At 61.5% G+C, this 55,923-nt stretch carries 56 protein-coding genes and 1 tRNA gene (2 of these 57 cut by a window edge); 33 read left to right on the top strand and 24 right to left on the bottom strand.

The window, feature by feature from the left end; all coding sequences use genetic code 11:
• Positions 1-1,046, top strand: partial view of a PAS domain-containing sensor histidine kinase gene (locus tag AADW22_RS09655; RefSeq protein ID WP_009824590.1) — the end only. Its footprint begins 1,177 nt before the window's first position; only the last 1,046 of its 2,223 coding nucleotides appear in the window; the start codon falls outside the window, past its left edge; it ends in the stop codon at positions 1,044-1,046.
• Complete coding sequence (locus AADW22_RS09660) at positions 1,039-2,451, top strand: sigma-54 dependent transcriptional regulator (protein ID WP_037966344.1); 1,413 nt, start codon at positions 1,039-1,041, stop codon at positions 2,449-2,451. The genes AADW22_RS09655 and AADW22_RS09660 overlap by 8 nt, the downstream gene beginning before the upstream one ends.
• A 9-nt stretch (positions 2,452-2,460) precedes the next feature.
• On the opposite strand, the gene AADW22_RS09665 is transcribed toward AADW22_RS09660, so the two are convergent.
• Positions 2,461-2,931, bottom strand: a complete 471-nt coding sequence (locus tag AADW22_RS09665; protein ID WP_005853493.1) for a hypothetical protein — start codon at positions 2,929-2,931, stop codon at positions 2,461-2,463.
• Between the two features lie 154 nt (positions 2,932-3,085).
• Here AADW22_RS09665 and trkA point away from each other — a divergent pair, with 154 nt between their 5' ends.
• The 5 genes from trkA (at position 3,086) to AADW22_RS09690 (ending at position 8,222) form a co-directional block, all read left to right on the top strand.
• Complete coding sequence (trkA, locus tag AADW22_RS09670) at positions 3,086-4,462, top strand: Trk system potassium transporter TrkA (protein ID WP_005853494.1); 1,377 nt, start codon at positions 3,086-3,088, stop codon at positions 4,460-4,462.
• Between the two features lie 34 nt (positions 4,463-4,496).
• Positions 4,497-6,032: a TrkH family potassium uptake protein gene (locus tag AADW22_RS09675; protein ID WP_005853496.1), complete on the top strand. Its 1,536-nt coding sequence runs from the start codon at positions 4,497-4,499 to the stop codon at positions 6,030-6,032.
• A 141-nt stretch (positions 6,033-6,173) separates the two neighbouring features.
• Positions 6,174-6,413 (top strand): RNA chaperone Hfq, encoded by a 240-nt coding sequence (gene hfq, locus AADW22_RS09680; protein WP_005853497.1) that lies wholly within the window; start codon positions 6,174-6,176, stop codon positions 6,411-6,413.
• A gap of 56 nt (positions 6,414-6,469) precedes the next feature.
• Positions 6,470-7,708, top strand: a complete 1,239-nt coding sequence (hflX, locus tag AADW22_RS09685; RefSeq protein WP_009824595.1) for a GTPase HflX — start codon at positions 6,470-6,472, stop codon at positions 7,706-7,708.
• A gap of 112 nt (positions 7,709-7,820) precedes the next feature.
• The gene (locus tag AADW22_RS09690) at positions 7,821-8,222 is read left to right on the top strand and encodes a DUF2177 family protein (protein ID WP_037944261.1); all 402 of its coding nucleotides are present in this window, start codon (positions 7,821-7,823) and stop codon (positions 8,220-8,222) included.
• 76 nt (positions 8,223-8,298) lie between these two features.
• Here the strand turns inward: AADW22_RS09690 and AADW22_RS09695 are convergent, their stop codons facing one another.
• Together AADW22_RS09695 and AADW22_RS09700 are read right to left on the bottom strand one after the other, a co-directional pair.
• On the bottom strand, positions 8,299-8,862 hold the full coding sequence (locus tag AADW22_RS09695; RefSeq protein ID WP_037944262.1) for a pseudouridine synthase: 564 nt from the start codon (positions 8,860-8,862) through the stop codon (positions 8,299-8,301).
• The gene (locus AADW22_RS09700) at positions 8,859-11,327 is read right to left on the bottom strand and encodes a penicillin acylase family protein (RefSeq protein ID WP_407473601.1); all 2,469 of its coding nucleotides are present in this window, start codon (positions 11,325-11,327) and stop codon (positions 8,859-8,861) included. Before AADW22_RS09700 ends, AADW22_RS09695 begins: the two co-directional genes overlap by 4 nt.
• Positions 11,328-11,425: 98 nt before the next feature.
• Between AADW22_RS09700 and AADW22_RS09705 the strand changes: the two genes are divergently transcribed.
• Positions 11,426-12,298, top strand: a complete 873-nt coding sequence (locus tag AADW22_RS09705) for an NAD(P)-dependent oxidoreductase (RefSeq protein ID WP_037944263.1) — start codon at positions 11,426-11,428, stop codon at positions 12,296-12,298.
• A 45-nt stretch (positions 12,299-12,343) separates the two neighbouring features.
• On the opposite strand, the gene AADW22_RS09710 is transcribed toward AADW22_RS09705, so the two are convergent.
• The gene (locus tag AADW22_RS09710; protein WP_005853509.1) at positions 12,344-12,910 is read right to left on the bottom strand and encodes a YSC84-related protein; all 567 of its coding nucleotides are present in this window, start codon (positions 12,908-12,910) and stop codon (positions 12,344-12,346) included.
• Positions 12,911-13,053: 143 nt separating this feature from the next.
• On the bottom strand, positions 13,054-14,052 hold the full coding sequence (hemB, locus tag AADW22_RS09715; protein ID WP_278426311.1) for a porphobilinogen synthase: 999 nt from the start codon (positions 14,050-14,052) through the stop codon (positions 13,054-13,056).
• A gap of 153 nt (positions 14,053-14,205) precedes the next feature.
• On the opposite strand from hemB, the gene AADW22_RS09720 reads away from it, so the two are divergent.
• Together AADW22_RS09720 and mfd are read left to right on the top strand one after the other, a co-directional pair.
• Positions 14,206-14,733 (top strand): hypothetical protein, encoded by a 528-nt coding sequence (locus AADW22_RS09720; protein WP_005853514.1) that lies wholly within the window; start codon positions 14,206-14,208, stop codon positions 14,731-14,733.
• Between the two features lie 31 nt (positions 14,734-14,764).
• Positions 14,765-18,253: a transcription-repair coupling factor gene (gene mfd / locus AADW22_RS09725; RefSeq protein ID WP_407473602.1), complete on the top strand. Its 3,489-nt coding sequence runs from the start codon at positions 14,765-14,767 to the stop codon at positions 18,251-18,253.
• 51 nt (positions 18,254-18,304) lie between these two features.
• Here the strand turns inward: mfd and AADW22_RS09730 are convergent, their stop codons facing one another.
• The 5 genes from AADW22_RS09730 to mazG form a co-directional block, all read right to left on the bottom strand.
• A complete protein-coding gene (locus AADW22_RS09730) occupies positions 18,305-19,126 on the bottom strand; it encodes a DUF533 domain-containing protein (RefSeq protein WP_005853518.1) in 822 nt (273 codons plus the stop codon).
• 144 nt (positions 19,127-19,270) lie between these two features.
• Entirely contained in the window at positions 19,271-20,683 is a 1,413-nt protein-coding gene (locus AADW22_RS09735; protein ID WP_407473603.1) for a protein adenylyltransferase SelO, read from the bottom strand.
• A gap of 42 nt (positions 20,684-20,725) precedes the next feature.
• Positions 20,726-21,175 carry an N-acetyltransferase gene (locus tag AADW22_RS09740; RefSeq protein WP_005853523.1) on the bottom strand — a complete coding sequence of 150 codons (450 nt, stop codon included), beginning with the start codon at positions 21,173-21,175 and terminating at the stop codon, positions 20,726-20,728.
• Positions 21,172-22,113: a nucleoside hydrolase gene (locus tag AADW22_RS09745; protein ID WP_005853525.1), complete on the bottom strand. Its 942-nt coding sequence runs from the start codon at positions 22,111-22,113 to the stop codon at positions 21,172-21,174. Before AADW22_RS09745 ends, AADW22_RS09740 begins: the two co-directional genes overlap by 4 nt.
• 72 nt (positions 22,114-22,185) lie before the next feature.
• A complete protein-coding gene (gene mazG / locus AADW22_RS09750) occupies positions 22,186-23,010 on the bottom strand; it encodes a nucleoside triphosphate pyrophosphohydrolase (RefSeq protein ID WP_407473604.1) in 825 nt (274 codons plus the stop codon).
• 62 nt (positions 23,011-23,072) lie between these two features.
• Between mazG and AADW22_RS09755 the strand changes: the two genes are divergently transcribed.
• From AADW22_RS09755 to AADW22_RS09765, 3 genes are all read left to right on the top strand, one after another.
• Positions 23,073-24,242, top strand: coding sequence for a M20 aminoacylase family protein (locus AADW22_RS09755; RefSeq protein ID WP_005853528.1), 1,170 nt, complete (start codon positions 23,073-23,075; stop codon positions 24,240-24,242).
• Position 24,243: 1 nt separating this feature from the next.
• Positions 24,244-25,221: an agmatinase gene (gene speB, locus AADW22_RS09760; RefSeq protein ID WP_037944271.1), complete on the top strand. Its 978-nt coding sequence runs from the start codon at positions 24,244-24,246 to the stop codon at positions 25,219-25,221.
• Between the two features lie 72 nt (positions 25,222-25,293).
• Positions 25,294-25,725 (top strand): DUF1499 domain-containing protein, encoded by a 432-nt coding sequence (locus AADW22_RS09765; RefSeq protein WP_407473605.1) that lies wholly within the window; start codon positions 25,294-25,296, stop codon positions 25,723-25,725.
• On the opposite strand, the gene AADW22_RS09770 is transcribed toward AADW22_RS09765, so the two are convergent.
• On the bottom strand, positions 25,666-25,971 hold the full coding sequence (locus tag AADW22_RS09770; RefSeq protein WP_037966313.1) for a hypothetical protein: 306 nt from the start codon (positions 25,969-25,971) through the stop codon (positions 25,666-25,668). The genes AADW22_RS09765 and AADW22_RS09770 overlap by 60 nt on opposite strands.
• A gap of 62 nt (positions 25,972-26,033) precedes the next feature.
• On the opposite strand from AADW22_RS09770, the gene prfA reads away from it, so the two are divergent.
• From prfA to AADW22_RS09785, 3 genes are all read left to right on the top strand, one after another.
• Positions 26,034-27,089 carry a peptide chain release factor 1 gene (gene prfA, locus AADW22_RS09775; RefSeq protein ID WP_005853534.1) on the top strand — a complete coding sequence of 352 codons (1,056 nt, stop codon included), beginning with the start codon at positions 26,034-26,036 and terminating at the stop codon, positions 27,087-27,089.
• Positions 27,086-27,928 (top strand): peptide chain release factor N(5)-glutamine methyltransferase, encoded by an 843-nt coding sequence (gene prmC / locus AADW22_RS09780; RefSeq protein WP_074634919.1) that lies wholly within the window; start codon positions 27,086-27,088, stop codon positions 27,926-27,928. The genes prfA and prmC overlap by 4 nt, the downstream gene beginning before the upstream one ends.
• Before the next feature lie 216 nt (positions 27,929-28,144).
• The gene (locus tag AADW22_RS09785; RefSeq protein ID WP_407473606.1) at positions 28,145-28,810 is read left to right on the top strand and encodes a DUF4167 domain-containing protein; all 666 of its coding nucleotides are present in this window, start codon (positions 28,145-28,147) and stop codon (positions 28,808-28,810) included.
• A gap of 84 nt (positions 28,811-28,894) precedes the next feature.
• Here the strand turns inward: AADW22_RS09785 and rsmA are convergent, their stop codons facing one another.
• From rsmA to lptF, 6 genes are read right to left on the bottom strand one after another with little or no spacing between them, the layout of a single operon-like run.
• Positions 28,895-29,737 (bottom strand): 16S rRNA (adenine(1518)-N(6)/adenine(1519)-N(6))-dimethyltransferase RsmA, encoded by an 843-nt coding sequence (gene rsmA / locus AADW22_RS09790; RefSeq protein ID WP_064216525.1) that lies wholly within the window; start codon positions 29,735-29,737, stop codon positions 28,895-28,897.
• A gap of 40 nt (positions 29,738-29,777) precedes the next feature.
• Entirely contained in the window at positions 29,778-30,764 is a 987-nt protein-coding gene (gene pdxA, locus AADW22_RS09795; protein ID WP_289083026.1) for a 4-hydroxythreonine-4-phosphate dehydrogenase PdxA, read from the bottom strand.
• The gene (locus AADW22_RS09800; RefSeq protein WP_037944277.1) at positions 30,761-31,978 is read right to left on the bottom strand and encodes a peptidylprolyl isomerase; all 1,218 of its coding nucleotides are present in this window, start codon (positions 31,976-31,978) and stop codon (positions 30,761-30,763) included. Before AADW22_RS09800 ends, pdxA begins: the two co-directional genes overlap by 4 nt.
• A gap of 5 nt (positions 31,979-31,983) precedes the next feature.
• On the bottom strand, positions 31,984-34,098 hold the full coding sequence (locus AADW22_RS09805) for an LPS-assembly protein LptD (protein WP_288960467.1): 2,115 nt from the start codon (positions 34,096-34,098) through the stop codon (positions 31,984-31,986).
• 1 nt (position 34,099) lies between these two features.
• Entirely contained in the window at positions 34,100-35,197 is a 1,098-nt protein-coding gene (lptG, locus tag AADW22_RS09810; protein ID WP_407473607.1) for an LPS export ABC transporter permease LptG, read from the bottom strand.
• Positions 35,194-36,324 (bottom strand): LPS export ABC transporter permease LptF, encoded by a 1,131-nt coding sequence (gene lptF, locus AADW22_RS09815; protein WP_407473608.1) that lies wholly within the window; start codon positions 36,322-36,324, stop codon positions 35,194-35,196. Before lptF ends, lptG begins: the two co-directional genes overlap by 4 nt.
• A gap of 139 nt (positions 36,325-36,463) precedes the next feature.
• On the opposite strand from lptF, the gene AADW22_RS09820 reads away from it, so the two are divergent.
• Both AADW22_RS09820 and AADW22_RS09825 read left to right on the top strand, forming a co-directional pair.
• On the top strand, positions 36,464-37,936 hold the full coding sequence (locus tag AADW22_RS09820; RefSeq protein ID WP_407473609.1) for a leucyl aminopeptidase: 1,473 nt from the start codon (positions 36,464-36,466) through the stop codon (positions 37,934-37,936).
• 5 nt (positions 37,937-37,941) lie between these two features.
• Entirely contained in the window at positions 37,942-38,400 is a 459-nt protein-coding gene (locus AADW22_RS09825) for a DNA polymerase III subunit chi (RefSeq protein ID WP_407473610.1), read from the top strand.
• A gap of 17 nt (positions 38,401-38,417) precedes the next feature.
• Here the strand turns inward: AADW22_RS09825 and AADW22_RS09830 are convergent, their stop codons facing one another.
• Genes AADW22_RS09830 through AADW22_RS09840 form a run of 3 tightly spaced genes read right to left on the bottom strand, consistent with a single transcriptional unit; the run spans position 38,418 to position 41,605 of the window.
• Positions 38,418-39,002, bottom strand: coding sequence for a TIGR02281 family clan AA aspartic protease (locus AADW22_RS09830; RefSeq protein WP_132996596.1), 585 nt, complete (start codon positions 39,000-39,002; stop codon positions 38,418-38,420).
• Between the two features lie 51 nt (positions 39,003-39,053).
• Positions 39,054-39,689: a MarC family protein gene (locus tag AADW22_RS09835; RefSeq protein WP_009824621.1), complete on the bottom strand. Its 636-nt coding sequence runs from the start codon at positions 39,687-39,689 to the stop codon at positions 39,054-39,056.
• Between the two features lie 53 nt (positions 39,690-39,742).
• Positions 39,743-41,605 carry an ABC-F family ATP-binding cassette domain-containing protein gene (locus tag AADW22_RS09840; RefSeq protein WP_407474591.1) on the bottom strand — a complete coding sequence of 621 codons (1,863 nt, stop codon included), beginning with the start codon at positions 41,603-41,605 and terminating at the stop codon, positions 39,743-39,745.
• A gap of 104 nt (positions 41,606-41,709) precedes the next feature.
• Between AADW22_RS09840 and ndk the strand changes: the two genes are divergently transcribed.
• Positions 41,710-42,132 carry a nucleoside-diphosphate kinase gene (gene ndk / locus AADW22_RS09845; protein ID WP_005853549.1) on the top strand — a complete coding sequence of 141 codons (423 nt, stop codon included), beginning with the start codon at positions 41,710-41,712 and terminating at the stop codon, positions 42,130-42,132.
• A gap of 91 nt (positions 42,133-42,223) precedes the next feature.
• Here ndk and AADW22_RS09850 read toward each other — a convergent pair whose 3' ends face one another.
• Positions 42,224-42,640 (bottom strand): DUF4112 domain-containing protein, encoded by a 417-nt coding sequence (locus tag AADW22_RS09850; protein WP_407473611.1) that lies wholly within the window; start codon positions 42,638-42,640, stop codon positions 42,224-42,226.
• Between the two features lie 93 nt (positions 42,641-42,733).
• Positions 42,734-43,060, bottom strand: a complete 327-nt coding sequence (locus AADW22_RS09855; RefSeq protein WP_005853551.1) for a TfoX/Sxy family protein — start codon at positions 43,058-43,060, stop codon at positions 42,734-42,736.
• Positions 43,061-43,437: 377 nt separating this feature from the next.
• On the opposite strand from AADW22_RS09855, the gene AADW22_RS09860 reads away from it, so the two are divergent.
• The 5 genes from AADW22_RS09860 to AADW22_RS09880 all read left to right on the top strand — a co-directional run bounded on the left by AADW22_RS09860 (position 43,438) and on the right by AADW22_RS09880 (position 46,441).
• On the top strand, positions 43,438-43,605 hold the full coding sequence (locus AADW22_RS09860; protein ID WP_278426333.1) for an RSP_7527 family protein: 168 nt from the start codon (positions 43,438-43,440) through the stop codon (positions 43,603-43,605).
• 83 nt (positions 43,606-43,688) lie between these two features.
• Positions 43,689-43,907, top strand: a complete 219-nt coding sequence (locus AADW22_RS09865; protein WP_009824624.1) for a DUF1127 domain-containing protein — start codon at positions 43,689-43,691, stop codon at positions 43,905-43,907.
• A gap of 321 nt (positions 43,908-44,228) precedes the next feature.
• On the top strand, positions 44,229-44,981 hold the full coding sequence (locus AADW22_RS09870; protein WP_005853554.1) for an amino acid ABC transporter substrate-binding protein: 753 nt from the start codon (positions 44,229-44,231) through the stop codon (positions 44,979-44,981).
• Positions 44,982-44,987: 6 nt separating this feature from the next.
• A complete protein-coding gene (locus tag AADW22_RS09875) occupies positions 44,988-45,662 on the top strand; it encodes an amino acid ABC transporter permease (protein ID WP_005853555.1) in 675 nt (224 codons plus the stop codon).
• A complete protein-coding gene (locus AADW22_RS09880; RefSeq protein WP_407473612.1) occupies positions 45,659-46,441 on the top strand; it encodes an amino acid ABC transporter ATP-binding protein in 783 nt (260 codons plus the stop codon). The genes AADW22_RS09875 and AADW22_RS09880 overlap by 4 nt, the downstream gene beginning before the upstream one ends.
• Before the next feature lie 3 nt (positions 46,442-46,444).
• Here AADW22_RS09880 and AADW22_RS09885 read toward each other — a convergent pair whose 3' ends face one another.
• Positions 46,445-47,212, bottom strand: a complete 768-nt coding sequence (locus AADW22_RS09885; protein ID WP_037944287.1) for a DeoR/GlpR family DNA-binding transcription regulator — start codon at positions 47,210-47,212, stop codon at positions 46,445-46,447.
• A gap of 168 nt (positions 47,213-47,380) precedes the next feature.
• Here AADW22_RS09885 and AADW22_RS09890 point away from each other — a divergent pair, with 168 nt between their 5' ends.
• Genes AADW22_RS09890 through AADW22_RS09915 form a run of 6 tightly spaced genes read left to right on the top strand, consistent with a single transcriptional unit; the run spans position 47,381 to position 53,157 of the window.
• Complete coding sequence (locus tag AADW22_RS09890) at positions 47,381-48,349, top strand: ABC transporter substrate-binding protein (RefSeq protein ID WP_407473613.1); 969 nt, start codon at positions 47,381-47,383, stop codon at positions 48,347-48,349.
• On the top strand, positions 48,349-50,052 hold the full coding sequence (locus AADW22_RS09895; protein WP_184582073.1) for an iron ABC transporter permease: 1,704 nt from the start codon (positions 48,349-48,351) through the stop codon (positions 50,050-50,052). The genes AADW22_RS09890 and AADW22_RS09895 overlap by 1 nt, the downstream gene beginning before the upstream one ends.
• Positions 50,040-51,083, top strand: a complete 1,044-nt coding sequence (locus tag AADW22_RS09900) for an ABC transporter ATP-binding protein (RefSeq protein ID WP_407473614.1) — start codon at positions 50,040-50,042, stop codon at positions 51,081-51,083. The genes AADW22_RS09895 and AADW22_RS09900 overlap by 13 nt, the downstream gene beginning before the upstream one ends.
• Before the next feature lie 51 nt (positions 51,084-51,134).
• Positions 51,135-52,151, top strand: coding sequence for an MBL fold metallo-hydrolase (locus AADW22_RS09905; RefSeq protein WP_407473615.1), 1,017 nt, complete (start codon positions 51,135-51,137; stop codon positions 52,149-52,151).
• Positions 52,148-52,696: a histidine phosphatase family protein gene (locus tag AADW22_RS09910; protein WP_407473616.1), complete on the top strand. Its 549-nt coding sequence runs from the start codon at positions 52,148-52,150 to the stop codon at positions 52,694-52,696. The genes AADW22_RS09905 and AADW22_RS09910 overlap by 4 nt, the downstream gene beginning before the upstream one ends.
• Positions 52,693-53,157 (top strand): HAD family acid phosphatase, encoded by a 465-nt coding sequence (locus tag AADW22_RS09915; RefSeq protein ID WP_037944292.1) that lies wholly within the window; start codon positions 52,693-52,695, stop codon positions 53,155-53,157. The genes AADW22_RS09910 and AADW22_RS09915 overlap by 4 nt, the downstream gene beginning before the upstream one ends.
• A 122-nt stretch (positions 53,158-53,279) precedes the next feature.
• On the opposite strand, the gene AADW22_RS09920 is transcribed toward AADW22_RS09915, so the two are convergent.
• Positions 53,280-53,369 (bottom strand) — tRNA-Ser (locus AADW22_RS09920).
• 198 nt (positions 53,370-53,567) lie between these two features.
• On the opposite strand from AADW22_RS09920, the gene AADW22_RS09925 reads away from it, so the two are divergent.
• The 3 genes from AADW22_RS09925 to AADW22_RS09935 all read left to right on the top strand — a co-directional run.
• Positions 53,568-54,359 (top strand): DUF2059 domain-containing protein, encoded by a 792-nt coding sequence (locus AADW22_RS09925; protein ID WP_407473617.1) that lies wholly within the window; start codon positions 53,568-53,570, stop codon positions 54,357-54,359.
• 2 nt (positions 54,360-54,361) lie between these two features.
• Positions 54,362-55,171: a hypothetical protein gene (locus AADW22_RS09930; protein WP_407473618.1), complete on the top strand. Its 810-nt coding sequence runs from the start codon at positions 54,362-54,364 to the stop codon at positions 55,169-55,171.
• Positions 55,172-55,394: 223 nt separating this feature from the next.
• Positions 55,395-55,923: the 5' portion of a 50S ribosomal protein L21 gene (locus AADW22_RS09935; RefSeq protein WP_005853569.1), read on the top strand. It continues 185 nt past the right edge of the window; only the first 529 of its 714 coding nucleotides appear in the window; the start codon lies at positions 55,395-55,397; its stop codon lies off the right edge, out of view.

The raw sequence follows: 55,923 nt of genomic DNA on the forward strand, positions 1-55,923 counted from the left end.
TCGTGGGGCTGGACCCCGAAGGGCGGGTGACCTTCGTCAACCGCTCTGCCGCGCGGCTGCTGGATTGGAGCGAGGACCAGCAATCGCTGGCGCTCTCTGTCGCGGTGCCGGAGTTCGGCCCGCTGTTCAATACGGTCGTCAAAGGGCAGAACGAGGTCGCGCAGGGCGAGATCAAGGTCTCGCGTCAGGGGCAGATGGAAAATCTGCTGGTGCGCGTCGCCACACGGCGCAGCGAAGACGGGCGGCTAGAGGGCTATGTTGTGGCCTTTGACGATGTGACCGATCTGGTGAGCGCGCAGCGCATGGCCGCATGGGGCGACGTGGCGCGGCGCATTGCCCACGAGATCAAGAACCCTCTCACCCCGATCCAGCTGAGCGCCGAGCGGATCAAACGCAAGTTCGGCCCCAAGCTGCCCGACGACGCCGCAAGCCTTGACCAGATGACCGGCGTGATCATCCGCCAGACCGGCGACCTGCGCCGTATCGTCGACGAATTCTCCAAATTCGCGCGCATGCCAGAGCCTGAGACCTCTGTGCAGAATGTCGTTCAGGTGTTGCAGGATGCGGTCGTGTTGCAGCAATCGGGCCAGCCCGATGTGACCATCAGCGCCAATCTGCCGACACAAGAGATACTGGCGCGGGTAGACCAGACAATGCTGTCGCAAGCCTTAACAAATTTGATTAAGAACGCGGGCGAAGCCATTGAAAGCCGCAAGCAAAATGACCCAGAGGCCGACATAGACCCGCGCATCGAGGTGCAGTTGACCACAACCCAAACGGCGCTACAAATCACCATAGCGGATAATGGCATCGGATTGCCGGAAGACCGCGCGCGACTGTTCGAGCCATATGTCACCACCCGATCCGAAGGGACTGGCCTTGGCCTGCCCATCGTGAAAAAGATCATCGAAGAACACGGCGGGACGTTGTCGTTGGAAAACGCGCCGGTCTTCGCGGGCGAAACACATTTTGGCGCAATGGCGGTTATCACGCTACCCCTTGCTGCCCCCACCGGAACCCCAGAACTGGAGACCCATAATGAGTGACATCCTGATCGTTGACGACGAACGCGACATCCGCGAGTTGATTTCGGACATTCTGGAAGACGAGGGCTTTGTCACGCGGTTGGCCGGCAATTCGGACGAGGCGATCTCGGCCATCAACGCGGAACCGCCAGCGCTGATGATCCTTGATATCTGGTTGAAAGACAGCCGGATGGACGGGATCGACATTCTGAAAACGGTAAAGCGGGACAATCCGGATGTGCCTGTTGTCATCATCTCGGGGCATGGGAACATCGAAATCGCGGTCGCGGCAATCAAGCAGGGTGCCTATGACTTCATCGAAAAACCCTTTAATATCGACCAGTTGATGGTGGTGATCCGCCGCGCGATGGAAACCTCGCGCCTGCGTCGCGAGAACCACAGCCTCAAACGGCGCGAGGTCGCGAGCACCGATATGATCGGCAGTTCGACCGCCTTCAAAACGCTGATGGGGCAGCTTGACAAGGTCACGAAATCGAACGGTCGGGTGATGCTGCGCGGCCCTGCGGGGGCGGGCAAAGAGATCGCCGCGCGCTATATCCATGCCAATTCCAACCGGGCCTCGGCCCCCTTCGTAACGGTCAACTGCGCCAGTGTCGCGCCAGACCGCATGGAAGAAGTGTTGTTTGGCCGCGAAACCCCCGACCGTGGGGTAGAGCCGGGCCTGCTGGAACAGGCGCATGGCGGGGTGATCTTCTTTGACGAGGTGGCCGATCTGCCGCTGGGGACACAATCGAAAATCCTGCGTGTCCTGGTGGACCAGCAATTCACCCGCGTCGGTGGCAACGACAAGGTGCGTGTGGATCTACGCGTTATATCCAGTACAAACAAAGACTTGGACGCCGCGATTAAAGCGGACACCTTCCGGCAGGAACTATTTCACCGGCTCAACGTCGTGCCGATCTCTGTCCCGTCGCTAGAGGACCGCCGCGAGGATATCCCCGTCTTGGCGCGCCACTTTATCGCGGACTTTAACGCCTCGCAGGGATTGCCGCTGCGCGAATTCTCGGGCGATGCAGAGGCGTTGTTGCAGACGATGGTTTGGCCGGGCAACGTGCGGCAGCTCAAGAACCTGGTGGAACGTGTGCTGATCCTTGGCGACGGCACCGGCCCGATCGAAGCGCGCGAGCTGCCGGGCGAGGAAGAAACCACCGATGAAGAAGGCCGCGTGGTGCTGTCCGGTGCCTTGGCAACCTTGCCCCTGCGCGAGGCCCGCGAGGCGTTTGAACGCGAATACCTGCTGACCCAGATCAACCGCTTCGGCGGCAACATCAGCCGCACCGCGAATTTCGTCGGCATGGAACGGTCGGCGCTGCACCGTAAGCTCAAAAGTCTCGGGGTGGTGACCTCGGCCAAGTCGGGCACGCGGGTGGCGCATGTGGATGATGACGGGGCAGCCGATAGCTGACCCCACTCGCTACCCCCGCGTCACGATCTGGAAACTACCGTCGTCATTGCGGATCACGCAGGCGTTTTCAGTCAGCGCGGGCAGGGCGGTCGTGCGCCCCTGCGGCGCGGCCTTGGCGATGCCGGCGGGGCATTGCGGGATCGACACCGGCGCAAAGCCCGCATCGGCCATACATTGCGTTTCAACCCTTTTGCGCAGATCGGCACTGGGATCGACCGTATAGGTTTGCCCGGGCTCGAAATACCCCGCACGAGAAGTGCAACGGCCATCGGACCGGCAGACGCGGCGCGGCGGGATGAAACGGGGCGGGGTGCGCACGGTTTGAAGCGCCACGGGCACCTGCGCCAAGGCATCGACCTGACATTGCGTGGTCTGGCGTTCGACCATCGCGACAGTGGCGCCGGGCTTGTAGTAGGTGTTCAACGGTGCGCAGGCCGCCAGTGCCACGCCACCCCAGATGATCAATGCCGTCTTCCGCATATGCGCCCCCGTCTTGCTATGGAAGCATAGTCTGACATTTGAATTGACCCTTGCATAGCCATCTGTCATTCAAATCACTGGCATATCACGGGTCACGCGGGCACGCCCCAGCTGGTGACGCAAGGCAAGGCTTCACGCCAAAGGAACCCCATTTATGAAAGTGATCATTTGCGGCGCAGGGCAGGTCGGGTGGCAGATTGCCCGCCATCTTTCGGGCGAACGCAACGACGTCACAATCGTTGACAGCAACGCCGATCTGGTGCGCCGCGCCACCGATACGCTGGATGTGCAAGGGATCGCCGGCTTTGCAAGCTACCCCGACGTGCTGGACCGCGCCGGTGCCCGCGATGCCGAGATGATCATTGCCGCCACCCATTCGGACGAGGTGAACATGGTCACCTGTCAGGTGGCCCATTCGGTCTTTGGCATCAACCGCAAGATCGCGCGGCTGCGCAGCCAATCCTATCTGACGGCAATCTATTCCGATCTTTATCGTCGCGATCACATGCCGATCGACGTTGTAATCTCTCCCGAAAAAGAGGTGGCGAATGCGGCGTTGCAGCGGCTTTCGGCCCCCGCGGCCTTTGATACAGAGACGTTCATGGACGGGATGGCGCATCTGATCGGCATCCAGATCGACGAAGACTGCCCGGTTGTGAATACGCCGCTGCGACAGTTGACCGATCTGTTCTCGACGCTGCGCGCCGTTGTTGTTGGGGTGCGCCGCGACGGGACGCTGTTTGCGCCGGAATCCAAGGACCAGCTGTTTGTCGGTGACGCCTGCTATGTCTTTTGCCACCGCGATGACATCCCCCGCACGCTCGAGATTTTTGGCAAGACCACCAGCAAGCTTGAACGCGTCGTGCTTGTGGGCGGGGGAAATGTCGGGCTGGCCGTGGCCCAGAACCTCGAGGCGCGCGGCAAGCGGGTGCGCACCAAGATGATCGAGAAGAACCGCCGCATCGCGGAACGCGCCGCCGAGGCGTTGGAGCGGACGATCGTGCTTAACGGTGACGGGCTGGACGCGTCCCTGCTGGCCGAAGCGGGGATTGGCCGCGCCGATGCGATGATGGCGATCACCGATGATGACAAGACCAACATGCTGGCCTGCGTGCGCGCCAAATCCGAAGGCTGCCCCTATGTCATCGCGCTGATCAATGACCCCACGCTGGTCCCGCTGATGGAGCCTTTGGGCATCGACGCCTATATCAACCCGCGTTCCACCACCGTCAGCTCTATCCTGCGGCACATCCGTCACGGGCGGGTGCGGTCGGTCTATTCCATCGGCGACGCCGAGGCAGAGGTGATCGAGGCCGAGGTGCTGTCGACCTCTCCGATTGCGGGCAAACGCGTGTCCGACATTGATTTCCCCGAAGGGGCATTGATGGGCATGGTCCGCAAGGGCGACGAGGTCATGCGCCCCCTAGGCACTACACGCATCGAAGAAGGTGACGTCATCGCTGTGTTCTGTCTGGCCAAAGACGTGCCGCAGGTCGAACAGCTGATGCAGGTCTCCATCGACTTTTTCTGATGGTGCCTGCGTCCAAATTACCGGAGCGCCACACGTGAGACGCAAATCCTATATCCGCCGCGAGATCCTTGAACTGCCGCTGTTCTTGCTGATCTTCGGTGTGTTCAGCGCCTCGACGATCTTCCCGGCGATCTTTGCGCTGACCACCCAAGACCATCTGGCATCGCGGGCGTTTTTCTATTCGGGGCTGCTGGGGGTGATTATCTTTACCCTGATTGCGGTCGCCCATGCCGGACGGCGCGCGCGGCACGGGGCCTTGGGGCCGTTGATGTCGCTGTTTTCCAGCTTTGTCTTTTTGCCCGCGCTGCTGGCGATCCCGTTTCTTGAGGCTTTGCCGACCACGCGGTTCCTGCACGCCTATTTCGATATGGTCAGCGCGATCACCACGACCGGCGCGACGCTGTTTGATGATCCCGGCCGGATCAGTGATACGCTGCATCTGTGGCGCGCGCAGGTCGCCTGGATGGGCGGCCTGCTGATGTGGATCGCGGCGTCGGCCATTCTGGCCCCCTTACACCTTGGCGGATTCGAGGTGACCTCGCAGGCCGAACCCGGCAACCCGGACGAACGCCGCAGCAATATGGGACAGATCGACCCGCGCCAACGGTTGCTCAGGTCCGCGGCGGCGCTGACGCCGACCTATCTGGCGCTGACACTGATGCTGTGGCTGCTGCTGCTGGCCAACGGAGATCGATCGCTGGTCGCGCTGTGCCATGCGATGTCGGTGCTGGCGACCTCGGGCATCTCGCCACTTGGGGGGACGCATGACACCGGTGTCGGCTTTGGGGCCGAGGCGATGATGATGCTGTTCATGCTGTTCGCGCTGTCGCGACTGACATTCTCCAAAGACACGGTGACGGCGACGCAAGGGGGGCTCTTTACCGATCCGGAATTCCGCATGGGGCTGGCGCTGATCCTCGGCGTGCCTGTGGTGCTGTTCGTGCGCCATTTTCTTGGCGCTTTCGATGTGGATGCCAGCGCCGAAGCGCTTGAGACCGGCAGCGCCTTCTGGGGGGCCATGTTCACAGTCACCTCCTTTCTGACCACCACCGGATTTGTCAGCGCGTCCTGGGCCGAAGCGCAAAGCTGGTCGGGGCTCGAGACCCCGGGGCTGATCCTCATGGGGCTGGCGCTGATCGGTGGCGGGGTGGCGACCACGGCGGGCGGGGTCAAGCTGCTGCGGGTCTTTGCACTGTATCGCAACGGCGTCCGCGAGATGGAACGGCTGGTCCATCCGCACTCTGTATCAGGTGCCGGTCAAGCGGGGCGGCGGCTGCAAAGCAACGGAGCGTTCATCGCCTGGATCTTCTTTATGCTGTTCGCGCTGTCGCTGGCGGGGGTGACCCTGCTGCTGACCTTCGTCGGCGCGCCCTTCGCCGATGCTCTGGTGATGTCGGTGGCCACACTGGCGACAACCGGCCCGTTGATGGAATTTGCCGCCGATGCCCCCATCGCGTTGATCCAGCTGGGCGACGGGGCCAAGATGATCCTATGTGCGGCAATGGTGCTGGGGCGGCTGGAAACTTTGGCGATTATTGCGCTGCTCACCCCTGATCTGTGGCGCGCGTGACACGGGATGCGGCTTTGCGCGCAACAGTTCTGACATTTTGGGGTGGAAACTCTGTGCGCGGGTCTTCATAGTCTTCCGAAGGGGTAAACCGATCCGCGGTTGCCAGCAAGAACAACAGCAAGAATAAGAGCGAGACCAACAATGGCGGCTGACCGACAAAACCTGCAAGACGCATTCCTGAACCATGTGCGCAAGACAAAGGTGCCGGTAACGATTTTCCTGATCAACGGTGTGAAGCTGCAAGGCGTCATCACATGGTTTGACAATTTCTGTGTTCTTCTGCGCCGTGATGGCCAATCGCAGCTTGTGTACAAACATGCGATTTCCACGATCATGCCAAGCACGCCGATCTCGCTATACGAGGGTGAAGACGCTAATTGAGCCGTCCTCCGTTTCAAATTGATGACACCGCAGGCCCGAAGCGTACCCGGGCTTGGGTGATTCACCCTGACATCAAGTCAGACAATGACCGCCGCATCGCGGAGCCCGCCTTGGCGGAAGCCGTTGCCTTGGCCCGTGCCCTGCCGCATCTGGACGTGGAAGGGGCCAATATCGTGCCCCTGCGCACCGTCAGCGCGGGCATGCTGTTCGGCTCTGGCAAGATCGAGGAGCTTCGGCTTGTCTTTGAAGAGGCCGAGGTTGAACTGGTGCTGGTCGATGGACCAGTGACGCCGGTCCAGCAGCGCAACCTTGAAAAAGCTTGGGGCGTCAAACTGCTTGACCGTACCGGTCTGATCCTCGAGATTTTCAGCGACCGCGCCGCCACCCGCGAAGGGGTGCTGCAGGTCGAAATGGCCGCGCTGAACTACCAGCGCACGCGTCTGGTCCGCGCCTGGACCCACCTTGAACGGCAGCGGGGGGGATTGGGCTTTGTCGGGGGCCCCGGCGAAACCCAGATTGAATCGGACCGCCGCGCCATTGACGAACAACTGGTGCGCTTGCGCCGGCAGTTGGACAAGGTCGTCAAGACTCGCGCCCTGCACCGCGCCGCGCGTGCCAAGGTACCGTTCCCCATCGTGGCGCTGGTGGGCTATACCAACGCAGGCAAATCGACGTTGTTCAACCGGATGACCGGGGCCGATGTGATGGCGAAAGACATGTTGTTTGCGACGCTGGACCCGACCATGCGCAGCCTTGTGCTACCCGACGGGCCAGAGATTATTCTAAGCGACACCGTCGGCTTCATCTCTGACCTGCCGACGGAACTGGTCGCCGCCTTCCGCGCGACACTGGAAGAGGTTCTGGCCGCCGATATCATCTGCCACGTGCGCGATATCTCTCATGCAGAGACGGAAAGTCAGGCACGCAATGTGCGCGATATCCTGACGTCTTTGGGCGTGCCCAAGGATACGCGCAGCTTCGAGGTCTGGAACAAGCTCGACCAGTTGGATGACGACCGTGCCGCCGCCGTACGCGCCCGTGCGCAGCGCGACGACAGTGTTCTTGCCATCTCTGCCATCACGGGTGAGGGGTTGGAGGAGTTGCAAGCGGTCATCGCCGAAGCGCTGCAAGGTGCTGTGCGTGAAGCCGAGCTGACGCTGGCCTTTGCCGACGGCAAAAAGCGCGCCTGGCTGTTCGAGCAGGACGTCGTGATCGAGGAAACCCAAACCGAAGACGGGTTCAATCTGGTCGTGCGTTGGTCCGCACAGCAAGAAGCGCAATACCAGCGGCTGTAAGGCTGGCAGCTTTCGGGACCATTAGAATGAAGCAAAAAAACGCCCGGAAAAGTCGCCTTTTCCGGGCGCTGCTGCATATGATTGGGGAGCGTTGATTTTTCAGGAGCCCCCGATGACTTTGATTATTCTTTATGTACTGACATTCGCGATCTTTCTGGGGCTCGACTTTCTGGGCCTGAGCTATCTGATCAAACCGGTTTTCAGCCGCGATATCGGCCCCTTGCTGCTGGACCAGTTCCGGCTTTTGCCTGCCTTTGTCTTCTATGCCTTCTATATCGCTGTGCTGCTGTATTTCGTCAGCTGGCCCGCGGTGGCACAGGATAAATCCTTGCTGTGGGTCTTTGGCAATGCGGCGCTGATCGGGGCCTTGGGGTATGGCACCTATGAGTTCACCAACCTCGCGACGTTGAAAGACTGGACACCACAGATGGTGGCGACCGATTTCTCTTGGGGGGTGGTGTTGACCGGGACCTCTGCCACGTTGGGGGTCTGGGGCACGCGGGTGTTTTCCTGACGGTTCAGGCGTCGGGGAAAAGGGGGGCCAGCCCCCCGGCCTTTGGCCGCCCCCCGGGATTTTAGGCCATTTGGAATCAGCGGCCAAGCTCGGATGAGAAGCGCCATGCGCCGGGTTGGAGCTTGTGCAGTTCCCAGTCGCCGACGCGCGCGCGGATCAGGCGGAGTGTCGGCAGGCCGACATGGGCCGTCATGCGCCGCACCTGACGGTTGCGACCTTCGGTGATCGTGATCTCGAGCCAGGCATCAGGGACGGATTTGCGAAACCGCACCGGCGGGTCGCGGTCCCACAGCGGATCGGGCGGGTCCATCAGCCGCGCCTTGGCGGGGGCGGTCTTGCCGTCTTTGAGCGTGACACCGCTGCGCAATGCGGCGAGGGCTTGTTCATCTGGCGTGCCTTCGACCTGCACCCAATAGGTTTTGGCCAGTTTATATTTCGGATGCGAGATACGGGCTTGCAGCGGGCCGCTGTCAGTCAGCACCATCAACCCTTCGCTGTCGCGGTCCAGCCGTCCGGCGGGGTAGAAGCCTTTTTCATCGATATAGGCCGACAGGGTCGGGCGCGGCGAGCCCTCGGTGCCCTTGTCGGTGAATTGGGACAAGACGCCAAAGGGTTTGTTGAAAAGGATCACGCGGTTCATTCTGCCTCCGGTACCAGCTTGGTGATGCCGACGGGGGCGGCGCGGGCGAGCTCTTCGTCCAGCGACATGGGGATGTATTCGCCGCGCCGCCAGAGCTGTGCCAGATCGTCGTAGTGGTGCGACAGGAAGTGGCCCGATTGACCCGTCGATGTAATGAACACCGATGAATCCGGATCGGCGAAGTCATAAACCCCGCGGAAGCCTGCGCCGTGGACATTGGCGAAAGGGTCCGGCCCCGTGCCGCGGGTGCGGCCGCGCAGCAGGGTGTTGTCACCGCCCGAGGTCGATTGGCGGATGTTCATGAAGTAGCGCAGCACGGGGACTTCGCCCAAGGTCTGGTGGTCGTGGGTGGCTTGGTGTGCGTCGCCCCACCGCAGGGATTCCAGCTGGGTGCCCCATGTCTCGTTGATCCAGATCAGCGCATCGTCCAGCGCCATGCGGGCCATGTCGGGGCAGGTCTCTTTCGGGGCGGATTGCAGCACGTCGCACCATGCGGCCGCACCGTCCACATCACGGAAAACACGTTCGATGAACAGCGGATCGACATGATCGAATTCCTGCGCCAAGGCCCCAAGCTCGTCCTGGATCAGCCGTTCCTGCAAGGCGCGCAGCCAGGCGGCATAGATCAACGGTTCGGGCAGATGTTCGTTCATCTCGCCCGACCAGCCGGCAAGCAGGGTCAGCGCCCGTTGGCGTTGGCGCTCAGACGTGCCTTCGGGCGCGGTTTCGCCGGTGAACCAAAGCTCGGCCCCGATCAGCGGTAGCAGGGAGCGCGCGGTGAAGCTGACCGTATCCAGCTGCGCTTCGATAAAGCTGTCGCGCGTGTGCACCTGACGGCGCTGCATCAGGTTGCGCCACCGCTGGATGCGTTGCGTATCGCCCCAAAGGAAGGACACGTGGTTGGGGAATGGGCGGTCCACCGTCTTGTTGTTGGTATTACCGATGATCCCGCCACGGGGCGAGAGGAATTCGGGGTTTGCGCTATAGGGCAGGCGGCCCTGCCAGCGGTTCGCGGCGATCCAGCCCGGTGTGGGCATGCGCCCCTGGCTTTGATGCGCGGCGTCGCGGGCGGGCAGCGCGCCGATGGTTTTCATCGCGATGGTATTCACATCCACCAGCGTCAGGTTTTGCGACGGCGCGATATAGGCCTCGCCCGCGGTGATCCCTTCCTCGACGGTCTTGGCCTCCATCAGCTGCATGGCCGCGGCGATCGAGGTATCGGCGGGGTCAAGCGCGGTCCAGTTCAGCGCGGCGACATGACCGGGCGGGGTGATCGCGGCAAGGTTATAGTGGCTGCCGGGAAGCACCGGCCCATTGTCGGTCCAGCGCAGGGTCAGGGTGATCGGATCGGCATCCTTGACCGTGATGATCGACGCGCGCTTGGCGAATTTCTTGAACCCGTCGGGGGTGCGGTATTCCTCGCTATTGTCGGGGTTCAGCTCTTCGATATAGACGTCCTGATCGTCGGCATAGGATGAGGTGATCCCCCAGCCAAGCGCGCTGCTGCGCCCTGTCAGCACCACGGGGATACCGGGGATCGTGCCGCCGATGACACCGCCCGATCGCAACTCGAGCCGCGCGAGGTACCAGATGGTCGGCGCGGTGAAGCCCAGATGCGGGTCATTGGCGATCAGCGTCCCGCCCGAGGCAGAACGATCCCGTGCGGCAGCCCAGGCGTTGGAGGCACCTGCCAGATCAAAAGAATTGAACGGCGACAGCGGCGAGGGATCAAGCGGGATATTGGCAGCGAACTGCGGCAGGCCGGGGGCCAGCTGCGCATATTCGGGCAGGGCGGCGATACCACTGCCGGGGGCGTCAGGCAGGATATCGGACAGGCGCTTTTGATCGGGCAGCGCCAGCGAGGTGCGGGCGCGCTTGACCTCGGCATCCAGATGCCCCGACAGCTGCAAGGCCATCAACTTGACCAGCGCGACGGAATCCGCTGCGCGCCAGGGCGCGACGGGGGCGTCAAACAGCAGCATTTCGGGGGCACCGCGACCCAGGGCTTCGGTGTTGATCTGGTCCAGCCGGGCATTCACCCCGGCGGCATAGGCATCCAGCGCTGCGCGGGTCTTGGGGTCGAGCGCCTGAAGCGACTGCACCGACAAGGTATAAAGATCAAAGCGGCGCAGCAGGCGGTCGATACGGACGGTGGTGGTGCCGAAAACCTCGGACAAGCGGCCTTGGACCGTGCGGCGCATGGTGATCATCTGCCACAGACGGTCCTGCGCATGGGCAAAGCCCAGCCCGTAGAACACATCTTGGTCACTTTCCCCGAAGATATGCGGCACATTGGCGTTGTCGCGCACGATCTCCACCTCGGCCCCGAGGTTGGGCACGCGGACCGTATCGTCGTAGTCAGGCAGCGACCGCGAGGCCAGCCAATAGGCGCCGCCGACACCAATTACCGCCAGCACCACCAAGAGCGTTGCAATTCGCATCAGCCACCGAAAAACCACTGCCATGTCACGCTCCTGGGTATATCTACGCGCGATTGACCAATGCGCGCAGGGTGATAGGTTCCTCTCAGGCAATAGCGCAACTGAATGACAAGGAAAAGACGATGGCAAAGCTCGCATTTTTGGGATTGGGCGTGATGGGTGCGCCAATGGCCGCGCATCTGCAAAAAGCGGGGCATGACGTGACCGTGTATAACCGCACCACAGAGAAGGCGCGCGCTTGGGCAGAAACCCACGGTGGCAAGATGGCAGAGACGCCCAAAGCCGCCGCTGAAGGGGCAGAGATCGTTTTTTCCTGCGTCGGCAATGATGACGATCTGCGATCCGTCTGCGTTGGCGACGACGGCGCTTTTGCCGGCATGGGTGAGGGCACGATTTTTGTCGATCACACCACGGTCTCGGCAGCGGTTACGCGCGAGTTGCACGCGGCGGCGGATGCGCGCCAGATCAGCTTTGTCGATGCGCCGATTTCTGGCGGGCAGGCGGGGGCAGAGAATGGCCAGCTGTCCATCATGTGCGGTGGCGATTCCGGGGCCTTTGATCGTGCGCTGCCCGTGATGGAGGTTTACGCCAAGATCTGCCGTCGCCTTGGCGACAGTGGTGCCGGCCAGATGACCAAGATGTGCAACCAGATTGCCATTGCCGGTCTGGTGCAGGGCCTGAGCGAGGCGCTGCATTTCGCCCAGAAGGCCGGATTGGACGGGCGCGATGTCGTCGAGGTGATCAGCCAGGGCGCCGCAGGCAGCTGGCAGATGGCCAACCGCTACGAGACAATGCTGGACGATAAATTCGACCACGGGTTTGCCGTGGACTGGATGCGCAAGGATCTGGGAATTTGTCTGGACACCGGCAACGAGATCGACGCGAGCCTGCCTGTCACGGCGCTGGTCGATCAATTCTATAAGGATGTGCAGAAAATGGGGGGCGGACGTTGGGATACGTCGGCGCTGTTCAAACGTCTGAACGCCTTGGGTTAAGCCCAAAGCTGCCCGATCCGCGATGCTGCGGATCGGGCGTTTTGCTTAGGGAATGATGCGCGAATATTTCGTGCCTTCCAGTGTGGCACCGATACGCAGACCGGCGCGACCAAAGACGGCGGCCAGCACGGGGGCAAGCACGGTTGTGGTATCCGCTTCGACGCTTTCGCCACGATCCGAGATGACATATTCCAGATCGGCACCCGCGGCCCAACCGGGGGAGCGGCGGAAATCGCTGAGCGCGGCTTCGGTCATGAAGAACAGCACATGCGCGTATTGCTGCGCCCCGATCTGCAAGCCGCCCGTCGCCTTGGTGACCGAGTAATAGTCGACAGTCACGTTATTCACCCGCAGCGCACCACGGCCATAGGCACCGCCAAAGCCAAGGCCCGCCTCGGTCACCAGCGGCATGATCAGCATACCGTTGGATTTTTCCGCCAGTTGCCGCGTGTTGGGGAAGCTGCGGTACATCGCGTTGAGCGTCGCATCGACGCGGGCGTCGATCATCCCGCTGCCACGGCTGCCGACACCGTTGCCACATGCCGCAACGGCACCCGCGCTTGCAATCGCACCCAAAGCGAAAGCCCGGCGCGAGAAAGTGTTGTTTGTCATAGTCTTCTGCCTGTAATTGCCTGTGCCGGTTCATCCGGTTTCTGCGCGATCTTATGCTCAAAACCCGCGGGTGTCACGAATTTAGGGCTTGAATCGGCGGTGATCTGCCACAAGTGGCGTGCTATTTGCGCATCAAAGCCGCGTTATCCGTTCATCAACCGCGCCACGGCGGGGGCAAAATAGGTCAAGACCCCGTCACAGCCCGCACGTTTGAACCCCATCAGGCTTTCCATCATCACGCGGTCTTCGTCGATCCAGCCATTCTGGGCGGCGGCTTTCACCATGCTGTATTCACCCGACACCTGATAGGCAAAGGTCGGTGCCCCAAAGCTGGATTTCACGCGGTGGCAGATATCAAGATACGGCATGCCGGGTTTGACCATGACCATATCGGCCCCTTCGCGCAGATCACGCTCGATCAGGCGGATGGCCTCGTTGCTGTTGGCGTAATCCATCTGATAGGTCTTCTTGTCGCCGGTCAGCGCCCCCGAGGCCCCGACAGCATCGCGGAACGGGCCATAGAAGGCCGAGGCGTATTTCGCCGCGTAGCTCATGATCATCACATCCGAATGGCGCGCCCCTTCAAGGCCCGCGCGGATTGCGGCGATGCGCCCGTCCATCATATCGGACGGCCCGATGATATCGGCCCCCGCGTCGGCCTGCGCCAGCGCCATCTTGACCAGCGCCTCGACCGTGCGGTCGTTGACGATGATCCCGTCTTCGACAAAGCCGTCATGGCCGTTGATATTATAGGTATCCAGCGCGACATCGGTCATGAGGACCATATCGGGCACCGCCTCGCGGATCGCACGCAGGGCGCGGTTGGCGTTGTTTTCAGGATCCCAGGCACCGGCGCAATCCTCTGTCCGGTCCTCGATACCGGTGTAAGGAAAGATACACATCGCCCCGATCCCCAGATCAGCCGCCTCGCGCGCGGCGTCAACCAGCTTGTCAACGCTGCGCCGATAGACGCCGGGCATGGAGGGGACGGGCTCTTCCACGCCCTCACCGCTGCGCACGAATACCGGCCAGATCAGATCCCCCAAGGACAGCGCATTTTCACGGACCAATGCGCGGACGCCCTCGGATTGACGGGTGCGGCGCAGGCGGGTGGCGGGAAAGGGGGCTTGTTGGGGTCTCATGCAAAAATACCTCAGATGCTATCGGGCAAGGCTTGCCACGTATTTTTGCACGGCTCAAGGCTAGGAATTTCGCGAACGCGCCGCTATGACAGGCAGACGATTGTAGGGCAGCACGTCTGAACACAATGATTTCACTTCAAAGATGAGCGCACCTTGACCCTCTATCAGACAATTTTCGAAGTCATCGACATGCGGTCGTTTTCCAACCTGTGGTACTGGATCGCCGTTGCGGTGATCTGGTCTTCTGCCAGCCATTGGGTCTTGGGCGTGCCCTTTGATATGGTGCTGCGCGCGCGGCGCAACGGTGAACAGGCGCTGGTCGACCTGGAGGATATGGCACGCATCAACGTGAACCGTATTCTATATATCACCCAAGTGTCCGGCATCTGGATTTTGGGGTTCACCTGCTTTTTCATGACGATGCTCTTTACGCTGGCGGTTTTCTACCGTTTCGAATTCGCCCAAGCCGTGCTCTTGCTGGCCTTTCCGCTGTGTCTGGTAGGGGTGCTGAGCGTGTCGACCGCGCAGCAGATCCGCGAGGATTCCGGCACCGGCGACCGCCTGATCAAACGGCTGAACCGTCACCGTCTTTATACCCAGATCATCGGGATGATTTCGATTTTCATCACATCGATGTGGGGCATGTACCAAAACCTTTATACAGGTCCGTTTGGCGGTTGAAAAAACCGCGATCGGATACAGGTAGCTGCTGATGTCAGAGAAATCCCAAATCACGCTGTCCGGCGTTCCCGAAGGTTTTGACGCACAGGCGGTGCTGAACGAACTGGGCAAAAACGGCACACCGGTGTTGCATATTGCCCGTGATGACAAACGCATGGCGGCGATGCAGGCGGCGCTGCGCTTTTTCGCGCCGGATGTGCCTGTGGTCGTCTTCCCCGGATGGGATTGCCTGCCCTATGACCGCGTGTCGCCCAATGCCGATATCTCGGCGCAGCGGATGGCGACGCTGGCGGGACTGGTGCATGGAATGCCGGACCGTTTTATCCTGCTGACCACGCTGAACGCCGCGACCCAGCGGGTGCCTGCACGCGATGTGCTGCGCGATGCCGCGTTTTCGGCCCGTGTGGGCGACCGGATAGACGAGGCGGCCTTGCGCGGATTCCTTGTCCGCATGGGCTTTGTCCAGAGCCCGACGGTGACCGAGCCGGGCGACTATGCGATCCGCGGCGGCATCATCGACATTTTCCCACCCGGTGATCTTGGCCCTGTGCGGCTGGACCTCTTTGGCGATACGCTGGACGGGGCGCGTCGCTTTGATCCGGTGACGCAGCGCACCACAGAAAAGCTGGAGCTCGTGGAGCTTGCCCCCGTCAGCGAAGTCATCCTTGACGAAAGTGCTATCACCCGTTTCCGCCAGAACTACCGGATCGAATTCGGGGCCGCGGGCACCGATGATCCGCTATACGAAGCGATCAGCGCAGGGCGCAAGCATCAGGGCGCAGAACACTGGATGTCGTTCTTTCACGAGACGCTTGAGACCTTGTTCGACTATGTGCCGCGGGCGACGATCACGCTGGACGACCAACTGACCGCGCAACGTCTGTCACGGTGGGAGAGTATCGCGGATCAATACGAAACCCGCAGGCTGGCGATGGCGAACCGGTCGAAGATGGACAGCGTCTATAAGCCCGCACCGCCCGAGGGGCTGTACCTGACCGACACCGCGTGGGAAACCGCGCTGACCGGTAAACGCGTGATCAGTTTCAAGCCGCTCCCACAGCCAACGGGTCCGAATGTGCTGGATGCGGGTGGACGCTTGGGGCGCAACTTCGCGCCCGAGCGGCAACAGGAAACTGTCAGCCTTTTCGGTGCCTTGGCCGCACATATTAAAGCAAAACTTCAAGAAGGGCCGGTGGTCATCGCCAGCTATTCAGACGGCGCGCGCGAACGGCTGACCGGCCTGATCGAAGACGAAGGCATGGGCGAAACCATCGCCATCAAGAACGGCACCCGCATCGGCAAACGCGGGCTGCATCTGGCGGTTTGGGCGTTGGAACACGGGTTCGAAGCCCCGTGGGAAAGCGGCAGCAGCGCGTCGAAACTGACCGTCATCTCTGAACAAGACATCCTTGGCGACCGCTTGATCCGCGCGCCGAAACGTAAACGGCGGGCCGAGAATTTCCTGACCGAGACACAATCGCTGAGCCCCGGCGATCTGGTCGTGCATGTGGATCATGGTGTCGGTCGCTATCTGGGGATGGAGGTGGTGACCGCCGCCGGTGCCGCCCATGAATGTCTGCTGCTGGAATACGCCGAAAGCTCGAAGCTCTATCTGCCGGTCGAGAATATCGAACTGCTGTCGCGCTATGGTCATGACGAGGGGCTGCTTGACAAGCTTGGCGGTGGCGCGTGGCAGTCCAAGAAAGCCAAGCTCAAGGAACGCATCCGCGAGATGGCGGACAAGCTGATCCGCATCGCCGCCGAACGTGCGCTGCGCAAAGCGCCTGTCATGGATCCGCCCCCCGGCATGTGGGACGCGTTTTCCGCGCGCTTCCCCTATACCGAGACCGACGACCAGTTGAATGCCATCTCGGATGTGCTGGATGATCTGACCAGCGGCAACCCGATGGACCGGCTGATCTGCGGCGACGTAGGCTTTGGCAAGACAGAGGTCGCCATGCGCGCCGCCTTTGTCGCGGCGATGTCAGGGCTGCAGGTGGCGATTGTTGCGCCAACAACCCTGCTGGCACGTCAGCACTATAAGTCTTTCGCCGAACGCTTCCGTGGCTTCCCGCTTGAGGTGCGACAACTGTCGCGTTTTGTCACCGCGAAAGAGGCCACAGCCACCCGCGACGGCATCAATCGCGGCACCGTCGATGTGGTGGTGGGCACCCACGCGCTGCTGGCAAAGACGGTCAAGTTCAAGAACCTCGGCCTGCTGATTATTGATGAAGAACAACACTTTGGCGTGGGTCACAAAGAACGTCTGAAGGCGATGCGCACGGATATTCACGTGCTGACCCTGACCGCCACGCCGATCCCGCGCACCCTGCAGCTTAGCCTGACCGGTGTGCGCGACCTGTCGATCATCGGCACGCCACCTGTCGACCGTCTGGCGATCCGCACCTATGTCAGCGAATTTGATGCCGTCACCCTGCGCGAAGCGCTGTTGCGCGAACATTATCGCGGCGGGCAGTCCTTCTATGTTGTGCCCCGCATCACCGATCTGCTCGAAATCGAAGCGTTCCTGAAAGAGCAACTGCCCGAGCTGACGTATCTTGTTGCCCATGGGCAGATGGCCGCCGGAGAGCTCGACGACCGGATGAACGCGTTTTACGACGGGAAATATGACATCCTGCTGGCCACGACGATTGTGGAATCCGGTCTGGATATCCCGACGGCCAACACGATGATCGTGCACCGTGCCGATATGTTCGGTCTGGCACAGCTCTACCAGATCAGGGGCAGGGTGGGCCGATCGAAGACCCGCGCCTATGCCTATCTGACAACCAAACCCCGAGCCAAGCTGACGGCCACCGCAGAGAAACGTTTGCGGGTGTTGGGCAGCCTCGACACGCTTGGGGCAGGCTTTACGCTGGCGTCGCAGGATCTTGATATTCGGGGTGCGGGCAACCTGCTGGGCGAGGAACAGTCCGGCCAGATGCGCGACGTGGGGTTCGAGCTTTATCAATCCATGCTGGAAGACGCGATTGCCAAGATCAAGTCGGGCGAGCTGGAAGGCGTGATCGACGACGATGGGCAGTGGGCACCGCAGATCAATCTGGGCGTGCCGGTGCTGATCCCCGAGGATTACGTCCCTGATCTGGATGTGCGCCTCGGGCTCTACCGTCGCCTGTCCGAACTGACCACCAAGGTCGAGCTGGAAGGCTTTGCCGCCGAGCTGATCGACCGTTTCGGCAAGCTGCCGAAAGAGGTGAACACGCTGATGCTGGTCGTGCGGATCAAGGCGATGTGCAAACGCGCCGGTATTGCCAAGCTGGATGGCGGGCCCAAGGGCGTCACGATCCAGTTCCACAACGACAAATTCGCCTCGCCCGAGGGGTTGGTCACCTTCATTCAGGACCAACGCGGGCTGGCAAAGGTCAAAGAGAACAAGATCGTCGTCAAGCGCGACTGGAAAACCGATGCCGACAAGATCAAAGGGGCCTTTGCCATCGCCCGTGATCTGGCAGAGCATGTAATCGCCAAGGAAAAGAAGGCCAAGAAAGCAAAAGCCTGACCCGTTGCCGGATCAGGCTTTCACAACCGTCTGTCGTAAGGCCGCGCCGCTTTAGGTGTAGAGCGACGGCACCCCCATCTGCGCGTGGATCTCGTTCACCGCGGCGGGTTGCATCCCATAGGCGCTGGCCAGCTTGTGCAGATATTGCGCCTCTTCCTGCGTATCCAGATCGATCGCCAGCAGCGACATCGCATAGATTTGCGGGCCCATGCCGTCGGGGGTCTGGGCGACCAGCGCGTCGACATCCACAGGGGCTTCCATCTGGCCTTGCACGAATGCGGCCTCGTCAGCGTCCACGTCGCCCAGATGGTTCAGCAGCTTTTCACGCTCGGACTCATCAAATGTGCCGTCGGATTTCGCGGCCTGGATCATTGCGGCGATCATCAGCGCGGCGGTGGCCTCCTGATCGCGCGAGGGGGTGATTTCGGGGGCAGGGTTGCTATCGAATTGCGAGTTCAGCACCGCGCCAAAGTCTGCCTCTGGCCGTTCGGGGGCTTTTTGGCTCGCACCGCCCAGGCTGGACAGCAAGCCACCCGCACCTGCGGCACCTGCAAGCCCACCCAGCAGCCCGCCAAGGCCGCCCGAGCTGCCAGACGTGCTGGTGCCTGTGCCGCCGCCAAGCTGGTTCAGCAAACCGCCCAAGCCGCCGCTGCTGGCCCCGGACGATCCCCCCATCAAACCGCCCAGCATATCCTGCAGGTTACCGCCCGAGCCGCCTGTGCTGCCGCCGGTCAAACCGCCCAGCAATCCGCCCAGTCCGCCGCCGCTGCTGGCGCTGCCGGTCGTGGATTTATTCTTGTTCATCATGGCGCTGGCCCCTTTGGCCACAGCCACGCCAATCGCCACTTTGGCCAATGTTTTCATCAAGCTCATTATCGATAATCCTTTTGGGTCAAATCGCCTGCAAGTCTGTTGCAGTTTACTGTGCAAAACAACCAAAAGATCGCGGGGGTTCCCGCTTGTCGACGTGCTTGACGGTGGGACAACGGGTGGCACCTGCCACCCGCTGGCCGTCGTTCAGGTGCCGCAGAAGGTGGCCGGCACGATCTCCTGCGTCGTCGGCGCGCGGTGCAGATCGGCGTCGGTTTCGCGGTACGGGTGAGCAAGCGCTGTCATCAGCCGGTGGAACGGGTCCATATCACCGGCAACGGCGGCGTTGATCATCGCCTCTATCCGGTGGTTGCGCGGGATCACGGCGGGGTTGGCAGCATTCATGACCGATTTAGGGTCAGGCTCGGCCGCGATGCGCTGCTGCCACGCGTCGCGCCAGTTGGCAAAGGCCGCGCGGTCGGTGAATTGGCCGGCGGCGTCATCGCCTGACAGCGCGCGGAAAGCATTGGTAAAATCCGCGCCATCCGTTTGCATCAGCGACAACAGGGCGTCGATCAGTGCAGTATCTTCAGCCTTGGGCGTCGTGATCCCGATCTTGGCAGCAAAGCGTCTCAGCCAGGCTTGCTCGATCAACGCGGGCATGGCGTGCACGATCTCTGTCGCCTCGGCCACGCCGCTTTCGGGATCATCAAGCTGCTGCAACAATGAGGTTGCAAGCTGCGCCATATTCCACACGACGATCTGCGGCTGATTGGCATAGGCATAGCGCCCCTGACGGTCGATAGAGCTGAACACACGGTTGGGGTGGAACGCATCCATGAAGGCGCAGGGGCCGTAATCAATCGTCTCGCCCGAGATGGCGCAGTTATCGGTGTTCATCACCCCGTGAATAAACCCGACCGACATCCACGCCGCGACCAGATCCGCCTGTGCTGCGCAGACCGCGCGCAGCAGGCCCAAGGGCCCGTCCGCCTGCGGGTAGTGCCGCTGGATCGCATAGTCGGTGAGGCGGCGCAGGTTCTCAACCTCGCCCCGATGGGCAAAGACCTGAAACGTCCCCACACGCAGATGGCTTGCGGCGACACGGGTCAGCACGGCACCGGGCAGGGCGGTTTCGCGAAATACATCCTCGCCACTCTGCACAGCGGCCAAGGCGCGGGTGGTGGGGATGCCAAGGGCGTGCATCGCCTCGGACACCACATATTCGCGCAAGACCGGCCCAAGCCAGGCGCGCCCGTCGCCACCACGGGAATAGGGCGTGCGCCCTGATCCTTTCAACTGGATATCGCGGCGCTGGCCCTTTGCATCCAGCACCTCGCCCAAGAGGATCGCGCGGCCATCGCCAAGCTGCGGGTTGTAATTGCCGAACTGATGCCCCGCATAAAGCTGCGCCAGCGGATCGGCACCGGCGGGCAGTTCGTTGCCGCTGAAGATAAAGGCCAGATCCTCGGTCGATCCGTGGGTGATCCCCAGCGTCTTGGCCAGCGGCGCGTTGAAAGCCAGCAGTTTGGGGTCGGCCACCGGCGTCGGCGTGGTGCGGGTGAAAAAGCCATCGGGCAAGGCCGCGTAGCTGTTATCGAAGGGGGCTGATAATGTCATAGGGCAGATATAGGGGCCGCGGCCCCAGCTTGCCAGTCCGCGTCAGAATTTGCGCGACATGAACATATAGTTTTCGCGGGGGCGAAAGCCTGCACGGTGGTAAAGCTTCTGCGCGATCTCGTTGCTACGCTCTACCTCAAGATGGATCGCGCGCAGACCGCCGCCCGCCAGCGCATTCGGGACGGCCAGCAATGCCTCTGTCGCGATGCCACGGCCACGCACGCCGGGGCGCACGTAGATTTCATCGATAATCGCGTCCAGACCGCCGAATTCAACCGACCAGCCGAAGGTGATGATGATATAGCCGATGGGCGCACGGGCAGGGCCGATCAGATAGGCCACCCCATAGGGCGTGCCTTCGAGCAGAGGTGCCAGCCCGTTGCGGCGGTCGTCATCGGTCTGCTCGATCCCCGTCTCGGCGTGAAAGCTGCCCACGAGGGCAACGAGACGGTCCAGATGCTCTGGCTTGGCAAGGGTGAAGGCCGCGCTCATAGACGGGCCAGCCGTTCGGTCAGCAGGGCAAAGAAGCCATCAGAATCCAGATCGCCCATAAAGGTCGCATTGGGGGCGCGGTCGGTCACGCCCCACCAATCGGCGACGGTCATGCCCATGGTCAGCTCTGACTCTGTCTCGATCTCGACGTTGATGTGGCGGCCTTTGAACAGATCGGGGTTGATCAGATAGGCGGTAACGCAAGGGTCATGCAGCGGCGCGCCGTCAGAGCCGTATTTCTCTTTGTCGAACCGTTCGAAGAAATCGGTCATTTCCGCCACGGCGATGCCCACGGGCGTGCCAAGGGCGCGGAAAGCGTCGTTGCGCGCTTTGGTCACCAGCGCCTTATGGGTAACGTCCAGCGGCATGACAACGATAGGCGCGCCGGATTTAAACACGATATCAGCGGCTTGCGGGTCGACGTAGATGTTGAACTCCGCCGTTGGGGTGATGTTACCCCCTTCGAAATAGCCGCCGCCCATCAGCACGATCTTGGCGATGCGATCGGCGATATCGGGTGCTTTTTGCAACGCGGTGGCGATATTGGTCAGCGGTCCCAGCGGGCATAGCGTGACGGTTCCCGGAGCGTTATCGCGCAGCGTGTCGATGATGAAATCCACCGCATGGCCTTCGGCCATCGGCATGGTAGGTTCGGGCAAATCGGGGCCGTCCAGCCCGGTCTTGCCGTGCACATGCTCTGCTGTGACCAGTTCGCGGCCCAGGGGGCGGTCGCATCCGGCAAAGACTTTGACATCCCGTTTGCCTGCCAATTCGCACACGATCCGCGCGTTGCGCGAGGTGAGGTCCAGCGGCACATTGCCCGCGACGCAGGTGATCCCCAGAACATCAAGCTCTTCGGGGCTGGCCAAAGCGACAAGGATCGCTACGGCGTCATCCTGACCGGGGTCCGTGTCGATAATGATCTTGCGCGGTGTCATGGGCTCTCCTGTCTTGGCTGTGCCAGAGCCTTGCCGCAAGTGCCGCGACTTGTCCAGCAGGCACGGGCGGTCCTAGCTGCGTTCCGCCCGTTTTACATCCTCCCACAAGGCATCCATCTCGGCCAGATCACTGTCAGAGGGGGATTTACCTCGTGCGGCCAACCGCGCCTCTACGCCGCTGAAGCGGCGGATGAATTTGGCGTTGGCGGCGCGCAGGGCAGCTTCGGGCTCGACGCCAAGATGCCGGCCCAGATTGGCCATGACGAACATCAGGTCACCGTATTCCTCGGTGACCTCGGCCTGGGTCAGCGTATCGCGCGCCTCGACCAGTTCGGTCGCTTCCTCGGTGATCTTGGCGATCACATCATCGACCTGCGGCCAGTCAAACCCGACACGGGCCGCCCGTTTTTGCAGCTTGTAGGCGCGCAGCAGCGCGGGCAGGCCAACGGCCACGCCGTCAAGCGTTCCCCCCTGGGCCTTGCCCGCGCGTTCTGCCGCCTTGATCTTTTCCCAATCCGCGGTCTGCTGCTCGGCCGATTTATCGCGGCTTTCATCGCCGAAAACATGCGGGTGCCGCGCGACCATCTTGTCCGAGATATTGCGCACCACCGTCTGAAAGCTGAACCGCCCGTCCTCTTCGCCCATGGCCGTGTGATACACGGTCTGGAGCAGCAGATCGCCCAACTCTCCCTCAAGCTCGGGCCAGTCGCGACGCTCGATCGCATCGGCGACTTCATACGCTTCTTCAATAGTATAGGGGGCAATGCTGTCGAAATCCTGTTCGATATCCCAAGGGCATCCGGTTTGCGGGTCACGCAGGCGGCGCATGATTTCCAGCAAGCGTTCGATCCCGGCGTCGCGATCGTGGATCAACGCATCATTTCTTGTCTCGGCCATTGCAGCCCCCATGTGTCTGATGTCAGATGCAACCTGACCAACATCCCCACAGGAGTCCAGTAATGCCCGTCGTGAACCGTATCGCGGATTATGCCCCCCAGATGACAGAATGGCGCAGATATCTGCACACGATCCCGGAACTGGGGAACGACTGCTTCAAGACCGCGGCTTTCGTGGCGGAACGTCTGCGGGACTTCGGCGTGGACGAGCTACACGAAGGTTTTGCCACCACGGGTATCGTCGCCATTATCAACGGTCAGGCCGAGGGGCCGACCATCGGGTTGCGCGCCGATATGGATGCGCTGCCGATCCCCGAGGAAACCGGGCTGGACTATGCCAGCACCCACGCAGGCAAGATGCACGCCTGCGGGCACGACGGGCATACAACGATGCTGCTGGGGGCGGCGAAATATCTGGCGGAAACGCGCAATTTCGCGGGCCGCGTGGCGCTGATCTTCCAACCCGCTGAAGAAACCGGCGGCGGGGCCGAGGTGATGGTCGAGGAAGGGATCCTTGATCGCTTCGACATCGGTCAGGTCTATGCGCTGCACAATGCGCCCGGCTTCGAGAAAGGGGGCTTTTACACATCCCCCGGCGCGATGATGGCCGCGGTCGATGAATTTCATATCCACATCAAGGGCTTGGGCGGTCATGGTGCCACACCGCATCTGACCCGCGATCCGGTCGTTGCCGCCTGTGGTATTGCGACAGCATTGCAAACCATCGTCAGCCGCAACCACTATGCACAGGATGATCTTGTCGTTTCGGTCACGCAGATCCACACGGGCACGACCGATAACGTGATCCCCGAAACGGCCTATATCAACGGCACGGTACGCAGCTTTGACAAAGAGGTGCAGGCCATGGTTATCCGCCGGATGGAGCAGATCGTCGCCGGACAGGCCGCCAGCTATGATGTCAGCGCGACACTTGAGTATGAAAAGGGCTATCCCGCCACGGTGAACACCCCGGAAGAGGCCGGATTTGCCGCCGCCGTTGCCACCGAGATTGCAGGCGAGGACCGCGTTATTGCCGATAATGGCCGCGAGATGGGGGCGGAGGATTTCAGTTATATGCTGGAAAAACGCCCCGGTGCCTATTTGTTCATCGGGCAGGGTGACACCGCAGGGCTGCACCACGCCGCCTACAACTTCGACGATGAGATCGCGCCCGTGGGTGCATCCTTTTTTGCCCGCATCGTCGAGCGGGCCCAACCATTAGGAGCCAAGTAACATGGGTTTGGAAGACGCGAAAAATCAGGTTGATCAAGCCTTTACACGCGATGATCTAAAAGGGCCGAGCTTCGAGAACGCCTTTGGCGGGGCCACGTCCTTTCTGCGGCGGCGCTATACCAAAGACCTGCGCGGCGTGGACATCGCCGTGACCGGCGTGCCCTTTGATCAGGCCGTAACCAACCGTACCGGCACCCGTCTGGGCCCGCGTGCGATCCGCGAAGCGTCTTCCTTGCAGCCCTACGATCCGCCTTATGGCTGGGATTTCGACGTGCTCAGCGAGTTTGCCATCGCCGACTATGGCGATCTGGCGTTCGACTATGGTCACACAAGCCAGTTTCCCGCCGCTTTAACAAGCCACATCAAAGGGATACTGGACGCAGGTGCAGCAAGTGTGACCCTGGGCGGAGACCACTACATCAGTTTCCCGATCCTCAAGGCCTATGCCGAAAAATACGGCCCTATCAGTCTGTTACAGTTCGATGCGCATTCGGATACATGGCCTGACGATGATATGGACCGGATCGACCACGGCACCATGTTCTACAAGGCGGTGAAATCGGGCATCGTTGATCCGAAAACCTCGGTTCAGGTGGGCATCCGCACGACCAACCCCGATACGCTTGGCGTGACAACCATCGACGCGCGCGAGGTCCACGAGAAGGGGCCACAGGCAGCCGTTGCCAAAATAAAACAGGTACTTGGCGACCGTCCTTGCTATCTTACATTCGATATCGATGCGCTTGATCCGGCCTTTGCGCCGGGCACAGGCACGCCGGTATGGGGCGGGCTCACGTCAGCACAGGCGGCGATCATGATGCGGGATCTTGCGGGGATCAACATCGTGGGCGGCGACATCGTTGAAGTCTCTCCGCCTTTTGACACGACCGGTGCGACAGCGATCGCCGGGGCCCATGTGGCGACCGAGATCCTGTGCTTGCTGGGGTGGAACATGCGGCAGACCAAAGCCCGCGCATAACCACCGGCGGTGCAGATTGCGACGGCAGGACGCTCCGCGGGGAGTTTATTTGGCAAAATGAAGGTAAAGATAATGATGGCATTTTTCTGGATCGCACTGGCGATTTTCGTCGCCTTGCAGGCGTACATCCGCCTTGCACCCGCCCCCGCGGCCCGCTGGGAATTGGGCGCGGTCGACAAGGCCCCCGGTGATTACCCGTCGGAGGGGGGCCTTATGGCCGTGCGCGAGGTTGAAGGCGACGGTACGGCGTTCTTGAACCGGTTTGAGGACGCGATGTTGTCGTTGCCCCGAACCCGGCGGATCGAAAGCACCGCAGGTCAGGCGCTTTATGTCACACGCTCGGGTTTCTGGGGCTTTCCCGATTACACCAGCGTCGCGGTCACCCCCGTTGACGGGGCGGATCAGAGCCGCGCGGTGGTCTATGGGCGGCTGCGCTTTGGCCGGTCAGATATGGGTGTGAACGCCAAGCGTTTGAAGCGGGTTCTGGCCCAAGCCGGGGTCTAGGCGCTGTGCGAGGCCGGGGCAGGCCTCGCCGATATCGCGCCACATGGGCACGTTCAGCGACATCTGGCATTGCGCGGCAAAGCGACGACCGTTGACGTCGAGGCAGATCGTTTGCCCCAGCTCGACCCGCTGGCCATTGCGGTCGGTGCAATAGCACTCCACCGTTTTGCGCCCCGAGGGCGCAGGGTCCGCCGCAAGCGACGGGGCAAGGCAGATCAGACTGAAAACCAGCGAAATGCGTTTCATAGGGGCATCATAGCACAGGCTGGGTCTTGACCATAGCCGCTTCATCGGCGACATCCAGCGGTATGATCCCCATGGACCGCCTTGCCCAAATCACCCAACGTTTCCAGTTTCTGGAGGCGTCGATGTCTGCTGGCTCTGACGGGGCGGATTTTGCCAAGCTGGCCAAGGAATACGCAGATCTGCGCCCCGTGGTCGAACAGATCGACGCCTATCGCCAGTTGCTCCAAGACATGGACGACGCCCGCGCCATGCTGAAAGACCCCGAGATGGCGGAGCTGGCCGAGGAAGAGCTGCCGCGCCTGAAGGCCGCCTTGCCACAAGCGGAGGCTGATTTGCAGTTGGCGCTGCTGCCGCGGGACGAGGCCGATAAAAAGCCCGCGATGCTTGAGATCCGCCCAGGCACCGGCGGGGATGAGGCAGCACTTTTCGCCGCTGATCTGCTGCGCATGTATCAACGCTATGCCGAGGCGCGGGGCTGGAAGGTCGAGCTGATCGAACAACAGTTCACCGAGCTTGGCGGCGTCAAAGAGGTCGTGGCCCATATCAAGGGCGAGAATGTATTTGCCCGTTTGAAATACGAATCCGGTGTGCACCGCGTGCAGCGTGTGCCCTCTACCGAAAGCGGCGGGCGTATCCATACCTCTGCCGCGACTGTCGCCGTTCTGCCAGAGGCAGAGGATGTGGATATTCACATCGACGCCAACGATCTGCGGATCGATACGATGCGCAGTTCAGGGGCGGGCGGGCAACACGTCAACACCACCGATTCTGCCGTGCGCATCACCCACCTGCCGACGGGGCTGGTGGTGACGTCTTCCGAGAAATCGCAGCACCGCAACCGCGAGATCGCGATGCAGGTGCTGAAAGCGCGGCTTTATGATATGGAGCGTCAGCGGGTGGACAGTGAACGGTCGGCCAGCCGTGCGGCGCAGGTGGGGTCGGGGGACCGGTCTGAACGGATCCGGACCTATAACTTCCCGCAAGGGCGCCTGACCGACCACCGGATCAACCTCACCCTCTACCGGCTTGAAGCCGTGATGCAGGGCGATCTGGACGAGATTGTCGATGCACTGACCGCGGATGCGCAGGCGCAGCTGCTGGCCGAGATGGGGCAGTGAGCGCGCCAACCGCCGCGCAAGCCATGGTCGCCGCCACAGCGCGATTGCGCGCAGCGGGCGTGCCTGACCCTGCACGGGATGCGCGGATTTTGCTGGCGCATGCGGCCTCGGTTGATGCGGCGCGGGTGACGTTGATCGCGCCCGAGGAAATCGCGCCGGATATTGCCGAACGGTATGAAAAGCTGATCGCCTTGCGGGCCGTGCGCGTGCCGGTCTCGCATCTGGTAGGGCAGCGGGCGTTCTACGGGCGCGACTTCAAGGTCAGCCGCGATGTTCTGGACCCGCGGCCCGAGACCGAATCCCTTATTGAACTGGCGCTGTCCGAGCCCTTTGAACGGGTGCTTGATCTGGGCACGGGATCGGGCTGTATTCTGGTGACGCTTCTGGCCGAACAGCAAGACGCACGCGGCGTGGGCCTTGATCTATCCGAAGCTGCCTGTCTGCAGGCCAGCGCCAATGCGGTGTTGCACGGGGTACAGGCACGCGCGGAGATCAAGCAATCGGATTGGTTCAGCGCGGCCGAGGGGCGGTTCGATCTGATCGTATCCAACCCGCCATATCTGGCACAAAGCGAGATGGCGGATGTCTCGCCCGAACTGCGCTTGCATGAACCCGAGATGGCATTGACCGACGGGCAGGACGGGTTGAGTGTGTACCGTATCATCGCGGCGCAGGCACAGGGATATCTGACGCCCACAGGCCGCGTTCTGGCCGAGATTGGCTGGCAACAGGGTGCCGATGTCAAAGCAATCTTTGAGGCAGCCGGTTGGGGCCGGGTGCGCATCTTGCCCGATCTGGGCGGGCGCGACCGTGTCCTTTGGGCCGATACGCCAGCATAAACACGCCAAAACTTGTCATTTCGCGGTGTTTTTCGCCAATTTCCACTTGCTCCAAATCATTTGCCGTGCTTATTCAAGGGTGTTGCAGCGGTGGATGCCTTTTGGGCGGTCCCGCGCGGCGTTAAGCCCAACAGAGCGTAAAGCTAGCTTTTCAGGGACGCGACTGCGTCCGGCAGCTTATTCCGAAGCCCAGCATAACAAGGCTGAACTGATTACATGAAATCTTCCAGATCACGGTCCCGGTCCAAGAATAATCGCAACCGTCAGCCGCAAGGTGGCAACGTCGTTAACCGCGTTTTCGACAGTTCTGGCCCCGAAGGCAAGGTCCGCGGCACGCCGCAGCAGATTATCGAGAAATACAACCAGTTGGCGCGTGACGCCCAGCTGAGCAACGACCGCGTGGCGGCAGAGAACTTCCAGCAGCACGCCGAACATTACCTGCGGATGCTGTCCGAAGCACAACGCGAGATTGACCAGCGTCGCGATCAGCAAGAACGCGAGAACCGCGAACGTCAGGCAGAGCGGGACCGCGAGCGGGTAGAGCGTCAGGAACGCGAAGCTGCCCAAGCCGGTCAGAACACTGCGGATCAACCTGCCACGGAAGCAGATACGGGCGACAAACCCGACGCGCCCCAGCAGGACAACGCCAAGGGCGATGCCCCCAAGCGCCGCCGCAGCCGCAGCAACAACCAGAATGATAATGCCCCTAAGTCGGATGGCGATGACGCGCAAGACGGCAGTGCGGCAGAGGACAATCTGGTGGACACGCCCGAGAACAAGCCCAAGCCCCGACGCGCGCCGCGCCGCAAACCTGCCCCCAAAGCAGAGACGAACGAACCGGCCAAGGACAACAGTGGCGACCAGCCCGAAGCGGCTGAGTAAACGCTTTGACATCGTAACAAAGGCCCCGCGATTGCGGGGCCTTTTGCGTTTCGGACGGTGAGTGTGTTGTGGTGACCTTAGCCGTTAGCCCTTGGCGATTTCGCGGGCCAGCGCGCAGAAGCCTTCCAGCGGCACCTGTTCGGCGCGCTCCGTCGGTTTCAATCCGGCCGCAAGCAAACGATCCTCGATATCCGGTGCGGTTCCTTTGAGGGCAGAGCGCAGCATTTTGCGCCGCTGATTAAACGCGGCCGCCACAACGCGGTTCAACACATCAGGATCCGCCGGAAAGCGGGGTTCGGGCAGGGCCGTCAGATGCACCACAGCGGAGGAGACTTTGGGCGGCGGGGTAAACGCCTCGGGTGGCAGGTTCAGCACGATACGCGCATCGGCCCGCCACTGTGCCAGCAGCGCCAGACGGCCATAGGCCTTGGAGCCGGGCTTGGCCACGATCCGCTCTGCCACTTCGCGCTGGAACATCAACGTCAGGCTTTGCCAGAAGGGTGGCCATTCCTGCGGCGTTAACCAACGCACCAACAGCTCTGTCCCCACGTTATAGGGCAGGTTCGCCGCGATACGGATCGGTGGGGTCAGATGGGCCAGCGGGTCGATTTCAAGGGCGTCGCCTTCGATCACCGTCAGACGGTCGGGATAGGCCTCGGCGATCTCGGCCAAAGCAGGCAGGCAGCGTTTGTCTTTCTCGATCGCCAGCACGCGGCGCGCGCCTTCGGACAGCAACCCGCGCGTCAACCCCCCGGGGCCCGGCCCGATTTCAAGCACATCACATTCGGTCATATCGCCCGCTTGTCGCGCGATCTTGGCTGTGAGGTTCAGGTCGAGCAGAAAGTTCTGGCCCAGCGATTTGCGCGCCTTCAGGTCATGGGTATTGATCACCTCGCGCAGGGGCGGCAGGTTGTCGATTGTGCTCATTCTTGGACCTGTGAAACAGAAGGGTTCTGGGGGCGCGGGGTCATGATTGCGCCATGCGATAGGCCATGCGCAGGGCCTCGACCATGCTGGTGGGGTTGGCAATGCCCTGACCCGCGATGTCAAAGGCGGTGCCGTGATCGGGCGAGGTGCGGATGAACGGCAGACCGAGCGTCACATTGACGCCGCGGTCGAAATCCAGCGTCTTGATCGGGATCAGCGCCTGATCGTGATACATGGCAATCGCCGCGTCATAGCGCGCCCGTGCGGCGGCGTGGAACATCGTATCGGCAGGGTGCGGGCCGCTCAGGTCATAGCCTTCGCTCTGCATCCGGGTGACCAGCGCCGTCATCCAATCTGCTTCCTGACGGCCCATTGTACCGCCTTCGCCCGCATGGGGGTTCAGACCTGCGATGGCTATTCTAGGTGCCTTGATCCCGAATTGAGAGCGAAGCCCCGCCGCCGTAATCTCTATCACGCGGCGCAGATGGGCGGGGGTCAGCACATTGGGGACCTGATCCAGCGCGATATGGATTGTGGCCGGCACCACCCGCAGTTGGTCAGAGGCAAGCATCATCACCACATCGCTTCCGCCCGCCAGCGCGGCAAGGTATTCGGTGTGGCCCGGATAGGCAAAACCGGCCCCGTCCTTCAGCGCCTTTTTGTGAATGGGCGCGGTGGTCAGCGCAGATGCGGCCCCGCTGCGCACAAGGTCAACTCCGCGTGCGATCACGTCGATCACTCCCTGCGCATTGGCGGGGTCAGGCTTGCCCGCAACGGCACCGGCGGCAAAGTCGTGGCGCAGCACGGGCAACGCATCACTGCCCGCGGCAAGCGCGTCCGACGGGCTGTCAATAATGCAATGGGGAATGTCTTGGGGCAGGTGGCGCGGATCACCGATCCAGGCGAGCGGCACTTCACCTGCCAGCATCGCCCAGGCCCGTGCGGCGACCTCTGGCCCGATGCCAGAGGGTTCGCCGCAAGAGATCACAACCGGCTTGTCGGCCAAGCCCGTCTTGGCTTGGGTCATTTGCGAACGATGCGCGCGTCGGCCCGCAATTGCTCCAGCAGCTGTTCGGCATAGCCGGTCAGCCGTTCCTGGCGCAGCGCGTTGGTCACATCCTCGCGCGAGGCGGAGGCATTGGCGGCGGCGGTACGCCCACACATCATCAGCAGCATCAGCGTCTGACCATTGGCACGGGTCAGCGTGGTCGAAACCTCGCCCGTGTCGAGCTTGGACAGTTCAATCGCCACGTCCTGCGGGATGTCCGAAGGGGCTTTTTTCACACGCTCCAACACTTCGGCGGGCTGGCCTTTGGCGATGCCGTAAAGGTCATCGCAGGTATCGATGCGGCCACGGATCTGCGCCGCCTGAGCCAGCGCGGGTTCTGTGCGGCCACCGGGGATGTAATAGGCTGCGTATTCAATCTCGGCATAGGTCGGCGCGGCGACGCTGGTTTCCTCGATGTCGCGCAGTTGGAACAGCGCCACGGCGTTGGGGATCGGCAACGGGTCGGTAACTTCGCCCGGGGCGAGGTTCAGGATCAGCGGCTGCAGGCTTGGCGGCAGGTCCGTCAGGTTCTGCCACGGCAGCCGACCGCCACGCCCGCGCGAGGCGGTCGCGGAATAGCGGCTGGCGTAGTTCGAAAACTCTGCCGTTGATTTGGATTGCGAGATTTGTTCGGCCAGCGCGTTCACCCGTGCGGCTTGCTGGGGCGGGGCGGGAATGATGATCTCGGACACGAGAACGCGCACACCGCTACCTTGTGTTTCGCCCAAAGCGCGGTTGATTTCAGCGTCGGTGATCTGCACGCGGCTGGCATAGCGGGCACGCACCAGTTCGCGCCACCCGACCGAGTTTACAACGAAATCGCGAAACGTCTCGCGCGAGACGCCGGATTGACCAAGGGCCTGGGTGAATTCTTCGGTGCTCAGATCCGCGCGCGAGGCGAATTCGGCAAGGCTGTCTTCGATGCCCTGCGGCGTCAGTTCGATACCCGCTTCGGCCACGGCCTCGTTACGCAGGCGTTCATCGATCAGCGAGGTCAGCGCGCCTTCGCGGGTTGCCCCCGGTGCATTCAACACCTCAAGAAAGCGCTGGCGCTGCTGGACTTCGAATTCGGTTACAACGGATTCATTCACCTTGGCGACGGGCGCAAAGAGGTTCTGCGCCGAAACGGGGGCGGCGGTCATCAGCCCCAGCCCAAGGACGGCGATGCTTCGTGTCAGACGGTTCAGGTTCATCTTACTTATTTCCCACATGATCGCTCATATCTTTCTGTTCCGTTGGAGGCCGAGAAGCCCCGCAGGCCGATGTTAAACCCGATATCGGTAGAGGGCTCAACACTTGTTGAGGAGGTATAGCGGCGGCGCACCGAAAGGTCGACGCTCACACATTCATTATTGTAGGTCAGGCCAAGCCCCGCCGTCGCCGCTGTGCTGTTTTGCACGTCATAGCGCACATCAGCGCTGGCGGACCATTGCTTGTTGATGTCGTAGCTGCCGTCAAGCGACACCTCGGAAATCGCTTCGGTCCGGTCTTCGGCAGTATCCGCCTCAAGCCAGACATAGGTGCCTTCGACGGTGGTTTTGCCAAAGCTCCACCCGCCGCGCAGTTCCGCCTTGGAGATGTCGAAATCGGAGTCGACCAAGGTCCGCGCGGTCAGCGAAAGGCCGGCGTTATTCTTGATCTGCCCCGCCAGCAGCACATCAGAGCGCACGCCAGACAGGCCGGACGTATCGGTAAAGGCAGGGTCGCTGATGCTGCGGAACACCTGACCGACCGCGACATAGGTGTCCCAGCCATTGGGGTCAAAGCGCGACCAGTTCACCGCCACTGCCGCGGTTGTGCCGCGTTCGCGCCGGTCGGGGCGCGGAAAGCGCGAGAGCGACAGGATGTTGCCCTGATCGAATTCCACGCGCGTGCTTTCCTCGTTCGGAATGTCGAGCCGGCTGCCATCGGTCCACCCCAGTTGCACCACAGGCGTCAGCACCTGCGACGCACCACCAGCCTCGCGGCGCGCCATCGGGTAGCTTAGACCAACCGCTGCGAAAGGCGCGATGTCGCTATGGTTCTGCGCAAAGGTATCGTCTTGGGTGATGTCGAAGAAATTGAACGTCGTGCCGACCTGCGCATCGGTGACCAAGCCGGAGCGATGGGTGAAGCGACGCAGATATTTAAGCGACCCGTTGATCCGCGATACATCGCGGCCAATCACATCCACATCAGAAGATCGCCAATGGCTATGCGCCTCCAGCCCGAACCGCAGCTCGCCCCCCCATGCCTTGGGGAAAAAGCGCCGTTCGAATTCGCCGTCGATCACGACTGTGGGCAGGGTGCTGTTCAACTCTCCGGGACGCAGGGTTTCAAAATTGTAAAGGCTGGTACGCACAAAGCTGTCACGTCGCGCGCGTGAAAGTGTGAGGTCACTGCGCAAACGGTCCTCGTCCGAATAGCCGTATTCGGTAAAGTAAGAGCTGTCGCTGACGGCCTCGATCGTGAAGCTCAGCTTGTAGCCGCGCTCAAGCTCGAAGCTGCCTTCACCGAACAGATAGCCGCGGGTCTCATCTGGCAGCTGGTCATCGCGGGTATAGGCCCCGTCAAACTCGATATCACCATTGGTGAACGCCTGCCGATAGCGGAATTCAAGCGTGCGGGTCGAGGACGACAAATAGGGCGTCAGGGTCAGGTCGCGGCTTTCGCCCAAGGTGATGAAATAAGGCAGCTTAAGCCCCGTGCCCAACAGCGAAGTTGTGCGAATGGATGGGGCCAAAAACCCGTCCGCGCGGTCCAGCGTCGGGTCGGGCAGCCGCAAACGGGGCAGGTAGAACACCGGCACCGACCGGATGTGAAAAGTCGCATCATCGAAATACAGTTGCTGCGCCTCGGTATCATGCACCACGCGGCGCGCGCGGATCTGCCAGAGGGGCAGCTCGCCGTCATTGCAGGTTTTGCATGAGGTCACGGCGGTCTTGTACAGCTGGCTATAGCGCCCCTCGACACGGTCGATCTGGACGGCGGCCATCTGCACCTGCTGGTTCAACACCATACGTGCGCCGCGCAGCAGACCGTTCTGCAACCCCTGATCCAGCTCTGCCGCATCCGCGAGAATGACGGTGCCATCACCATCGTTCAGCACAATCGGTCCTTCAATCACCAAGGCACCGGTTTCATCATTATAGCGGATCGCAGAGGCACGGATGCGGGTCGTGCCCTGAAACGCCTCTACGTTACCTTGGGCGACCAGTTCCCGGTCACGGGTGATGAACAGGTCATCGGCCACCAGAACGGCAGGACGTTCGCTGTCTTGCGCGGCAGCGGGCAGACCAAGGGCGACGAGAAGGGTCAGGAGCAAACGGCGCATGTCAGCCATCCTCTGAATGAAGTAGAAGACCAAGCGCCAGAAGAATGGACGCGACAGGCGGAGCCCAAGCCGCAAGAAGAACCGGAATCTGCCCGTTCTCCCCCAGAATTTGCGCAAAACTGCGAATAAAATACAAGCCGAACCCCATCAGAACAGAGGCCAGCACCGCGACGCCCGTGCCTCCGAACCTCGTATGGCGCATGGTAAACGCGCTCGCAACCAGAACCATCGCAACCAGAAAGAACGGGCGCGCCAGTTCGGTCTGCAGCCAGACCTTGTGGCGACGCGGGCTGAAGCCTGCCAGTTCAAGCTGCTTGATGTAATCAGGCAGATCATAGATCGAGACGGCTCCCGGATCGGTGATGCTGTCGCGGATACGGTCGAGCGTCAGGGTCGAGGGCAGGGTGAGCGTGTCAAATGTCTCTGCCGCGCCTTCGGCGTTCACCCCCACTTCAAGCGGCCATGACTTCGCATCGGTTAGCGTCCAGATGCCATCTTCCAGCGCGGCGCTGTCCGCTTCGATCCGCCGTGCGGGACCGCCCTCGGGCGCGTAGCTGAGGAATGTGACATCATAAAGCACCGAGGCGTCCTTGTTTGACCGCCATGCGCGGATCACGGTCTGCCCCTCGTCGCTGCCTTGGCGCAGCCACAGCCCTTCGTCGCTGACCGACAGGACAGAGGTCCCGCCCGCGCGAATGCTGTCGGTCAACTGGATGTAACGTTTGGCGGTCGCCGCAACGATGGGGTTCAACATGCCCACAGCCATCACGCCAATGATGAACGCCACCCAGATCGGGGCCTGCAACGCGCTAAGCGCTGACCGGCCGGCGGCACGGGTCACCACCAGTTCTGACGAGCGTGCCAGCGACAAAAACAACACCACGGTCGCAAGGATCATGATCAGCGGCAGGATCAGGTTCATGGTTTCAGGCGTGTTTAACAACGTCATCCCGAAGAGCCGCAGCCAGCCGATATCGTAGCTGCTGAACCGACGCGCCTGATCGACCATATCCACCAACACGAGCAGAGAGAACAGCACAGCGGAAATGAGGATAAACCCCATAATAAAGCGGCGCGCGAAATAGAGATGCAGGATCATGCGACGCCCCTTTGCTTGCCCATCCGTTTGGTCCAGCCCGGATGGGCCGTTTGCCAGATCATCCCGATCACAATCACAGCGCCAATCAGGCTGGGCAGGAACAGCAGCGGCCAGCGGCTGGCATCGTCGCGCACCGTTTCGACCAAAGTGCCGCGCAGCCCGTCAATCGCGATGAGCAGACCAAAGGCGATCACGATCTCGCGCCAGACTCCGAAGCGCGAAAACCCTCCGAGCACCAGCGTCGCATAGCCGATCATCGCAGCGATCATGCAAAAGGCTGCCGAGGCAAAGCGCGCCGTCAGCTCTTCTGCGATCTCGCCCGCGCTGGATTTGGTGATCGTCTCAAGCTGGTCCCACTGGGCAAACATCTCTGCCGTGGTCATGGCGTCGATGGATTGGATGCGGGGTTTGTCGCTGCTGACCAAGGACGAGATATCGAACGAGAAATCGCGGAACTTGGCGGTCGACAGGCGCTTGCCGGCCATCTCAAGTCGTTGCGCCATGCCATCGACCATGATCAGCGTCGTACCATCGCCATTGCGGATCAGATAGGCTTCGGACGCGGTATAGATCACGCCCTCGTCGGGGTTGCGCCGGTCCGAGAGAAACACATCGCGCAACACCCCGTCGGCGTCGATCACGCGGGTATAGAATGTAACCTTGGAGGTCGGGTGCAGGAATGTGCCTTCGGTCAGCAGCCGTGCGGTGACATTCTGCGAAATCTCGGCCTCGCGTTCAGACAGCTGTCCGTTGGACAGGGGCAAAAGCAGATGGGTCAGCACCGACATCATGATCGCGACGCATAGGCCATAGACGAACACGGGCCGCGCCAGACGCCAAGGGCTGGTGCCCGTCGCCTGCAGCACCGTCAGCTCGGATTCGCTGGTCATCCGGTTGATCACATAGACCGACCCCGCAAAGGTCGCGATCGGCAGGACAGTGGTGATCAGCTTGGGCAGCCCCAGCACGGTAAATTCCAGAAACACCAGCGCCGTCTGGCCGTCGCCAATCAGCCGGTCAAACAGCACCACGGCGCGGTTGATCCAGAAAATCGCCACCAGGATCAACGCGAAGAAACTGAACAAAATCAGGAACTGGGACAACATATAGCGGTCGAACTTGGCCAATCTGCATCCCTTGGGTATCAACACGGGTGAACTTTCGCCCGACGATAAAGTAAATTTCCGCCCACGAAAACTGCTATCTGGCCTTAACGGCGCACGCAGGATACGTCTAAGCGAAATTCAGACAAAAGGGGTTCACCTGATGACCGCATTGACGCCAATGACATTTACCGAAACCGATATTGACCAGATCGCAGGCCACACGGGCCGTGTGGCTGTGACTGTGGGCGCGGATGGCAAGCTCAACCCCTCCGCGCGGCGCATCAACAAGCTGACCAAAGGCGCGCTGGAACGTCTGGTGGCCAGCGACAGCTTCACGAAATTGTCAGCGGGCGATGCGGTCAGCCTCGGGTTTCCCACCGGCATGGCGGCCGAGGCCGTGGATGTGGTGCAATTGGCGAATAACGCCGATCAGGAAGCCCTGCGCGCAGCCGGTGCGGCGCTTGCGAAACGGCGCGGCGATGCGGATCTGCTGGTGTTGACGGGCGGTTTGCGCAAAGCGGCCGAGCTTTGCTTTGGACTGGCCATGCGCGACTACACGTTCGAGGATCGCAAAAGCAACGGCAAGCCACGCAAGGGGCAGGTCGTGATCATGAATTCCAAACCCGAAGAGGTCGAAGCCGCTGCCGCGCCCCTGCTGGCGATCGCCGACGGCGCCTTTATGACCCGCGACCTGACGAACGAACCCGCGAATATCCTGACCACCACCGAATTCGCCGACCGTCTGGCCGAGATGGAGTCAATCGGCCTTGAGGTCGAAGTGCTGGACGAAGCCAAGCTGGAAGAGCTGGGGATGCGCACCTTGCTCAGCGTCGGGCAGGGGTCGGCCAGCCCGTCCTACGTCGTGGTGATGAAATGGAACGGCGGCGAGAAAGACGCGGCCCCGCTGGCGTTGGTCGGCAAGGGCGTGGTGTTCGACACCGGCGGCATCAGCCTGAAACCGGGCGCGGGCATGGAAGACATGACCATGGATATGGGCGGCGCGGGCGTTGTCTCGGGCGTGATGCGCAGCCTTGTCCTGCGTAAGGCCAAGGCTAATGTCGTCGGGCTGGTCGGGATCGTAGAGAACATGCCATCCAGCACGGCAACCCGCCCCGGGGACGTAATCAAGACGATGAAGGGCGACACGGTCGAGGTGATCAATACCGACGCCGAAGGCCGTTTGGTGCTTTGTGATGTGCTTTGGTACGCGCAAGAACGGTTCAACCCCGCGGGCGTGATCGATTTGGCCACGCTGACCGGCGCGATTATCATCGGCCTGGGTCATGACAATGCGGGCGTTTTCTCGAACGACGATACGCTGTGCAACGCCTTCCTCAAGGCCGCGCAAACCGAGGGTGAAGGCGCGTGGCGGATGCCCTTGGGCGCGGGTTATGACAAGCTGCTGAAAAGCCGCATCGCCGACATGAAAAACATCGGCGGGCGGCCTGCCGGGTCGATCACGGCGGCGCAATTCCTGCAACGGTTCATCAAGGACGGCACGCCGTGGATTCACCTTGATATCGCCGGTGTGGCCTCCGTCAAATCCGAGACAGCGCTGGCGCCCGTCGGGGCCACGGGCTGGGGCGTTGCCGCGTTGAACCGATTGATTTCAAACCTCTACGAGACAGAGTAAACCTGATGGGTGCCGCGTATTTCTACCATCTGACCCAGCGACCGCTGGTCGAAACGCTGACGATGCTTTTGGGCAAGGCCCAAGACGCGGGCTGGCGTGTGGCGGTACGCGGCACCGATCAATCCTTGCTGGAACAGCTTGACGTCGCCCTGTGGCGCGGGCCCGAGGATGGCTTTCTGCCCCATGGACTGGCCGGTGGCCCCCATGATGCCGAACAGCCGGTGTTGCTGACCACGGACACCCACGCGCCGAATAACGCAAGCTGCGTGTTCTCGATCCATGGCGCGGCTGTGTCGGCACAGGAAGTCGCGGCGCTGGATCGGGTGTGCATCCTGTTCGATGGGCTGGACGACCACGCCTTGAACGTCGCTCGGGACCAGTGGAAATCGCTGAAAGCCGCAGGAGCCTCCGCGCAATACTGGTCCGAGGAATCGGGCCGATGGGAGAAAAAGGCAGAGACCTGAGGGCGTTACGCCGCGCTTTAACGGGTGAGGATCAACTCTCCGTTGGTGATCTCGATCCGACCCCAGCGTTGCAGATAGCCCATCCCCAGCAAGGATTGCCGCATCTCGCCTTCGTTCACGACCGCGGGCACATCGGTATCGCGCACCCCGCCCAGTTCAACCTCGTCCAGCCGCACATAGGCAGTGCGCACTTCGCCATTGGCAGTGCTGGCACGGCCCAGATAGTTCAGGTTGTCTGGCGAAAGCCCTGCGGCTTCGGCATCGGCGCGGGTCAGCACCATATCTGTCGCACCGGTGTCCACCACAAAGCGGAGCGGCGTGCCGTTGATCGTCGCCGTCAGATAATAATGCCCGTCGCGGGCGCGTGGCAGGGTGACGCTGCCGGTGCTGGCCTCATAGGCTTGGCGCGGGATGTCGCCTTGCCGGTTGATATCCTCCCACAGGCCGTAGCCCGCGGCGACTCCGGTAAAGATCATGGCCCAGACCGCGACCTGTTGCAGCGTCTTGTTCCAGCCCTGACGGCTTTGCATGAAGAACCAGCCCGCGACCATCGCCATGAGCACGATCAGATAGATCAAACGTCCTGTTTCAATGTCCGGCATCGTATATCCTTTGGCAATCTTCCAAAGATATGGGGGCAGGGTGCGAAAAAGTCAGCCCGGACCCGGCCCGAAACCAAAGGCGCTGAGCCCGTCGAGGACGAATTGCACCGACAGCGCGGCAAGCAGCATACCCAAAAGCCGCGTGATCACATTGATCCCGACCTTGCCCAAAGCGTTTTCAAGATAGCCGCTGGCCTGCATCGTGATGCCCATGATGATCAGGACGGCGAAAGTGATCGCGACGACGGTCACCAGCCCTTCAAGACCCGGTTTCTCGCCCGTCAGCAGGATCACCGACGCGATAGAGCCGGGGCCCGCGATCAAGGGAATGGCCAGCGGAAATACCGATGGGTCGTCGTGATCGTCATCCGCCTCGGCATGGCCCTCGCGGCGTTTCGTGCGGCGGTCGAACAACATATCAAGCGCGGTCAGAAACAGCAGCACGCCCCCCGCGACACGGAAGGCGGGCATGGAGATCCCGATAAAGCCAAGCACAGCTTCGCCAAAGGCAGCAAAGACCAGCAGCAGCAGCCCCGCGATGACCACCGACCGCCAAGCAATCAACCGGCGCTGGCGGGGGGTCATACCGGGGGTCAGGGCCAGAAACATCGGGCCGATCGCAAAGGGGTCAATGATCACGATCATCGTCGCGAACGCGGTGATCATGAATGCCAGATCAAGTGCCATCATAAAACGTCACCGGGGCCAGCCCCGTCCTTATCCCTTGCGCCGCGCTGGCATTACGCCGACGCGGTTTCCAGTTTTTCCAACGCGCCCATCCAGATCGCTTCCGCCCGTTCAAGCGCGGCCATGACTTCGGCGTATTTCTTGTTCCAGACCTCAAGTTCGCCGACTTTGTCCTTTTCGTAAAGGGCAGGGTCCGCGAGCTTTTTCGCAAGCTTGTCGCGCATGTCGTTGATCTTGGTCACCCGCGCCTCGGCCGTGCGCACTTCGGCGCGCAGGGCAAGGATGTCTTCGCGGTTGGCGCGTTTGGGTTTTGGCGCTTCCTTGACCGGTTTGGGGTTTTTGCTGACGGGCTTTTCCACGGTCAACAGCATCTTGCGATAGGCTTCGAGGTCATCCTCATAGGGCTTGACCGTGCCGTTCGACACCAGCCACAGACGGTCCGCGACCATTGACAAAAGGTGCATATCGTGGCTGACAAGGATAACAGCACCGGAATAGCGCGTCAACGCCTCGACCAGCGCTTCGCGCGATTCGATATCAAGGTGGTTGGTCGGCTCATCGAGGATCAGCAGATGCGGTGCGTCCAATGTGGCGAGCAGCAGCGACAGACGCGCCTTTTGTCCCCCCGACAAACGCCCCACTTCGGTATCGGCCTGATCCGGCCCCAGACCGAACCCCGCCAGCTGTGCGCGCAGCTTGGATTGCATCACACCGGGGCGCGCGCTGATCATATGCTGCAGCGGCGTTTCATGGACGATCAATTCATCCACCTGATGCTGTGCAAAGAACCCGATGCGCAGCTTGCTGGAGTTGATTGCCTTGCCCTCGAACAACACCAAACGGTTGGAGAGCAGCTTTGACAGGGTAGATTTACCCTGACCGTTTTTGCCCAACAGCGCGATGCGGTCGTCTTGGTCGATCCGCAGGTTCAGGCGCGACAGGACGGGCTGGCCCTCGGTATAGCCGGTCGATCCGCCTTCGATGCTGATGATGGGCGGCGAAAGCTCATCGGGCTGCGGGAAGGTAAAGACCTTGCGCGCGGCTTCTTCCGGCGGCGTGATTGTCACCATCTTCTCGATGGCCTTCATCCGCGACTGCGCCTGTTTCGCCTTGGAGGCCTTGGCCTTGAAACGGTCCACAAAGGCCTGCATATGCGCCTTATGCGCTTGCTGCTTTTTCGCCTGCGCTGTCAGCTGCGCGCGCTTTTCGGCCCGCATTTTCGCGAATTGGTCATAATTACCCTGATAATACGTGAGCTTACGGTCTTCGAGGTGCAGGATACCACCGACGGCACGGTTCAACAGACCACGGTCGTGGCTGATGATGATCACCGTATGCGGGTATTTCGACAGGTAGTTTTCCAGCCACAACGCGCCTTCAAGGTCGAGGTAGTTGGTCGGTTCGTCCAACAGCAGCAAATCCGGCTGCGCGAACAGAACGCCCGCCAGCGCCACGCGCATCCGCCACCCGCCCGAATAGGCCGAACAGGGCTGCTGCTGATCATGGTCGTCAAAGCCGAGCCCCTTGAGGATCGCGGCGGCACGGCCTTCGGCGGACCAGGCGTCGATATCGGCAAGGCGGGTCTGCACCTCGGCGATGCGCGCGGGATCATCCGTTGTCTCTGCCTCGTACATCAAGGCGGCGCGTTCGACATCGGCGGCCAGCACCGTATCGATCAGCGACACGTCAGAGGACGGGACCTCTTGGGCGATGCCCCCGATCTTGGCGCGCGAGGGCAGGCTTATGTCGCCCGCGTCCAGCGACAGCTCCCCGCGAATGATTTTGAACAGCGTGGTTTTACCCGCACCGTTTTGCCCGACCAGACCCACTTTGTGGCCTTCGGGGATGACCGCGCTGGCTTCCTCGAACAAGGGACGGCCTTCGACGGAATAGTTGATTTCTGAAATGCTTAACATGGACGCGGTGTGAACCATGTCTGGCCCCGCGTCAATCGCGGCTTTTCACGGGGCATGACCCATGCTAGGGAGCGGCCAAATCAACCCCACCTAGGAGAGCTATCATGGCCCTTGAGCGCACATTCTCGATCATCAAACCAGACGCAACACGCCGCAACCTGACCGGCAAAATCAACGCCAAATTCGAAGAAGCCGGCCTGCGCATAGTCGCACAAAAGCGTATTCACATGACAAAGGCACAAGCCGGCGTTTTCTATGCCGTGCACGCCGAGCGTCCATTCTATGACGAACTGTGCGAATTCATGGCGTCCGAGCCTGTTGTTGTTCAGGTTCTCGAAGGCGAAGGTGCCATCGCGAAAAACCGCGAAGTGATGGGCGCAACCAACCCGGCAGACGCAGCCGAAGGCACGATCCGCGCAGAATTCGCCGAATCCGTTGGCGAAAACTCCGTTCACGGGTCCGACGCACCTGAAACAGCCGCAGTCGAAATCGCGTATTTCTTCTCCGGTCTGGAACTGGTTGGCTAAGCCTTCACAGGTTTGGAAAGATGAAAAGGGTCGCAGGCAACTGCGGCCCTTTTTTCATGCAACGGGGGTCACATAACGTCGGCCGACCTGTTCAGCCTTTAAGGGTCGGATGGTGTGACGACAACTCACCGTCCACAGGGCTCACGGTTTTCACCGGCGCCGTTTGTTCAAGATGGCGGTGCAACAGATCGACGTTGCGGATGTTTGCCTTCCAGCCCACGTCAAAGATGTCACCGATCAGGGGGATCGCACCGATCGCAAGGTCGATGCCCACATTCGCCCCCATACGCGCCAGAACCGAGCGGCTTGCGCCCATGCGATGCGCTTCCTTCAAGATATAGCCCGCCGGTGCCAAAGCCAGAACGTCGCCAACGCCGGGTATCAGGCCAAGGATGCTGTCCCAGCCCAGCCGAATGCCCAGCACAGGCACCCGTAGGGCGCTGTCCATCGTACGGGCAAGGCCACGCAGCCGGTCAAGGTCGTGTTGAACATCGGGGGAATGTGGCATGGGGCAGGGTATCCTGTTGGGGCTACGTTAGCGACCCAACGCCTATGGGCGCAGTGCCGTTCCGCTGCCGCCTTCGGGTTTCGCAGGGACGCGTTACGCCTCGCGCACACCGATCAGGTTCATCATGCGTTCGAATTCAGATCGTCCGGTATCATGGGCACGGGCCTTGATCGCGTCGAACTTGACCCGCAGGGCTTTCTTTTCTTCCCCCTTACAGTCGTTCCACGGGCGCCCCTGAAGCCCCATCACCAGAACATAGTACCCGATGAAGTGGGGGCGCTGACCATTTTGCAGCAACCTCTCGTAGGCTGCATCGGCACCAAGATCGCGCAGCTCTTGCGCAGAGTGGATGCCAGCACGGGCGCAGCTTTCCTCGAACGCGGGGCCAAGATTGCGGATGGAAGAAACAGGGTCAGTCATACCGGGCTGTTTATACCGCAGCGTGCCGCCTGTCACTTTCAGATGCTGGCGTAATCCGTAAATATCACCGGCTGGGGTTTTTCCGGCGCGGGTTTGGGTGGGGCGGATTGTTGCTGCTGCGGCGATTGCTTGGTCATGGGTCTTCTCCGGCTTGTGTTGGTCTCTCCGTTTCAGGGGCTACCAACGTTCGGGCGGCCCTTTCGTTCACGGTGAAGTCGAAAACTGCCGGTTTCGGGGCCGGATTTGGGCGGTTTTGGGGCGAAACTGTGCCATTTAAGCCATGCGTTTTCCGCATATCCACTATGGTTTGCACCTTTGCTGCACCACGCACATATGACGGTCACGGGCATTGAAGCCCTGAAATGGAAAGCTGGAAAATGAAAACCGAAGCTACATACAAAACCGCCACTCCGGTCGAAGTCGACCGTCTTCTTGCCGAAGCCAACGCGCTGCGCAGTGCCTATATCTCTGCCGCTGTTGCCAGAGCATCGCGCAAGTTTACCGGCCTGTTCCGCACCGCCCCCCGCGGCACGGCAGCAGCCTAAACCGCCAGCGCTACGCTGACGGAACATACCAAACCGAATGCGGTGGATAGGCCGCCGCATAGACGTGAAAGAGAGAATAAGAAATGAGCTATACATCCACATATACCGCCGCACCTGTTGCGGGTCTGATGCCCAAGCTGCGCCAGTCGCTTGATGCATTCCGTGCCTACAGCGCTGACCAACGCGCCAAACGCCAGACCTTCCGCGAGCTGTCGGCGATGAATGACCGCGATCTGGCAGATATCGGTGTTGCACGTGGCGAGATCCGCCATATTGCCTCGCAAGCGGTTGCCCTGCGCTAACCACGACGCCAAAAGCCACAAGAATTTCCCCGCCGCAAAGTCCTCCCACTTTGCGGCGGTTTTATTTTGTCCGATCAGATGCTTATGCGGTGCTATCCGGCGCTGGTGATTCCCCCAATTGCGCGCTAATTCGCTTGATATCTTCCCCCAAAGCCCCTTCCGCCGCTGCGGCCCCCGAAACAGCGTTTCGCGATCAAAGCCCTTGCCAGAATTTTATTCCTGACCAAGGATGAATGACACCACCGCGGACTTGCTTGACGCTGCGCCATTGAAGCGCGGCTGCGTCATGTTACCTCCCCCTTAGACGTAACGGAGAATATCATGATCAAACACGCCACACTCACCGCAATTGCCCTTGCTACCGGCGTCAGTGCTGCTCAGGCAGAGACGCTGAATGTCGGCATGTCGGGCGGGTACTTTCCCTTTACCTTCGTAAAGCTTGACGAGCTTCAAGGGTTCGAGGTCGATTTCATCAACGCCGTCGCCAAGGAAACCGGCGACGAGGTGAACTTTGTCACCATGTCCTTTTCCGGCCTGATCGGCGCGCTGGAATCTGGCCGTATCGACACGATCGCCAACCAGATCACCATCACCCCCGAACGCGAGGCGAAATTCGCCTTTTCGCAGCCCTATGTCTTTGACGGGGCGCAGGTCGTGGTGAAAGAGGGCAACGAAGACACCATCGGCAGTGTCGAGGATCTGAGCGGGAAGACCGTTGCGGTCAACCTCGGCTCCAACTTCGAGGAACTGCTGAACGAGCTGCCGAACGCGGGCGAGATCGACATTCGCACCTATGAAAGCAACATTGCGCAAGACACGGCCCTTGGTCGCGTGGATGCCTTTGTGATGGACCGCGTTTCCTCGGCCCAGCTGATCGCGGAAAGCCCGCTGCCGCTGGCGCTTGCAGGCAAACCCTTTAGCGAGATCCGCAACGCGCTGCCCTTCCGCAATGATGACGAAGGTCAGGCCCTGCGTGACCGCTTCGACGCCGCGATCACCAAGCTGAAAGAAGACGGCACCCTGACCGAGATTTCGGAAAAATGGTTCGGCTCTGACATCACAACAGCCGAGTAACACAAGATGCGGGGACTGGATTTCGAATATATGTGGGGCCTGCTGCCCGTGTTGCTGGGCTATGTCCCGCTGACGCTGTTCATGGCGTTTGTGGGCATGGTCTGCGCATTGGTGCTGGCCTCTGTGCTCGCGGTTGAACGGGTGTTTCGGGTTCCGGTCCTCGACGTTTTTGTGCGGCTGTTCATCAGCTTCTTTCGCGGCACGCCGTTGTTGGTGCAGTTGTTCCTGTTCTACTACGGCCTGCCGCAAGTCCTGAGCTTTCTGGGCAAGATCGACGGCGTCACCGCGACCATCATGGGGCTGACGCTGCATTTCTCGGCCTATATGGCGGAAAGCATCCGCGCCGCCATTCTGGGTGTGGACCGCAGCCAGTGGGAGGCCGCGCAGGCCGTTGGCATGACCCAAGGCCAGATGATGCGCCAGATTATTTTGCCTCAGGCCTCGCGGGTCGCGGCACCGACTTTGGTGAACTACTTTATCGATATGATCAAAGGCACCTCGCTGGCTTTTACCCTTGGCGTGACCGAACTGATGGGGGCGACCCAGAAAGAGGCGGCGGGCAGCTTCCTCTACTTCGAAGCCTTTCTCGTCGTCGCCGCGATCTATTGGGTCATGGTCGAGACATTGGCCTTCGCACAGCGTCACTTAGAGGTCTATCTGAACAAGGCACATGCGCGATGACCAATACACAGAGCAATCCAGCGACGGGCAGGGCGACGAATGACGGGATCACCATATCCGGCCTGACCAAATCCTTTGGCAGCACCGCCGTGCTGAAAGACATCTCGCTTGATATCGCCCAAGGCGAACGGGTGGTGATCATCGGGCCGTCGGGCACGGGGAAGTCCACCTTGCTGCGCTGCCTGAACTTTCTTGACGCGCCTGACGCGGGCATCATCCGCATTGGCGATATGTCTGTCGATGCAGCTACGGCGAAACGCGCCGATATTCTGGCGCTGCGGCGGCGCACGTCCTTCGTGTTCCAGAACTATGCGCTGTTCGCCAACAAGACCGCGCGCGAGAATATCACTCAGGCGCTGATCACCGTTCAGGGCTATAGCAAGGCCGAGGCCAACGCCCGTGCCGATGCGACGCTGCGCGAAACCGGTCTGTTCGAGAAAGCCGACAGCTACCCCGCTGCACTGTCGGGCGGCCAGCAGCAACGGGTGGGCATCGGCCGCGCGATGGCGCTGGATGCGGATCTGATGCTGTTTGACGAACCGACCTCGGCGCTGGACCCCGAATGGGTGGGAGAGGTGCTTGACCTCATGCGGCGCGTGGCCGAGAAACGGCAGACCATGCTGATCGTCACGCACGAGATCCAGTTCGCGCGCGAGATTGCGGATCGGATCGTCTTTATGGACGAGGGGCGGATTGTCGAACAGGGCCCACCGGCAGAACTGCTTGATGCGCCCAAAGACCCGCGCACGCAATCTTTTCTACGGCGTGTCACGGGCTAGGGACTAGACCTTGATCACCGTGCACCCATGGGCGGCGGCGCGGGACAGCAGATCGGGCGACAGCGCGGCCCCTGTGACAAGGTAATCATAGGCCCAGATCTCCCCGTGCTGGCAGGCAAGGTCCAACTCCGCCTTGCCCTGATCGGCCACCAGGATCGTTGTCTTGGCGCAGCCCGCAATCGCCTTGCGCGCCAGCACCTCGTCCGAGTTATAGTCCATCACCGCGCCCGACCCCGACAGCCCGCCACAGCTGAACACGGCGTAATCCATGCGGTAACCCGCAAAAAACGCCAGCGCTGCAGCGCCGATCAGATCCAGATCGCGCATCCGTACATTGCCGCCCGCCAGCTCCACCATCACGCCCGCGGCATTCTGCAGGGCGCACACCGCGTGGATGCTATTGGTCGCGACGAATAGGTCCTTGTGCGACGACAGAAACCGCGCGCAATGCTCAACCGTGGTCCCCGTCCCAAGCGCCACCCGTGCGCCATCGGGGATCAGGTTCTTGACCGCCAAGGCGATGCGCTGCTTTTCCTGTCGCGCGATGGTTTCGCGGGGCAGGTAGCCGATATTCTCGCTTTGCTGGCGCAGCTGCACCTTTCCCTTGCGGCGCTGCACCAGTGCCGCGTCGTCAAGGTCGCGCAGGTCGGCGCGGATGGTCTGCACCGAAACGTCCAAACGCTGCGATAGTTCGGCAGGGGACAAAGCGTCGTTCTGCGACAGCAGCGCAATGATCCTGTCGCGCCGGTCGGTCAGAGTAGGTCGCGCCATCTATTTTCCTTCGAAAACAACTCAAGGTTAGCCGGACACTAGAGCGACCCCGTCCACGGCGCAATATAATTAAATCTGTTACGTAAATGTCATAAATCTGTAGCGTAAGATGGGAATAAGGCGAGCGTGAAATGCTTTCGTACGAAAGCTACTTTTCAGGAGAGCCCCATGAAAACCATCCTCACCACCACCGCTTTTGCCCTGATGGCCAGCACGGCCCTTGCAGATACAATCACACTTTACACCTCGCAGCCCAATGCAGATGCGCAGCAGACTGTGGACGCGTTCAAAGCCGCCAACCCCGATACCGATGTCGAATGGGTCCGCGACGGCACGACCAAACTGATGGCCCGTCTGCGCGCCGAGATCGAGGCAGGCAACCCGCAGCCCGACGTGCTGCTGATCGCCGACACCGTGACGCTGGAGGGCATGGCCCAAGACGGTCTGCTGACCGCCTACCAATCCCCCGAGGCTGCCAATTATGACAGCGCGCTGTATTCTGCCGACGGCTTCTATCACTCGACCAAGCTGATCACGACAGGTATCGTCTATAACACCGGCGTCGAGACGGCTCCGACCTCGTGGAACGACCTGAGCGATGCGGCCCTGAAAGGGCAGGTGGCCATGCCGTCCCCGCTGTATTCCGGTGCGGCGCTGATCCATCTGGCAACCCTGACAGGCGATGACAGCCTTGGCTGGGGCTATTACGAACAACTGGCGGAAAACGACGCCCGCGCCCAAGGCGGCAACGGCGGCACGTTCAAGGCCGTGGCCTCGGGCGAGAAACCTTATGGCATGGTCGTCGACTTCCTCGCGATCCGCAACAAGGCCGAAGGGTCGCCTGTCGAATTCGTCTTCCCGACCGAAGGCGTATCCTATGTGACCGAGCCTGTGGCGATCATGTCGACCGCCAAGAACGTCGAAGGCGCACAGAAGTTCGTCGATTTCCTGCTGAGCGCGGAAGGTCAGGATGTGGTGCTTGAGATGGGCTATATCCCCGCACGCGACGGCATGGGCGTGCCCGCCGGCTTCCCTGCGCGCGAAGACATCAAACTGATGGGTTTCGATCCCGCGACCGCGTTGAAGGACGCCGAAGCCAACAAGTCCAAATTCACAGAGCTGTTTGGCGCCGAGTAATGGGCGTTCTGACAAAAAACGGGGGCAGCCGGTCCGAGGGGTGGCTGCTCTCTACCATTTTGATTGTGGCAATCAGCCTGACTCTTGCGCCGGTGCTGCGCCTGTTTGTCGAAGGGGTGACGGATCAGGGCGCAGTTGGCCTGTCGCTCGCGGGCGAGGTGCTGCGCCAACCATCGACGCTGAGCGCGCTGAAACATTCGCTGGTGACCGCAGGGTTTGGCACTTTGGTCTCGGTGGTTCTGGGGTCTGCCTTTGCGTTTCTGGTGGCGCTGACCGATCTGCGCGCCAAGGCGGCGCTGGTGTTCTGCCTGATGATCCCGATGATGATCCCGCCCCAGATCACCGCGCTGTCCTGGACCCAGATCATGGGGCCGTCGTCGGTGTTGCTCAAGACCTTGGGGCTGGCACCGCCACTGGGGTCGCCGCAGCCGCTTTATTCGGCGCAAGGTATCATTCTGTTGCTGGGCATCCAGCATATGTCGATTATTTTCCTGACCCTGCGTGCAGGTCTGCGCGCCATCCCGCAAGAGGTGGTCGAAGCGGCGCGCATCAGTGGCGCGCGGGGGCTGCGCACGTGGTGGCAGGTGGTCATGCCCCTGACCCTGCCCAGTTTGGCCGCGGGAACGGCGATCACCTTTGTCACCGCCCTTGGCAACTTTGGCATTCCCGCGATGCTGGGTATTCCGGCGGGCTATGCGACCCTGCCGACGCTGGTTTACCAAAAGCTGGCGGGCATGGGCACCAGCGTGCTGGCCGAGGTATCGATCCTCGCCATGCTGATCGGTGCGGTGGCTGTCACGGGCATCCTGACGCAACGATTCTTCCAATCACGCCAACGGGTCTATCTGGTGGGGGCCACGTCGCGCCCCTTGGCGATTCCGCTCGGGGCGGCGCGTCTGCCGGTCGAGGTGTTGCTATGGGCCGTGGTCTGCACGATCCTTGTGCTGCCCATGTTCGGCCTGCTGGCGACGTCGCTGGTGCCTGCCTATGGCGTGCCACTGCGGCTTGACACCGTAACCCTTCAGGCGTGGACCGAGGTCCTGCTGCGCCAGCCGGTCACGACGCGGGCCTTTGCGAACTCCTTTGGTCTGGCGATCGGCGCGGCGGTTGTTCTCATGCTGCTCTGCCTGCCGCTGGCGTGGCTGATGGAGCGGAACCCGACGCGGCTGTCGCGGCTGTTCGACAGCCTGCTGGATCTGCCCTATGCCTTGCCCGGAGTGGTGTTGTCGATTGCGATGATCCTGCTGCTGATCAAGCTGCCGTTCACCGATGCGACGCTGTACGGCACGATCTGGATCATCTTCTTGGCCTATCTGGCGCGGTTCTTTGCGGTGATGTTCCGCCCCGTGCAAGCGAGCCTCAAGCAGTTGGATCCTGCCATGGGCGAAGCCGCGCAATCGGTGGGGGCATCGCTGTTCCAGCGGCTGCGCGATGTGATCGTGCCGCTCTCGGCTCCGGCGGCGGCGGCAGGGGCGATCCTTGTGTTTCTCACCGCGTTTAACGAGCTCACGGTTTCCGCGCTGCTCTGGTCCTCGGGGACCGAGACGTTGGGCGTGGTCATTTTCAATCTGGACGACAGTGGCGAGACCGCAATGGCCAGCGCGCTGGCGATGACCATCGTACTGGTGGTTATGGCGCTGATGGTGCTGGTGCAGCTGATGTCCCGACGTTTCCCCAAAGGAGTAGTCCCATGGCAGACATAAGCCTGTCCGCGCTTGGCAAATCATTCGCCGGTGCCCCCGCGCTGCATGACATCACCACCACGTTCAAGGATGGCGAATTCGTCGCCCTGCTGGGGCCGTCGGGCTGCGGCAAGACCACGCTGCTGCGCCTGCTTGCGGGGTTCGAAATGCCGACGACGGGGCAGATTTCTATCGGCCCGCGCGAGGTCGCGCATGTGGCCGGCAACCGCATGGTCCCGCCCGAGGATCGCAACATCGGTTTCGTATTCCAGTCCTACGCGCTTTGGCCCCATATGAACGTGCGGCGCAATGTGTCCTATCCGCTGGAGATCCGGCGTTTTTCCAAGGCCGAGATCGCTGCGCAGACCGATCAGGCGTTACAGGCGACGGGGCTGACGGACTATGCCGACCGGATGCCCTCCGAACTGTCGGGCGGGCAGCGTCAGCGGGTCGCTTTGGCGCGCTGTCTGGTGTCGCACCCCGATGCGGTGCTGCTGGACGAACCGCTGGCCAACCTTGATGTGGCGCTGCGGGCGTCGATGCAAACGGTGTTCACCGATTTCCACAAGCGCACCGGCGCGACGATGGTCTATGTCACCCACGATCAATCAGAGGCGATGGCCATGGCCGACCGGATCGCCGTGATGGACAAGGGCCGCATCAAGCAGTTCGACACGCCCCAAACGCTGTATGAACGCCCCAAGAACCGCTTTGTCGCCGAATTCGTCGGGCGCGGCACGGTGGTGCCCATGCGCGGGGTCGAAAAGAGCGATAGCGCCCTGCACGGCCATGTCCTGGGGACGCGGATCGCCGTGCAAAGCGGGGATGACCTGCCTAGCCATGTCTGCCTGCGCCCCGAAAACCTGACCATCAGCGAAACCGGCGACCTGCGCGCCAAAGTGGCGCGGGTGACCTATCTGGGCGGCAAATACCTTCTGGAAACCGTCGCGGACTGCGGCACGCGTCTGCTGGCTGAAACACGGGCACGGTTTGATGTCGGCATGCAGCTTGGCCTGACGATCACCACCCCATGGGCATTCTCCGAGGAATAAATGCAAAGCGTAAGAGTACTTTCCGGCATCGGGGACAAGGGCCCCGCATGCATGCAATTGAACACGGGCAATCGGCGCTGGCTGCTGGACTGCGGCTTTGGCCCCGAGGCCCACGCCCATTTTGACCCGCGCTGGCTGAAGGGCGCGGATGCGGTCTTTATCACCCACGACCATATCGACCACATCGGCGGGGCGATCTATGCGGTAGAGGCGGGGCTGCCGATCTATGCCACCGCGCAAACCGCCAAGGCGCTGCCCCCTGCCGCCAAGGTCAACCTGCTGCCCGAACAGGGGGTATCCGTGATCGACGGCGTGCAGCTGACCACAGGCCGCAACGGGCACGCCATGGGCGGTGTCTGGATGCATTTCGCCTTGGGCGAGGGGCTGTTCTACTCGGGCGACTGGTCCGAGGAATCCGACTGGTTCCCGCTGGATCTTCCGCCCCCCGCGGCGACGGCGATCCTAGACTGTTCCTACCAGCTTGACGATGTGCCCCAGACCGAAAGATTTGCAGCACTTGACGCCTTGCTAGACGGGCTTGAGGGGCAGGTGCTTTTGCCAGTGCCGCCATCGGGCAGGGCGGGCGAAATGGCCCTGCACCTGATCCGGCGCTATGGTCACGCCAGCGTCATGCTGGACCCTGAATGTCAGGCGGTGCTGGCGACGGGTCTGCGCAGCGGCACGCTTGGCGTGGATGCGGCCAAGATCGCCCCGCTGCTGGCGCGCGGCCCGCTGGACGAGGCGCGTTTTCTTGTCTGCGACACCCCCAATGCCGATGGCGGTGCCGCCTGGGGCTATGTGCGCGCCTGGCATGAAAGCGGCCGTTTGGGGCGCGACGCGCATGTGGTCTTTACCGGCCATATGACCGCCCATGCCCGCGGGATCTGCAGCGTGCCGGGGGGATATTTCCAACGCTGGAACGTACACCCGCCGCTACGTGATCAGGTGCGTATGCTGGAACGGCTTGGCGCGAAACGCTTTGCGCCAGCCTTCTGCACCCAGCCCGAGGATTACCTGATCGAGGATCTGGGCGTCGAGGTTTTCATGCATGACCTGGTGCGCCTGTGAGGGGGGCCGCGCTTCCGCCCTCGGACTTTTGCCTGATACGCCACGGGGAGACGACCGCCAATGCGCAAAGCATCATCGCAGGGGTGACCGATGTCGCGCTGACCGCCCGTGGCCGCGATCAGGCGCGCGCGCTGGCCCGTCGTCGCTGGCCGCAGCCGGTCACGCTTTTCGCCAGCCCCGCCGCACGGGCGCGAGAAACCTGCAAGCTTGCCTTTGCGCAGCGCGGTTTTACCGTGATTTCCGCGTTGCGCGAACGCGATTGGGGGGCGTTCGAGGGGCAGCCGCTGTCGCAGCAACCCATACGCGAAGACACCCCCGAAGGCGGCGAAAGCTGGCCCGCCATGCTTGATCGTGTCGCAGGCGCGATCCACGAGGCCTGTGCCGCCACGCCCGCCGGCCACCTTCCGGTGCTGGTCTGCCATTCCGGTATCATTCGCGCCGCGCGCGTGCTGTGGACACCCCATGACGCGGACACACGCCCGCCAAACGCCATCCCGATCCTGTTTCAGCGGTCGGGCACATTTTTTGAGGAGAAAGAGCTATGACATCCGCCCCCCTGACACCTTGCGTGGTATTTGACGTCGACGGCACTCTGGCCGAGTTCGACGCGGCAAAGCTGGGTCATCTGGTGCATGGCGTCGAGAAGCAATGGGATGCCTTCCACATGGCGATGGCCGACGCCCCGCTGATTGCACCCATCGCCAAACTGATGCGCCGCCTGAAGCAAAGCGGCGAGACGATCGTCATCTGCTCGGGCCGCCCTGACGGTTGGGCGGAACACACGATCGCCTGGCTGCACAAACACGATCTGCCCTTCGACGGCGTCTACCTGCGCGCCAAGGATCAGGACGCCGCAAGCGATCCGGAGGTCAAACGCCAAGCGCTGGCGCAAATGCAAGCGGACGGGCTGGCCCCCTGGCTGGTCATCGATGATCGCAGTTCGGTCGTTGACGCATGGCGTGCCGAGGGGCTTGCCTGCCTGCAATGCGCGCCGGGGGATTTTTGACGCGGGCGGGTGCAGCATCACGCCCCTGATCGCGGATTTTGACAGCGCACCGCGCCACAGGGGCCTGCGACCAAGGCGACGGCTTGTCCCGCAAGGGGTAGACATAAACTGTCAGGGTGAAATGGCGGAGAGACAGGGATTCGAACCCTGGGAACCCGTGAAGGCTCAACGGTTTTCGAGACCGCCCCGTTCGACCACTCCGGCACCTCTCCGCATCGGTGTGGTGCGTCCGTTTAGGATGGATTTTGCGGGGTGGCAAGGGGGGCTAGGCCAGTTTTCGCGGACACGGGGAATTTCATTGCTGACAGATGGATTTCGCCTAAGCTCTTGGGGTGGATCAACTTGAAAGGAATGCCCTGATGCGCCGACTGTCCCGTTTGCCGTTAACTTTATGTTTTGGATTGGCGGTCATGGTATCGCTGATTGCACCGATGGCACGGGCCGCCGACAGGGAAAGGGTCGATGCATTTCTGGAAGTCACGGGGTTTGATGTCGCCCTTGAAAGCATCCGGCTGTCTGCTGATTCCGCGCCGCAAATGCTGGGGATTGATGCGGACGCCTTCGGCTCTGAATGGTCGCGTCTGGTGCGCGAGGTATTCGAGACGGATTTGATGCTGGACATGGGCGCCGGTATTCTGGCGCAGGCGCTCAGCGATGATGCGCTGGAACATGCCTCGGATTTCTACGCCAGCGATCTGGGCCAACGCCTGGTGGCCGCCGAAAATGCGTCGCATATGGAGGAAGACGATGCCGCGAAGGCAGAGGCGGGCGATGCGATCCTGAACGGGCTGCGCGGGATCGATTCTCCGCGTGTGGATCTGTTGGCGCGTCTGACCGGGGCGAGCGATGTCGAGGAGAGCTCGATCAAGGCGCTGCAAGAGGTGCAGATCCGGTTCCTGATGGCAGCGGCGGCCGCGGGTGTGATCGAATTACAGATGGAAGAACCTGACCTGCGCGAAGCGATGCGCGCGCAAGAGCCCGAGATGCGCGCCTCTATCAAAGAGAATGCGCTGGCGAGGGCGGCCTATACCTATCAGGCGTTTTCCGACGAAGAAGTGTTGGTCTATGCCAAGGCGCTGGAAGATCCGCAGATGCAGGAGGTCTACGCGCTGATGAACGCCGTGCAGTTCGAGATCATGGCGAACCGGTTTGAAGAGGTCGCACAGCGGCTTGGCACCATGCAACCCAGTCAGGACCTGTAACCATGCGCGCCTTTGTTCTTGCTGCTGGCCTGTGGATGCTGGCGCTGCCGCTTTGGGCCGATGCGCGGTCAACCGTGCTGGTGGATGTCCTGCGTCTTGGCGACTTGGCCGAGATTTTGCAGCGCGAGGGGTTGGAGAACGCGGAAACGCTTGATCGCGATATGCTGGGCGGGCAGGGCGGCGCGGGGTGGGCGCTGCAGGTGCGTGCCATCTACAACCCCGAACGCATCGTCGAAACCCTGCGCGGGGCATTGGATGCGGGCTTGCAAGGGCAGGCCCGCGAGGATGTCATTGCCTTTTTCGCGCAAGAAACGGGCGCAAGGATCATCACGCTCGAGAACGAGGCCCGCGCCGCTATCACCGACCCCGAGGTGGAAGACGCCGCCCGCGCAGGTTTCCATGACCTTGAGGGCAGCGACGACCCACGTCTGGCGCAGATCACCACATTGATCGACAGTGGCGACATGATCGACCGCAATGTCACCGCCGCGATGAATTCCAACTTTCAATTCATGCGCGGGATGGCAGATGGCAACGCGCTGCAGATGACAGAGGCCGAGATGCTGGCCGACGTGGCGCAGCAGCAAGAAGAGATCGCGCAAGACACGCGCGGCTGGCTTTATGGCTATCTGCTGCTGGCGTATTCTCCGCTGGAGGATGCAGAGCTTGACCGCTATATCGCCTTTGCGCAAAGCGATGCGGGGCGCAGCCTGAACACAGCGCTGTTCGAGGGTTTTGGCACCGCGTACGAAGACGTGTCCTATGCACTTGGTCGCGCAGTTGCGTTGAACATGGTGGCCGAGGAATTATAGCCAGCCGCACCGCCTTTGCGATAAGTCCCGCGAGGCCCGTGCTGGCCCTTGACATCAGGGGGGCGGTGCATCATACGGCAAGCCTCAACCTAAGGGTGCCCGTTTCGGGTGCCTTTGTTATTTCATGAACATCCCGAAACGGGATGCGCTGTCCGAGGTGGGCCAAGGCCCGACAAACTCCCGAACGGGGACCACAGGATGCGGAAACAGTAAAGGAAGACGCATGTTTGCGGTCATCAAGACAGGCGGCAAGCAGTACAAAGTTCAATCCGGCGATATGCTGCGGGTAGAACGTTTGGCTGCTGACGCAGGCGAAACAGTCCAATTCAACGAAGTTCTCATGCTGGGCGGCGATTCCCCCAAGCTGGGTGCTCCTTTGGTCGCAGGGGCCGGCGTTCAAGCCGAGGTCGTCGATCAGATCAAGGGCGAGAAAGTCATTCACTTCGTCAAGCGCCGCCGGAAGCACTCTTCCAAGCGTACCAAAGGCCACCGTCAAAAGCTGACACTGGTCAAGATCGGCGAGATCCTGTCGTCCGGCGCGGATAAATCCGACGTCAAAGCGGCCATCGGAACCGGTTCCGTCAGCGCTGCTGCCGTGACAGCCATGGAAGAGCGTTATGCGCTGAACAAAACCGATCAGGCCGAAATGGCCAAGCGCGTGAAGAACAATCAGGCCGAAGAGAAATCGGCCAAGCCTGCCAAGGCGAAGAAGGCTAAAGCTGCACCCGCAGCCGAAGGTGCCGACGATCTGA

The sequence above is a fragment of the Sulfitobacter sp. PM12 genome (assembly GCF_045586035.1).
Classification (GTDB): Bacteria; Pseudomonadota; Alphaproteobacteria; order Rhodobacterales; family Rhodobacteraceae; genus Sulfitobacter; species Sulfitobacter pontiacus.

Bases quoted from the DNA above. Each gene is read 5' to 3' on its own strand.
- AADW22_RS09660 (WP_037966344.1), top strand. From the start codon at position 1,039: ATGAGTGACATCCTGATCGTTGACGACGAACGCGACATCCGCGAGTTG.
- AADW22_RS09665 (WP_005853493.1), bottom strand. From the start codon at position 2,931: ATGCGGAAGACGGCATTGATCATCTGGGGTGGCGTGGCACTGGCGGCC.
- trkA (WP_005853494.1), top strand. From the start codon at position 3,086: ATGAAAGTGATCATTTGCGGCGCAGGGCAGGTCGGGTGGCAGATTGCC.
- hfq (WP_005853497.1), top strand. From the start codon at position 6,174: ATGGCGGCTGACCGACAAAACCTGCAAGACGCATTCCTGAACCATGTG.
- AADW22_RS09690 (WP_037944261.1), top strand. From the start codon at position 7,821: ATGACTTTGATTATTCTTTATGTACTGACATTCGCGATCTTTCTGGGG.
- AADW22_RS09695 (WP_037944262.1), bottom strand. From the start codon at position 8,862: ATGAACCGCGTGATCCTTTTCAACAAACCCTTTGGCGTCTTGTCCCAA.
- AADW22_RS09700 (WP_407473601.1), bottom strand. From the start codon at position 11,327: ATGGCAGTGGTTTTTCGGTGGCTGATGCGAATTGCAACGCTCTTGGTG.
- AADW22_RS09705 (WP_037944263.1), top strand. From the start codon at position 11,426: ATGGCAAAGCTCGCATTTTTGGGATTGGGCGTGATGGGTGCGCCAATG.
- AADW22_RS09710 (WP_005853509.1), bottom strand. From the start codon at position 12,910: ATGACAAACAACACTTTCTCGCGCCGGGCTTTCGCTTTGGGTGCGATT.
- hemB (WP_278426311.1), bottom strand. From the start codon at position 14,052: ATGAGACCCCAACAAGCCCCCTTTCCCGCCACCCGCCTGCGCCGCACC.
- mfd (WP_407473602.1), top strand. From the start codon at position 14,765: ATGTCAGAGAAATCCCAAATCACGCTGTCCGGCGTTCCCGAAGGTTTT.
- AADW22_RS09730 (WP_005853518.1), bottom strand. From the start codon at position 19,126: ATGAGCTTGATGAAAACATTGGCCAAAGTGGCGATTGGCGTGGCTGTG.
- AADW22_RS09735 (WP_407473603.1), bottom strand. From the start codon at position 20,683: ATGACATTATCAGCCCCCTTCGATAACAGCTACGCGGCCTTGCCCGAT.
- AADW22_RS09740 (WP_005853523.1), bottom strand. From the start codon at position 21,175: ATGAGCGCGGCCTTCACCCTTGCCAAGCCAGAGCATCTGGACCGTCTC.
- AADW22_RS09745 (WP_005853525.1), bottom strand. From the start codon at position 22,113: ATGACACCGCGCAAGATCATTATCGACACGGACCCCGGTCAGGATGAC.
- mazG (WP_407473604.1), bottom strand. From the start codon at position 23,010: ATGGCCGAGACAAGAAATGATGCGTTGATCCACGATCGCGACGCCGGG.
- AADW22_RS09755 (WP_005853528.1), top strand. From the start codon at position 23,073: ATGCCCGTCGTGAACCGTATCGCGGATTATGCCCCCCAGATGACAGAA.
- speB (WP_037944271.1), top strand. From the start codon at position 24,244: ATGGGTTTGGAAGACGCGAAAAATCAGGTTGATCAAGCCTTTACACGC.
- AADW22_RS09765 (WP_407473605.1), top strand. From the start codon at position 25,294: ATGATGGCATTTTTCTGGATCGCACTGGCGATTTTCGTCGCCTTGCAG.
- AADW22_RS09770 (WP_037966313.1), bottom strand. From the start codon at position 25,971: ATGAAACGCATTTCGCTGGTTTTCAGTCTGATCTGCCTTGCCCCGTCG.
- prfA (WP_005853534.1), top strand. From the start codon at position 26,034: ATGATCCCCATGGACCGCCTTGCCCAAATCACCCAACGTTTCCAGTTT.
- AADW22_RS09785 (WP_407473606.1), top strand. From the start codon at position 28,145: ATGAAATCTTCCAGATCACGGTCCCGGTCCAAGAATAATCGCAACCGT.
- rsmA (WP_064216525.1), bottom strand. From the start codon at position 29,737: ATGAGCACAATCGACAACCTGCCGCCCCTGCGCGAGGTGATCAATACC.
- pdxA (WP_289083026.1), bottom strand. From the start codon at position 30,764: ATGACCCAAGCCAAGACGGGCTTGGCCGACAAGCCGGTTGTGATCTCT.
- AADW22_RS09800 (WP_037944277.1), bottom strand. From the start codon at position 31,978: ATGAACCTGAACCGTCTGACACGAAGCATCGCCGTCCTTGGGCTGGGG.
- AADW22_RS09805 (WP_288960467.1), bottom strand. From the start codon at position 34,098: ATGCGCCGTTTGCTCCTGACCCTTCTCGTCGCCCTTGGTCTGCCCGCT.
- lptG (WP_407473607.1), bottom strand. From the start codon at position 35,197: ATGATCCTGCATCTCTATTTCGCGCGCCGCTTTATTATGGGGTTTATC.
- AADW22_RS09820 (WP_407473609.1), top strand. From the start codon at position 36,464: ATGACCGCATTGACGCCAATGACATTTACCGAAACCGATATTGACCAG.
- AADW22_RS09825 (WP_407473610.1), top strand. From the start codon at position 37,942: ATGGGTGCCGCGTATTTCTACCATCTGACCCAGCGACCGCTGGTCGAA.
- AADW22_RS09830 (WP_132996596.1), bottom strand. From the start codon at position 39,002: ATGCCGGACATTGAAACAGGACGTTTGATCTATCTGATCGTGCTCATG.
- AADW22_RS09835 (WP_009824621.1), bottom strand. From the start codon at position 39,689: ATGGCACTTGATCTGGCATTCATGATCACCGCGTTCGCGACGATGATC.
- AADW22_RS09840 (WP_407474591.1), bottom strand. From the start codon at position 41,605: ATGTTAAGCATTTCAGAAATCAACTATTCCGTCGAAGGCCGTCCCTTG.
- ndk (WP_005853549.1), top strand. From the start codon at position 41,710: ATGGCCCTTGAGCGCACATTCTCGATCATCAAACCAGACGCAACACGC.
- AADW22_RS09850 (WP_407473611.1), bottom strand. From the start codon at position 42,640: ATGCCACATTCCCCCGATGTTCAACACGACCTTGACCGGCTGCGTGGC.
- AADW22_RS09855 (WP_005853551.1), bottom strand. From the start codon at position 43,060: ATGACTGACCCTGTTTCTTCCATCCGCAATCTTGGCCCCGCGTTCGAG.
- AADW22_RS09860 (WP_278426333.1), top strand. From the start codon at position 43,438: ATGAAAACCGAAGCTACATACAAAACCGCCACTCCGGTCGAAGTCGAC.
- AADW22_RS09865 (WP_009824624.1), top strand. From the start codon at position 43,689: ATGAGCTATACATCCACATATACCGCCGCACCTGTTGCGGGTCTGATG.
- AADW22_RS09870 (WP_005853554.1), top strand. From the start codon at position 44,229: ATGATCAAACACGCCACACTCACCGCAATTGCCCTTGCTACCGGCGTC.
- AADW22_RS09875 (WP_005853555.1), top strand. From the start codon at position 44,988: ATGCGGGGACTGGATTTCGAATATATGTGGGGCCTGCTGCCCGTGTTG.
- AADW22_RS09880 (WP_407473612.1), top strand. From the start codon at position 45,659: ATGACCAATACACAGAGCAATCCAGCGACGGGCAGGGCGACGAATGAC.
- AADW22_RS09885 (WP_037944287.1), bottom strand. From the start codon at position 47,212: ATGGCGCGACCTACTCTGACCGACCGGCGCGACAGGATCATTGCGCTG.
- AADW22_RS09890 (WP_407473613.1), top strand. From the start codon at position 47,381: ATGAAAACCATCCTCACCACCACCGCTTTTGCCCTGATGGCCAGCACG.
- AADW22_RS09895 (WP_184582073.1), top strand. From the start codon at position 48,349: ATGGGCGTTCTGACAAAAAACGGGGGCAGCCGGTCCGAGGGGTGGCTG.
- AADW22_RS09900 (WP_407473614.1), top strand. From the start codon at position 50,040: ATGGCAGACATAAGCCTGTCCGCGCTTGGCAAATCATTCGCCGGTGCC.
- AADW22_RS09905 (WP_407473615.1), top strand. From the start codon at position 51,135: ATGCAATTGAACACGGGCAATCGGCGCTGGCTGCTGGACTGCGGCTTT.
- AADW22_RS09915 (WP_037944292.1), top strand. From the start codon at position 52,693: ATGACATCCGCCCCCCTGACACCTTGCGTGGTATTTGACGTCGACGGC.
- AADW22_RS09925 (WP_407473617.1), top strand. From the start codon at position 53,568: ATGGTATCGCTGATTGCACCGATGGCACGGGCCGCCGACAGGGAAAGG.
- AADW22_RS09930 (WP_407473618.1), top strand. From the start codon at position 54,362: ATGCGCGCCTTTGTTCTTGCTGCTGGCCTGTGGATGCTGGCGCTGCCG.